General features: G+C 60.4%; 51 protein-coding genes and 1 pseudogene (2 of these 52 only partly in view). 29 read left to right on the forward strand and 23 right to left on the reverse strand.

The window, feature by feature from the left end:
* The 4 genes from mnmE to rpmH all read right to left on the reverse strand — a co-directional run.
* Positions 1–1104, reverse strand: the 5' portion of a protein-coding gene (gene mnmE, locus ACYAF3_RS11290) for a tRNA uridine-5-carboxymethylaminomethyl(34) synthesis GTPase MnmE (protein ID WP_003100248.1). The gene continues 264 nt to the left of window position 1, outside the view; only the first 1104 of its 1368 coding nucleotides appear in the window; it begins with the start codon at positions 1102–1104; the stop codon falls past the left edge of the window.
* A gap of 70 nt (positions 1105–1174) precedes the next feature.
* Positions 1175–2911: a membrane protein insertase YidC gene (yidC, locus tag ACYAF3_RS11295; RefSeq protein ID WP_003097255.1), complete on the reverse strand. Its 1737-nt coding sequence runs from the start codon at positions 2909–2911 to the stop codon at positions 1175–1177.
* 240 nt (positions 2912–3151) lie between these two features.
* Positions 3152–3559 carry a ribonuclease P protein component gene (gene rnpA / locus ACYAF3_RS11300; protein ID WP_003100251.1) on the reverse strand — a complete coding sequence of 136 codons (408 nt, stop codon included), beginning with the start codon at positions 3557–3559 and terminating at the stop codon, positions 3152–3154.
* A gap of 14 nt (positions 3560–3573) precedes the next feature.
* Positions 3574–3708, reverse strand: a complete 135-nt coding sequence (gene rpmH / locus ACYAF3_RS11305; RefSeq protein WP_003100258.1) for a 50S ribosomal protein L34 — start codon at positions 3706–3708, stop codon at positions 3574–3576.
* 525 nt (positions 3709–4233) lie between these two features.
* Here rpmH and dnaA point away from each other — a divergent pair.
* The 4 genes and pseudogenes from dnaA to gyrB all read left to right on the forward strand — a co-directional run bounded on the left by dnaA (position 4234) and on the right by gyrB (position 10446).
* Positions 4234–5778: a chromosomal replication initiator protein DnaA gene (dnaA, locus tag ACYAF3_RS11310; RefSeq protein ID WP_003109151.1), complete on the forward strand. Its 1545-nt coding sequence runs from the start codon at positions 4234–4236 to the stop codon at positions 5776–5778.
* A 28-nt stretch (positions 5779–5806) separates the two neighbouring features.
* The gene (gene dnaN, locus ACYAF3_RS11315) at positions 5807–6910 is read left to right on the forward strand and encodes a DNA polymerase III subunit beta (RefSeq protein ID WP_003097262.1); all 1104 of its coding nucleotides are present in this window, start codon (positions 5807–5809) and stop codon (positions 6908–6910) included.
* A 9-nt stretch (positions 6911–6919) separates the two neighbouring features.
* Positions 6920–8022: pseudogene (recF, locus tag ACYAF3_RS11320) on the forward strand (DNA replication/repair protein RecF).
* Positions 8023–8025: 3 nt separating this feature from the next.
* Entirely contained in the window at positions 8026–10446 is a 2421-nt protein-coding gene (gyrB, locus tag ACYAF3_RS11325) for a DNA topoisomerase (ATP-hydrolyzing) subunit B (RefSeq protein WP_003097268.1), read from the forward strand.
* Positions 10447–10626: 180 nt separating this feature from the next.
* Here the strand turns inward: gyrB and ACYAF3_RS11330 are convergent, their stop codons facing one another.
* From ACYAF3_RS11330 to ACYAF3_RS11360, 7 genes are all read right to left on the reverse strand, one after another.
* Positions 10627–13665, reverse strand: a complete 3039-nt coding sequence (locus ACYAF3_RS11330; protein WP_031756783.1) for a type I restriction endonuclease subunit R — start codon at positions 13663–13665, stop codon at positions 10627–10629.
* Positions 13666–13670: 5 nt separating this feature from the next.
* On the reverse strand, positions 13671–14396 hold the full coding sequence (locus ACYAF3_RS11335) for a restriction endonuclease subunit S (RefSeq protein WP_071557652.1): 726 nt from the start codon (positions 14394–14396) through the stop codon (positions 13671–13673).
* Positions 14396–16633 carry a type I restriction-modification system subunit M gene (locus ACYAF3_RS11340; protein ID WP_172042057.1) on the reverse strand — a complete coding sequence of 746 codons (2238 nt, stop codon included), beginning with the start codon at positions 16631–16633 and terminating at the stop codon, positions 14396–14398. The genes ACYAF3_RS11335 and ACYAF3_RS11340 overlap by 1 nt, the downstream gene beginning before the upstream one ends.
* A gap of 82 nt (positions 16634–16715) precedes the next feature.
* A complete protein-coding gene (locus ACYAF3_RS11345) occupies positions 16716–18482 on the reverse strand; it encodes a type I restriction-modification system subunit M/S (protein WP_031756786.1) in 1767 nt (588 codons plus the stop codon).
* 35 nt (positions 18483–18517) lie between these two features.
* On the reverse strand, positions 18518–18772 hold the full coding sequence (locus ACYAF3_RS11350) for a hypothetical protein (RefSeq protein WP_031756789.1): 255 nt from the start codon (positions 18770–18772) through the stop codon (positions 18518–18520).
* Positions 18773–19133: 361 nt separating this feature from the next.
* Complete coding sequence (locus ACYAF3_RS11355) at positions 19134–20435, reverse strand: hypothetical protein (RefSeq protein ID WP_031756791.1); 1302 nt, start codon at positions 20433–20435, stop codon at positions 19134–19136.
* Positions 20436–20752: 317 nt separating this feature from the next.
* Positions 20753–21652 carry a hypothetical protein gene (locus ACYAF3_RS11360; RefSeq protein WP_031756793.1) on the reverse strand — a complete coding sequence of 300 codons (900 nt, stop codon included), beginning with the start codon at positions 21650–21652 and terminating at the stop codon, positions 20753–20755.
* A gap of 124 nt (positions 21653–21776) precedes the next feature.
* Here ACYAF3_RS11360 and ACYAF3_RS11365 point away from each other — a divergent pair, with 124 nt between their 5' ends.
* From ACYAF3_RS11365 to ACYAF3_RS11400, 8 genes are all read left to right on the forward strand, one after another.
* Positions 21777–22481 carry a hypothetical protein gene (locus ACYAF3_RS11365; protein WP_223697247.1) on the forward strand — a complete coding sequence of 235 codons (705 nt, stop codon included), beginning with the start codon at positions 21777–21779 and terminating at the stop codon, positions 22479–22481.
* Positions 22474–23424, forward strand: a complete 951-nt coding sequence (locus ACYAF3_RS11370; protein WP_126624947.1) for a hypothetical protein — start codon at positions 22474–22476, stop codon at positions 23422–23424. The genes ACYAF3_RS11365 and ACYAF3_RS11370 overlap by 8 nt, the downstream gene beginning before the upstream one ends.
* Before the next feature lie 365 nt (positions 23425–23789).
* Entirely contained in the window at positions 23790–24275 is a 486-nt protein-coding gene (locus ACYAF3_RS11375) for a Mu transposase C-terminal domain-containing protein (RefSeq protein ID WP_185838817.1), read from the forward strand.
* 123 nt (positions 24276–24398) lie between these two features.
* Positions 24399–25106: a TniB family NTP-binding protein gene (locus ACYAF3_RS11380; RefSeq protein WP_234011216.1), complete on the forward strand. Its 708-nt coding sequence runs from the start codon at positions 24399–24401 to the stop codon at positions 25104–25106.
* Between the two features lie 209 nt (positions 25107–25315).
* A complete protein-coding gene (locus tag ACYAF3_RS11385; RefSeq protein ID WP_049950162.1) occupies positions 25316–27208 on the forward strand; it encodes a TniQ family protein in 1893 nt (630 codons plus the stop codon).
* Positions 27201–27557, forward strand: a complete 357-nt coding sequence (locus ACYAF3_RS11390; protein ID WP_031756800.1) for a hypothetical protein — start codon at positions 27201–27203, stop codon at positions 27555–27557. The genes ACYAF3_RS11385 and ACYAF3_RS11390 overlap by 8 nt, the downstream gene beginning before the upstream one ends.
* 12 nt (positions 27558–27569) lie before the next feature.
* The gene (locus tag ACYAF3_RS11395) at positions 27570–27926 is read left to right on the forward strand and encodes a DUF6957 family protein (protein ID WP_049950163.1); all 357 of its coding nucleotides are present in this window, start codon (positions 27570–27572) and stop codon (positions 27924–27926) included.
* A 115-nt stretch (positions 27927–28041) separates the two neighbouring features.
* Positions 28042–29181 carry a hypothetical protein gene (locus ACYAF3_RS11400; RefSeq protein ID WP_031756802.1) on the forward strand — a complete coding sequence of 380 codons (1140 nt, stop codon included), beginning with the start codon at positions 28042–28044 and terminating at the stop codon, positions 29179–29181.
* On the opposite strand, the gene ACYAF3_RS11405 is transcribed toward ACYAF3_RS11400, so the two are convergent.
* Positions 29175–30128, reverse strand: coding sequence for a hypothetical protein (locus tag ACYAF3_RS11405; protein WP_031756804.1), 954 nt, complete (start codon positions 30126–30128; stop codon positions 29175–29177). The genes ACYAF3_RS11400 and ACYAF3_RS11405 overlap by 7 nt on opposite strands.
* Positions 30129–30256: 128 nt before the next feature.
* Here ACYAF3_RS11405 and ACYAF3_RS11410 point away from each other — a divergent pair, with 128 nt between their 5' ends.
* From ACYAF3_RS11410 to ACYAF3_RS11430, 5 genes are all read left to right on the forward strand, one after another.
* The gene (locus ACYAF3_RS11410; protein WP_071557653.1) at positions 30257–31423 is read left to right on the forward strand and encodes a competence protein CoiA family protein; all 1167 of its coding nucleotides are present in this window, start codon (positions 30257–30259) and stop codon (positions 31421–31423) included.
* Positions 31424–31642: 219 nt separating this feature from the next.
* On the forward strand, positions 31643–32725 hold the full coding sequence (locus tag ACYAF3_RS11415; protein WP_105579229.1) for an ATP-binding protein: 1083 nt from the start codon (positions 31643–31645) through the stop codon (positions 32723–32725).
* Between the two features lie 23 nt (positions 32726–32748).
* Positions 32749–33309, forward strand: coding sequence for a transcriptional regulator (locus ACYAF3_RS11420; protein ID WP_031756809.1), 561 nt, complete (start codon positions 32749–32751; stop codon positions 33307–33309).
* Between the two features lie 287 nt (positions 33310–33596).
* Positions 33597–33929 carry a YegP family protein gene (locus ACYAF3_RS11425; RefSeq protein ID WP_031756811.1) on the forward strand — a complete coding sequence of 111 codons (333 nt, stop codon included), beginning with the start codon at positions 33597–33599 and terminating at the stop codon, positions 33927–33929.
* A 6-nt stretch (positions 33930–33935) separates the two neighbouring features.
* Positions 33936–34568: a hypothetical protein gene (locus ACYAF3_RS11430; protein ID WP_126624882.1), complete on the forward strand. Its 633-nt coding sequence runs from the start codon at positions 33936–33938 to the stop codon at positions 34566–34568.
* A 1070-nt stretch (positions 34569–35638) separates the two neighbouring features.
* Here ACYAF3_RS11430 and ACYAF3_RS11435 read toward each other — a convergent pair.
* Both ACYAF3_RS11435 and gmhB read right to left on the reverse strand, forming a co-directional pair.
* Positions 35639–36412, reverse strand: a complete 774-nt coding sequence (locus tag ACYAF3_RS11435) for a lysophospholipid acyltransferase family protein (RefSeq protein WP_003100265.1) — start codon at positions 36410–36412, stop codon at positions 35639–35641.
* An 11-nt stretch (positions 36413–36423) separates the two neighbouring features.
* Positions 36424–36960, reverse strand: a complete 537-nt coding sequence (gene gmhB / locus ACYAF3_RS11440) for a D-glycero-beta-D-manno-heptose 1,7-bisphosphate 7-phosphatase (protein WP_003120688.1) — start codon at positions 36958–36960, stop codon at positions 36424–36426.
* 330 nt (positions 36961–37290) lie between these two features.
* On the opposite strand from gmhB, the gene ACYAF3_RS11445 reads away from it, so the two are divergent.
* A complete protein-coding gene (locus ACYAF3_RS11445) occupies positions 37291–38997 on the forward strand; it encodes a di-heme-cytochrome C peroxidase (protein WP_003111371.1) in 1707 nt (568 codons plus the stop codon).
* 56 nt (positions 38998–39053) lie between these two features.
* On the opposite strand, the gene glyS is transcribed toward ACYAF3_RS11445, so the two are convergent.
* Complete coding sequence (glyS, locus tag ACYAF3_RS11450) at positions 39054–41108, reverse strand: glycine--tRNA ligase subunit beta (protein ID WP_031637465.1); 2055 nt, start codon at positions 41106–41108, stop codon at positions 39054–39056.
* The gene (glyQ, locus tag ACYAF3_RS11455; protein WP_003097276.1) at positions 41108–42055 is read right to left on the reverse strand and encodes a glycine--tRNA ligase subunit alpha; all 948 of its coding nucleotides are present in this window, start codon (positions 42053–42055) and stop codon (positions 41108–41110) included. Before glyQ ends, glyS begins: the two co-directional genes overlap by 1 nt.
* Before the next feature lie 104 nt (positions 42056–42159).
* On the opposite strand from glyQ, the gene ACYAF3_RS11460 reads away from it, so the two are divergent.
* The 4 genes from ACYAF3_RS11460 (at position 42160) to ACYAF3_RS11475 (ending at position 44894) form a co-directional block, all read left to right on the forward strand.
* The gene (locus ACYAF3_RS11460; protein ID WP_023115682.1) at positions 42160–42711 is read left to right on the forward strand and encodes a DNA-3-methyladenine glycosylase I; all 552 of its coding nucleotides are present in this window, start codon (positions 42160–42162) and stop codon (positions 42709–42711) included.
* A gap of 144 nt (positions 42712–42855) precedes the next feature.
* Positions 42856–43743 (forward strand): lysophospholipid acyltransferase, encoded by an 888-nt coding sequence (locus ACYAF3_RS11465; protein WP_003123762.1) that lies wholly within the window; start codon positions 42856–42858, stop codon positions 43741–43743.
* 84 nt (positions 43744–43827) lie between these two features.
* Complete coding sequence (locus tag ACYAF3_RS11470) at positions 43828–44094, forward strand: PilZ domain-containing protein (RefSeq protein WP_003114645.1); 267 nt, start codon at positions 43828–43830, stop codon at positions 44092–44094.
* A gap of 146 nt (positions 44095–44240) precedes the next feature.
* Positions 44241–44894: a 7-cyano-7-deazaguanine/7-aminomethyl-7-deazaguanine transporter gene (locus ACYAF3_RS11475; protein ID WP_003097286.1), complete on the forward strand. Its 654-nt coding sequence runs from the start codon at positions 44241–44243 to the stop codon at positions 44892–44894.
* Between the two features lie 65 nt (positions 44895–44959).
* Here ACYAF3_RS11475 and ACYAF3_RS11480 read toward each other — a convergent pair whose 3' ends face one another.
* The 6 genes from ACYAF3_RS11480 to def all read right to left on the reverse strand — a co-directional run bounded on the left by ACYAF3_RS11480 (position 44960) and on the right by def (position 50198).
* Positions 44960–45232, reverse strand: a complete 273-nt coding sequence (locus ACYAF3_RS11480) for a hypothetical protein (protein ID WP_003107049.1) — start codon at positions 45230–45232, stop codon at positions 44960–44962.
* Positions 45233–45524: 292 nt separating this feature from the next.
* Entirely contained in the window at positions 45525–45842 is a 318-nt protein-coding gene (locus ACYAF3_RS11485) for a tetratricopeptide repeat protein (protein ID WP_003120685.1), read from the reverse strand.
* A gap of 148 nt (positions 45843–45990) precedes the next feature.
* Entirely contained in the window at positions 45991–47364 is a 1374-nt protein-coding gene (gene trkA / locus ACYAF3_RS11490) for a Trk system potassium transporter TrkA (RefSeq protein WP_003107053.1), read from the reverse strand.
* Between the two features lie 27 nt (positions 47365–47391).
* Positions 47392–48696 (reverse strand): 16S rRNA (cytosine(967)-C(5))-methyltransferase RsmB, encoded by a 1305-nt coding sequence (gene rsmB / locus ACYAF3_RS11495; RefSeq protein ID WP_003122291.1) that lies wholly within the window; start codon positions 48694–48696, stop codon positions 47392–47394.
* Entirely contained in the window at positions 48693–49637 is a 945-nt protein-coding gene (fmt, locus tag ACYAF3_RS11500; protein ID WP_003107057.1) for a methionyl-tRNA formyltransferase, read from the reverse strand. The genes rsmB and fmt overlap by 4 nt, the downstream gene beginning before the upstream one ends.
* Positions 49638–49691: 54 nt before the next feature.
* A complete protein-coding gene (def, locus tag ACYAF3_RS11505; RefSeq protein ID WP_003107059.1) occupies positions 49692–50198 on the reverse strand; it encodes a peptide deformylase in 507 nt (168 codons plus the stop codon).
* 138 nt (positions 50199–50336) lie between these two features.
* Here def and ACYAF3_RS11510 point away from each other — a divergent pair, with 138 nt between their 5' ends.
* The 3 genes from ACYAF3_RS11510 (at position 50337) to tsaC (ending at position 53183) form a co-directional block, all read left to right on the forward strand.
* A complete protein-coding gene (locus ACYAF3_RS11510) occupies positions 50337–51362 on the forward strand; it encodes a LysM peptidoglycan-binding domain-containing protein (RefSeq protein ID WP_003097294.1) in 1026 nt (341 codons plus the stop codon).
* A 134-nt stretch (positions 51363–51496) separates the two neighbouring features.
* On the forward strand, positions 51497–52585 hold the full coding sequence (gene dprA / locus ACYAF3_RS11515; RefSeq protein ID WP_003118479.1) for a DNA-processing protein DprA: 1089 nt from the start codon (positions 51497–51499) through the stop codon (positions 52583–52585).
* A 40-nt stretch (positions 52586–52625) separates the two neighbouring features.
* Positions 52626–53183 (forward strand): L-threonylcarbamoyladenylate synthase type 1 TsaC, encoded by a 558-nt coding sequence (gene tsaC, locus ACYAF3_RS11520; protein ID WP_016561457.1) that lies wholly within the window; start codon positions 52626–52628, stop codon positions 53181–53183.
* Positions 53184–53192: 9 nt separating this feature from the next.
* On the opposite strand, the gene ACYAF3_RS11525 is transcribed toward tsaC, so the two are convergent.
* The gene (locus ACYAF3_RS11525) at positions 53193–54170 is read right to left on the reverse strand and encodes an NADPH:quinone reductase (RefSeq protein WP_023100694.1); all 978 of its coding nucleotides are present in this window, start codon (positions 54168–54170) and stop codon (positions 53193–53195) included.
* Positions 54171–54360: 190 nt separating this feature from the next.
* On the opposite strand from ACYAF3_RS11525, the gene hemF reads away from it, so the two are divergent.
* The 4 genes from hemF to ACYAF3_RS11545 form a co-directional block, all read left to right on the forward strand.
* The gene (gene hemF, locus ACYAF3_RS11530) at positions 54361–55278 is read left to right on the forward strand and encodes an oxygen-dependent coproporphyrinogen oxidase (RefSeq protein WP_003097311.1); all 918 of its coding nucleotides are present in this window, start codon (positions 54361–54363) and stop codon (positions 55276–55278) included.
* 57 nt (positions 55279–55335) lie between these two features.
* Positions 55336–56160: a shikimate dehydrogenase gene (aroE, locus tag ACYAF3_RS11535; protein WP_003111201.1), complete on the forward strand. Its 825-nt coding sequence runs from the start codon at positions 55336–55338 to the stop codon at positions 56158–56160.
* A gap of 110 nt (positions 56161–56270) precedes the next feature.
* Positions 56271–57257 carry a phospholipase C gene (locus ACYAF3_RS11540; RefSeq protein WP_003111200.1) on the forward strand — a complete coding sequence of 329 codons (987 nt, stop codon included), beginning with the start codon at positions 56271–56273 and terminating at the stop codon, positions 57255–57257.
* Positions 57238–57671, forward strand: partial view of a peptidylprolyl isomerase gene (locus ACYAF3_RS11545; RefSeq protein WP_003114640.1) — the 5' end (the start) only. 853 nt of this gene lie beyond the right edge of the window; the window shows 434 of its 1287 coding nt (coding positions 1–434); the start codon lies at positions 57238–57240; its stop codon lies beyond the right edge, outside the window. The genes ACYAF3_RS11540 and ACYAF3_RS11545 overlap by 20 nt, the downstream gene beginning before the upstream one ends.

Below are 57671 nucleotides of genomic sequence, written 5' to 3' on the forward strand. Positions count from 1 at the left end.
CAGCTCCAGGCCGGCGCCGGTGCGCGCCGAGAGGGTGATGGTGACGTGGCCGTCCGCGCTTTCCTCGAGGCCAATGGACTCTGTGGACAAATCCGCCTTGTTGCGGATCAGGGTGACCTTGCCCGGTTCCGGTCGCTGGTCGAGAAACTCCGGCCATAGGGAAAACGGGTCCGCTGCTTCCGGGGCGGTGGCGTCCACCACCAGCAGCACGCGATCGGCTTCGCCGATGGCTTTCAGCGCACGTTCCACGCCGATCTTTTCCACATGGTCCTCGGTATCCCGCAGGCCTGCGGTGTCCACCACATGCAGGGGCATGCCATCGATGTGGATATGTTCGCGCAGTACATCGCGGGTGGTGCCGGCTATGTCCGTGACGATGGCCGCCTCGCGACCGGCCAGGGCATTCAGCAGGCTGGACTTGCCGGCATTCGGTCGTCCGGCGATGACCACGGTCATGCCGTCGCGCAGCAGGGCGCCTTGGGAAGCTTCGCGCTGCACTGTGGATAATTCTGTGCGTACTTTTTCCAGAAGCCCCAGTACATGGCCATCGGCGAGGAAGTCGATTTCTTCCTCGGGGAAGTCGATGGCGGCTTCGACATAGATGCGCAGGGAAATCAGTTGCTCGGTCAATGCATGTACCCGGCGTGAGAATTCGCCTTGCAGGGAACGTAATGCATTGCGCGCGGCCTGCTCCGAGCTGGCCTCGATCAGATCGGCGATGGCTTCGGCCTGGGCCAGGTCGAGCTTGTCGTTGAGGAACGCGCGCTCGCTGAACTCGCCCGGTCGCGCCTGGCGGGCGCCCAGTTCCAGACAACGCTGCACCAGCAGGTCGAGTACCACGGGGCCGCCGTGCCCCTGCAGTTCGAGTACGTCTTCGCCGGTGAACGAGTTCGGGCCGGGGAAATACAGTGACAGGCCTTCGTCGATCACCTGCCCACCGGCATCGAGGAACGGTCCGTAATGCGCATGCCGGGCTTTCAGCTGGCGTCCGCTCACGGCCACGGCCATCTGTCCGGCGAGAGGTCCGGAGACGCGGACGATTCCCACGCCGCCGCGGCCCTGGGCGGTAGCGATCGCGACGATGGTTTCGGTGGCGGCTTGCATGTGGATATCTCCGGATAGCAAGACGCCCCTCGAGGGGGCGTCTTGTTGTGGACAGTTTTCGCGATAGACGTCAGGCGGTCTTCGCGGCTGCCTCGATCTTGCGGGTAATGTACCACTGCTGTGCGATCGACAGGCAGTTGTTGACTACCCAGTACAGCACCAGACCGGCTGGGAACCAGAGGAAGAAGAAGGTGAAGATGATCGGCATCAGTTTCATCACCTTGGCCTGCATCGGGTCCGGCGGGGTCGGGTTGAGCATCTGCTGGATCAGCATGGTGCCGCCCATGACGATCGGCAGGATGAAGAACGGATCCTTCACCGACAGGTCGGTGATCCAGCCGAGCCACGGCGCCTGGCGCATTTCCACGCTTTCCAGGAGTACCCAGTAGAGGGAGAGGAAGACCGGCATCTGGACCAGGATCGGCAGGCAGCCGCCCAGCGGATTGATCTTCTCCTTCTTGTACAGCTCCATCATCGCCTGGGACATCTTCTGCCGATCGTCGCCGTGCTGTTCCTTGATCGCCTGCATCTTCGGCGACACCGCGCGCATGCGCGCCATCGAACGGTAGCTGGCGGCGGACAACGGGAAGAAGGCCAGCTTGATCAGGACGGTCAGGGCGATGATCGACCAGCCCCAGTTGCCGATCAGGCTGTGGATATGTTGCAGCAGCCAGAAGATCGGCTGGGCGATGAACCAAAGGAAACCGTAGTCGACGGTCAGTTCCAGGCCCGGGGAGAGTTCCTTCAGGTGCTTCTGGAGTTTCGGGCCGGCATACAGGGTCAGGTCGGTTTCCACCTTGCTACCCGCCGGAACGCTCAGGGTCGGGCCGGTGAAACCGACGATGTAGTTGCCCTGGCCGTCCTTGCGGGTCATGACCTGGTGCTGCTCGCCCTTGGTCGGAACCCAGGCGGTCACGAAGTAGTGTTGCAGCCAGGCGACCCAGCCACCCTGCACGGACTCCTTGAACTGTTCCTTGTCCATGTCCTTGGTGGAGATCTTCTTGTACGGCGAATCCGGGGTCCAGACCGCGGCGCCGAGGTAGGTGGACACCCCGGTGGCGGTGGTCGAGGACGGGTCGGCGCTGCCGTCGCGCTTGAGCTGGGCGAACAGGTTGCCGCTCCAGGTCTTGCCGCTCTGGTTGTCGATCAGGTAGCTGACGCCGACCTGATAGGCGTTTTCATTGATGCACTCGATCTTCTTCTGGGCCTTTTCCTTGTCCGAGCAATCGGCTTTCAGGCCACGGTGGAAGGTGAAGCGCTTGATGTAGTTGACACCGTCGTGGCTGAAGCTCAGGTCCACGACCAGTTCGTTCTGGCCGTCGGCCAACTGGTAGCTGCTCTGCGCACTGTGGAACAGCGGGCGGCCGGCGCTGCTGGCGTCCGGGCCGTCGGCACCGGTGAGGCCGCTCTGCGCCAGGTAGGTACGTTCGCGACCGTTGTCGAACAGCGGGAACGGCACGTCCGGACGGTCCAGGCGGCGCGGATACTGCAACAGGCCGAGCTGGACGATATCGCCGCCACGGGGATCGATGGCCAGGTCGAGGACGTCGGTCTTCACCTGGATCAGCTTGTCGCTGACCGCAACCGGCTTGTCGGCGGCTTCGCTGCCGGCCGCGCTGCTCTGGGCAGTGGGAACGTCACTGCTGGTGCCCGAGGCGGACGGAGTGTCCGGCAGGCCTTGCGTGGTGTTCATCGAAGCGCTGGCGGCGGGCAGCTCAGGCTGACCGTAATCCTTGTTCCACTGGAGAACCAGCAGGTAGGACACGACTGCAAGGGCGACGATGAGAATCGAGCGTTGAATGTCCATGGTTACTCGGCCATCGAGAAAGGGCGGTGCTTGAAGGAAACTGACAGTAGCAGATCGCGGCTACGGGATTGCCAGTGATGGAGCCGAGTGGAGGAAACCGCACTCGGGCGACCATTGCGTCGCGGGCCATGCTGCGCGATAGCCTCGTACGCTAGGGAAGTACAACTTGGCTGGGAACGACGGTGCCGGGTCATCGAAGGGGGGATGACACTACAGGGATCGGGATGCGCGGGCATCGACCTATGCATGAGTACCGTCGGCCACGCCAGGGGCGTCAGCAGGGCTTTCCGTGCGAGGTCGATTGCGCAACAGGCGTTTCCAGAGCTTGCCGAACTGCTGGTGCAGCTCCGGATTTTCCAGTTCGCCCAGGCCTTTGCGCGCGATCACCACGATATCCCAGCCAGCCAGGGTTTCCTGGTTATGGCGGAACGATTCGCGGATCAGGCGTTTGAGGCGATTGCGCTGGACGGCGAGCTTGACGTTCTTCTTGCCGATCACCAGGCCCAGGCGGGGGTGATCGAGACCGTTCTCGCGCGCCAGCAGCAGGACGTGCTTGCCGGGGACCTTGCCGGTCGGAGAGTCGAAGACTGCGCTGAATTGCCGGGCTGTCAGTAGACGCTTGTCCCGGTCGAAGTCCCGACTCACCACCCGTACCGGATAAATCAGACGGTCAGACGCTTACGGCCTTTGGCGCGACGACGCGACAGAACCTGACGGCCGTTCTTGGTGGCCATACGGGCGCGGAAACCGTGGACGCGAGCGCGCTTGAGGGTGCTGGGTTGGAAAGTACGTTTCATGATTCGGTACCTGGGTTGACGACTTGAGGTCGCAGTGACCCCGTTTAAAGAGACCGGCGATTCTAGTGAAATCGAACGGGCAGGTCAATTTCCAACCAGCGATGACGTAATAGATAGATACAAGGAAGTCATTTTTCTTTTAAAGGATAGAAACGGTTAATGCTCTTGGGACGGCGCTTTTCTGTGCATAACTCGATGAAGCCCAGCAATTGCGTGTTTCTCCGGCAGGCAAAAGGTTGTCGAGAACCGGTGTCGACGCTGTTTCCTTCCTGAGCGAAGCCTGGGGATGAACGAGATGGTTATCCACAGCGGTTTTTTCCACACGGCTGTGCGCAGGGATGTACCCCCTTCAAAGCAAGGGTTATCCACAAAGTCCAGGACGACCGTCCGTCGGCCTGCCTGCTTTTATTAAGGTCTTGATTTGCTTGGGGCCTCAGCGCATCGGCATGTGGATAAGTCCGGCCCGTCCGGCTACAATAGGCGCTTATTTCGTTGTGCCGCCTTTCCAATCTTTGGGGGATATCCGTGTCCGTGGAACTTTGGCAGCAGTGCGTGGATCTTCTCCGCGATGAGCTGCCGTCCCAACAATTCAACACCTGGATCCGTCCCTTGCAGGTCGAAGCCGAAGGCGACGAATTGCGTGTGTATGCACCCAACCGTTTCGTCCTCGATTGGGTGAACGAGAAATACCTCGGTCGGCTTCTGGAACTGCTCGGTGAACGCGGCGAGGGTCAGTTGCCCGCGCTTTCCTTATTAATAGGCAGCAAGCGTAGCCGTACGCCGCGCGCCGCCATCGTCCCATCGCAGACCCACGTGGCTCCCCCGCCTCCGGTTGCTCCGCCGCCGGCGCCAGTGCAGCCGGTATCGGCCGCGCCCGTGGTAGTGCCACGTGAAGAGCTGCCGCCAGTGACGACGGCTCCCAGCGTGTCGAGCGATCCCTATGAGCCGGAAGAACCCAGCATCGATCCGCTGGCCGCCGCCATGCCGGCCGGAGCAGCGCCTGCGGTGCGCACCGAGCGCAACGTCCAGGTCGAAGGTGCGCTGAAGCACACCAGCTATCTCAACCGTACCTTCACCTTCGAGAACTTCGTCGAGGGCAAGTCCAACCAGTTGGCCCGCGCCGCCGCCTGGCAGGTGGCGGACAACCTCAAGCACGGCTACAACCCGCTGTTCCTCTACGGTGGCGTCGGTCTGGGCAAGACCCACCTGATGCATGCGGTGGGCAACCACCTGCTGAAGAAGAACCCGAACGCCAAGGTGGTCTACCTGCATTCGGAACGTTTCGTCGCGGACATGGTGAAGGCCTTGCAGCTCAACGCCATCAACGAATTCAAGCGCTTCTACCGCTCGGTGGACGCACTGTTGATCGACGACATCCAGTTCTTCGCCCGTAAGGAGCGCTCCCAGGAGGAGTTCTTCCACACCTTCAATGCCCTTCTCGAAGGCGGCCAGCAGGTGATCCTCACCAGCGACCGCTATCCGAAGGAAATCGAAGGCCTGGAAGAGCGGCTGAAATCCCGCTTCGGCTGGGGCCTGACGGTGGCCGTCGAGCCGCCGGAACTGGAAACCCGGGTGGCGATCCTGATGAAGAAGGCTGAGCAGGCGAAGATCGAGCTGCCGCACGATGCGGCCTTCTTCATCGCCCAGCGCATCCGTTCCAACGTGCGCGAACTGGAAGGTGCGCTGAAGCGGGTGATCGCCCACTCGCACTTTATGGGCCGGCCGATCACCATCGAGCTGATTCGCGAGTCGCTGAAGGACCTGTTGGCCCTTCAGGACAAGCTGGTCAGCATCGACAACATCCAGCGCACCGTCGCCGAGTACTACAAGATCAAGATATCCGATCTGTTGTCCAAGCGGCGTTCGCGCTCGGTGGCGCGCCCGCGCCAGGTGGCCATGGCGCTCTCCAAGGAGCTGACCAACCACAGCCTGCCGGAGATCGGCGTGGCCTTCGGCGGTCGGGATCACACCACGGTGTTGCACGCCTGTCGTAAGATCGCTCAACTTAGGGAATCCGACGCGGATATCCGCGAGGACTACAAGAACCTGCTGCGTACCCTGACAACCTGACGCAGCCCACGAGGCAAGGGACTAGACCATGCATTTCACCATTCAACGCGAAGCCCTGTTGAAACCGCTGCAACTGGTCGCCGGCGTCGTGGAACGCCGCCAGACATTGCCGGTTCTCTCCAACGTCCTGCTGGTGGTCGAAGGCCAGCAACTGTCGCTGACCGGCACCGACCTCGAAGTCGAGCTGGTTGGTCGCGTGGTACTGGAAGATGCCGCCGAACCCGGCGAGATCACCGTACCGGCGCGCAAGCTGATGGACATCTGCAAGAGCCTGCCGAACGACGTGCTGATCGACATCCGTGTCGAAGAGCAGAAACTCCTGGTGAAGGCCGGGCGTAGCCGCTTCACCCTGTCCACCCTGCCGGCCAACGATTTCCCCACCGTGGAGGAAGGTCCCGGCTCGCTGAACTTCAGCATTGCCCAGAGCAAGCTGCGTCGCCTGATCGACCGCACCAGCTTCGCCATGGCCCAGCAGGACGTGCGTTACTACCTCAACGGCATGCTGCTGGAAGTGAACGGCGGTACCCTGCGTTCCGTCGCCACCGACGGCCACCGACTGGCCATGTGCTCGCTGGATGCGCAGATCCCGTCGCAGGACCGCCACCAGGTGATCGTGCCGCGCAAAGGCATCCTCGAACTGGCTCGTCTGCTCACCGAGCAGGACGGCGAAGTCGGTATCGTCCTGGGCCAGCACCATATCCGTGCCACCACTGGCGAATTCACCTTCACTTCGAAGCTGGTGGACGGCAAGTTCCCGGACTACGAACGCGTACTGCCGCGCGGTGGCGACAAGCTGGTGGTCGGTGACCGCCAGCAACTGCGCGAAGCCTTCAGCCGCACCGCGATCCTCTCCAACGAGAAGTACCGCGGCATTCGCCTGCAGCTTTCCAACGGTTTGCTGAAAATCCAGGCGAACAACCCGGAGCAGGAAGAGGCCGAGGAAGAAGTGCAGGTCGAGTACAACGGCGGCAACCTGGAGATCGGCTTCAACGTCAGTTACCTGCTCGACGTGCTGGGTGTGATCGGTACCGAGCAGGTCCGCTTCATCCTTTCCGATTCCAACAGCAGCGCCCTGGTCCACGAGGCCGACAATGACGATTCTGCCTATGTCGTCATGCCGATGCGCCTCTAATCACACTGAATGTCCCTGACCCGCGTTTCGGTCACCGCGGTGCGCAACCTGCACCCGGTGACCCTCTCCCCCTCCCCCCGCATCAACATCCTCTACGGCGATAATGGCAGCGGCAAGACCAGCGTGCTCGAAGCCATCCACCTGCTGGGCCTGGCGCGTTCATTCCGCAGTGCGCGCTTGCAGCCGGTGATCCAGTACGAGGAAGCGGCCTGCACCGTATTCGGCCAGGTGATGTTGGCCAACGGCATCGCCAGCAACCTGGGGATTTCCCGTGAACGCCAGGGCGAGTTCACCATTCGCATCGATGGGCAGAACGCCCGAAGTGCGGCTCAATTAGCGGAAACACTTCCACTGCAACTGATCAACCCGGACAGCTTTCGGTTGCTCGAGGGAGCGCCGAAGATCCGCCGACAGTTCCTCGATTGGGGAGTGTTCCACGTGGAACCTCGGTTTCTGCCCGTCTGGCAGCGCCTGCAGAAGGCGCTGCGCCAGCGGAACTCCTGGCTCCGGCATGGTAAACTGGACCCCGCGTCGCAAGCGGCCTGGGACCGGGAATTGAGCCTGGCCAGCGATGAGATCGATGCCTACCGCAGAAGCTATATCCAGGCGTTGAAACCGGTATTCGAGGAAACCCTCGCCGAATTGGTTTCACTGGATGACCTGACCCTTAGCTACTACCGAGGCTGGGACAAGGACCGGGACCTCCTGGAGGTCCTGGCTTCCAGCCTGTTACGCGACCAGCAGATGGGCCACACCCAGGCGGGACCGCAGCGTGCGGATCTTCGCATACGGTTGGCAGGTCATAACGCCGCGGAGATTCTCTCGCGCGGTCAGCAGAAGCTGGTGGTATGCGCCCTGCGCATCGCCCAAGGCCATCTGATCAATCGCGCCAAGCGCGGACAGTGCGTCTACCTGGTGGACGACCTGCCCTCGGAACTGGATGAGCAGCATCGAATGGCTCTTTGCCGCTTGCTTGAAGATTTGGGTTGCCAGGTATTCATCACCTGCGTGGACCCGCAACTATTGAAAGACGGCTGGCGCACGGATACGCCGGTATCCATGTTCCACGTGGAACATGGAAAAGTCTCTCAGACCACGACCATCGGGAGTGAAGCATGAGCGAGAACAACACGTACGACTCTTCCAGCATCAAGGTGCTGAAGGGGCTGGATGCCGTACGCAAGCGCCCCGGCATGTACATCGGCGACACCGACGATGGCACCGGTCTGCACCACATGGTGTTCGAGGTGGTGGATAACTCCATCGACGAAGCGCTGGCCGGTTACTGCAGCGAAATCAGCATCACCATCCATACGGATGAGTCGATCACTGTCCGCGACAATGGACGCGGTATTCCGGTGGATATCCACAAGGAAGAAGGGGTTTCTGCGGCGGAAGTGATCATGACCGTCCTCCACGCCGGCGGCAAGTTCGACGACAACACCTACAAGGTGTCCGGCGGCTTGCACGGTGTGGGCGTCTCGGTGGTGAACGCGCTGTCCCATGAACTACGCCTGACCATCCGTCGCCACAACAAGGTCTGGGAACAGGTCTACCACCACGGCGTTCCGCAGTTCCCACTGCGCGAAGTGGGCGAGACCGATGGCTCCGGCACCGAAGTTCACTTCAAGCCGTCCCCGGAGACCTTCAGCAACATCCACTTCAGTTGGGACATCCTGGCCAAGCGCATCCGCGAGCTGTCCTTCCTCAACTCCGGCGTCGGCATCCTGCTGCGCGACGAGCGTACCGGCAAGGAGGAGCTGTTCAAGTACGAAGGCGGTCTGAAGGCCTTCGTCGAGTACCTGAACACCAACAAGACCGCGGTGAACGAGGTATTCCACTTCAACGTCCAGCGTGAAGAGGACGGCGTGGGTGTGGAAGTCGCCTTGCAGTGGAACGACAGCTTCAACGAGAACCTGCTCTGCTTCACCAACAACATCCCGCAGCGTGACGGCGGTACCCACCTGGCCGGTTTCCGTTCGGCGCTGACGCGTAACCTGAACAACTACATCGAGGCCGAAGGCCTGGCGAAGAAGTTCAAGATCGCCACCACCGGCGACGATGCCCGCGAAGGCCTCACCGCGATCATCTCGGTGAAGGTACCGGACCCGAAGTTCAGCTCGCAGACCAAGGACAAGCTGGTCTCCTCCGAGGTGAAGACTGCGGTGGAACAGGAGATGGGCAAGTACTTCGCCGACTTCCTGCTGGAGAATCCCAACGAAGCCAAGGCCGTGGTCGGCAAGATGATCGACGCCGCCCGTGCCCGCGAGGCCGCGCGCAAGGCGCGCGAGATGACCCGCCGCAAGGGCGCGCTGGACATCGCCGGCCTGCCCGGCAAACTGGCCGATTGCCAGGAAAAGGACCCGGCGCTCTCCGAACTGTACATCGTGGAGGGTGACTCCGCGGGCGGTTCCGCCAAGCAGGGCCGCAATCGCCGGACCCAGGCGATCCTGCCGCTCAAGGGCAAGATCCTCAACGTCGAAAAGGCGCGCTTCGACAAGATGCTCTCCTCCCAGGAGGTCGGTACGCTGATCACTGCCCTGGGCTGTGGCATCGGTCGCGAGGAATACAACATCGACAAGCTGCGCTACCACAACATCATCATCATGACCGATGCTGACGTCGACGGTTCGCACATCCGCACCCTGCTGTTGACCTTCTTCTTCCGCCAGATGCCCGAGCTGATCGAGCGTGGCTACATCTACATCGCCCAGCCCCCGTTGTACAAGGTCAAGCGCGGCAAGCAGGAGCAGTACATCAAGGACGACCAGGCCATGGAAGAGTACATGACCCAGTCGGCCCTGGAAGACGCCAGCCTGCACGTCAACGAGCACGCTCCGGGCCTGTCCGGAGCAGCGCTGGAGAAACTGGTCAACGAGTATCGCGGGGTGATCGCCACCCTCAAGCGCCTGTCGCGCCTGTACCCCCAGGAGCTGACCGAGCACTTCATCTACCTGCCTACCGTGTCGGTGGACGACCTGGCTAACGAGTCGGCCATGCAGGGCTGGTTGGAGAAGTTCCAGGCGCGTCTGACCGCCGCCGAGAAGTCCGGCCTGACCTACAAGGCCAGCCTGCGCGAAGACCGCGAGCGCCACCTGTGGCTGCCCGAGGTGGAACTGGTGGCCCACGGCCTGTCCAGCTACGTCACCTTCAACCGTGACTTCTTCGCCAGCAATGACTACCGCTCGGTGTCGCTGCTCGGCGACCAGCTGAACAGCCTGCTGGAAGACGGCGCCTACGTGCAGAAGGGTGAGCGCAAGCGCCCGATCAGCGCCTTCAAGGACGGCCTGGACTGGCTGATGGCCGAAGGTACCAAGCGCCACAGCATCCAGCGATACAAGGGGCTGGGCGAGATGAACCCTGAGCAGCTGTGGGAAACCACCATGGATCCGAACGTCCGGCGCATGCTCAAGGTGACCATCGAGGACGCCATCGCCGCCGACCAGATCTTCAACACCCTGATGGGCGATGCCGTGGAGCCGCGCCGCGACTTCATCGAAAGCAACGCGCTGGCGGTGTCGAACCTGGACGTGTGACAGGTGTAGGTGGGCAAAGTTATTTGCCACTTCGGCCAAAGTTAAGTGGTTCGGCCAAAGTACCTAGCTCCTGCTAAAAGCCCCTGTTGGTCGTTAGACCAGCAGGGGCTTTTAGCATTGAAGGAATGATGCCAGTGGCGTCAGTTGGTTGCCTTCACTATGGTGCTGCATGCACGAACCTTAAACATTTTGGTCAGGCCTTCGTATCTGTTGATACACCGCCCTCATCAGATGGCTCGCAGCAACATTCCTAAATGCCTCATCGTTCATTAGACGTACAAAGATTTCCTCGTTGCCATCCATGCGTTCAATGAACAGGTTCTCAAGCTGCTTGTTGAACACTGGCTCAAAGTTCTCGATGCTATTTGCCATAACGGCCTGTCGTAACTGCTCATTGGCTACGGCGGTTTCACGGACTTGATCGAAGAAGAGTTGGTCTGCTGGGGTGAACTCTGTGCCGAAGCGCTCATTGAGCTTGCCTACCAAAGTTGAGAGCTGCACATCCTCGTCCGCTTGGCCTGAACCCACATCACTCGGGCCTTCAAGAGCGTCCGCCTCGCCTGCTTTCAGATCAATTGCACCCTCGCTGATTTTTTGCAGGCGGTAGTATTTGAGCTCGACTTCATCGTCGACCTGCACCGTCCGATTGTCCGTCGTGCGCGGCAGCTTGGTCAGTAGGAAACGGGCATAGGTGTACAGCTTCTCGTGATCGGAGTCTTGGTAAGGGACGATCTGAGAAACAAAGCTGTACAGATTGCGGAAGCTGACCAGCTGCCCCTTGAACAGGTTCTGGTCTTCTTCCCCGAGTTTCTTGAATCGCTCAATCGCCAGATCGAGCAGGCCATTCAATTTCTTGTGCTCGCCACCGGTAGGGTTCAGGCGGTTGCGGAACCAAATCTCGCACCAAGCGCTGACCTCTGCCCCTGTGTAAATTTTCCAGCTAGCCAGACTATGTGCCAGCGTGTTGAGTTGTTGCGGATCGGTGTCGTCGCCCTTGTCCGTTTTCTCGTAATAGGGCTTGAAGGCGGTGTAGATGTCCGCAGGCTCGTTGACAAAATCGAGCACGAAAGTGTCGGTCTTACCCCGTGTCGTGCGATTCAGGCGCGACAGTGTTTGTACCGCCTGGATGCCGGATAAACGCTTGTCGACGTACATGCTGTGCAACAGTGGCTGGTCAAAGCCCGTCTGGTACTTCTCGGCCACCAGCAAGACTTGGTATTCCTCGGTGTTGAACTTCTCAGGCAGCTCAGATTCCTTGATGCCGCTGTTCATGCTCACTTCGGTGAATTTCTTGTCGGCGAACTCTTTGAGCGTGATTTCGCCGGAGAAAGCCACAAGCGATTTCACGTCGGTGTATCCCTTGTCCTTGATGTACTTGTCGAACCCCAGCTTGTAGCGCACGGCGTGTTCACGCGAGCCAGTCACCACCATCGCTTTGGCCCTGCCGCCAATCTTGTGGCGGGTATGGGTGCGGAAGTGCTCCACGATCACTTCTACCTTCTGCGCTATCTCGTAGTCGTGAAACTCGACGAAACGCGCCAGTGCGCGGGCGGCTTTGCGGCGCGGTACCTCCGGATCAGCCTCCACCTTCTGGATCAACTTGTAGTAGCGCTTGTAACAGGTGTAGTGGGCCAACACGTCGTGAATGAAGCCTTCCTCGATGGCTTGCCGCATGCTGTAGTGGTGGAACGGCGCTTTGCCGTTGGGGCCGGGCTCGTTGAAAACGGCAAGGGTCTTGAACTTGGGCGTCGCCGTGAAGGCAAAGAAACTCAGGTTGGGTTGTTTGGCGCGCTTGAGCTGTTCACGCAGCAGTTCTTTCTTCGCCTCTTCGCTCAAGGCATCGTTGTCCATATCCAGCAACTGCTCGGCAATGGCGGATTCAATGCCATCCTTGTTCAGGATCTTGCGCAGCTCCATCGCCGTTTCGCCGCTCTGCGAGCTGTGCGCCTCGTCCACGATCACCGCGAAACGCTTGCCCACCGTCGAGATGGCCACTCCTTTTCCGTTGGTCTCCATCGTGCGAATGGCTTGGGTGATGAAGGGAAACTTCTGGATGGTGGAAATGATGATCGGCACACCATCGGCCAGCGCTTTGGCCAACTGCTGAGTGTTTTCGTCGATCTTCTGTACAACACCCAGCTTGTGCTCAAACTGGAAGATCGTGTCTTGCAGCTGTTGATCCAGCACCCGACGGTCGGTGATCACTACAACTGAGTGAAAGATTTTCTCGTTGTTGGCGTCATGCAGGCTGGAGAGGCGATGTGCTAGCCAGGCGATGGAGTTAGATTTGCCTGACCCAGCGGAATGCTGGATCAAGTAGTTGTGCCCTGAACCATGCACTTGCGCGTGGTTGGTCAGTGCCCGAACCGCATCCAGCTGATGGTAGCGGGGGAAAATCATCGACTCCTTGCTATGGCGCTTGATGCCTTTTTCGGTGACAACGGTCTTTTCCTCGACGTCCAGGTGAATGAACCGAGCAAGGACGTCCATCAAGCTGTCGCGCGTAAGCACCTTGCGCCACAGGTAGGCGGTACGTACATCGCCTTCAACGGGCGGGTTGCCGGCACCGTGGTCATGCCCAAGATTGAAAGGCAGGAAGAATGTGTCCTTGCCCTCCAGCTTGGTCGTCATGAAGACCAATTCGGTGTCCACGGCAAAGTGCACCAGGCAACGCTGTTTGAAGGCGAACAACAGCTCTTTGGGGTCGCGCTCAAAGCGGTACTGGTGCTTTGCGTTTTCCACGTTCCAGCGAGTGGCCGACATCGGGTTCTTCAACTCCAGCGTGGCCACAGGCAAGCCATTCACCGCCAACACCACATCGGGGATCGCCCCGCTCTTGGTGTTGACCTGCCGCACGATGGTCAAGCGGTTATCGTCGTAACGCTCGGTACTTGCCGGGTCGAGCCCAGTGTTGGGCGCAAAGTAGGCAAGCCGCACCGTCTTGCCCACGCACTTGAAGCCCTCACGCAAGATCGCCAGCGCCCCTTTGGCGGCAAGCTCCTTCACTAAGCTATCCAACAACATTGATGAGGGCTTGGCTGCGTCGAGTTGGGTCAGACGAGCCCAGATCTTAGGCTGCGTCTTCTGCACAAAGGCAACGACATCCCCAGGAAACAGCGCGGTATCCGGGTCGTAGGTTTTGGGATCACCTTTTTCGTAGCCGCCGCTGCTGATCAGTGCGTGTTCGATGTCGTTTTCAAAGTCGATTTCTTTGTGCATCTTTTTCACCCTTTATGCGGGATCGGCACTGCCCGGACGTCAATTTGTCCAGTGACTGCATTGGTGATCATGGCGGAGCGATATTCCTGAAGTAGCGAAACCATGCTCTTTTTCTTGGCGTTCTTTTCGATTTCAGCAGAGCCGCCCATTGAACGAATTAAGGTATCTATTTGCGCTATTTTAAAATCAAGGAAACGAGCAATTATGGCTTGCTCCTCCATTGGAGGTTCAACTGCTTCAATCCGGACAAGATCGCTAGCGTTAATCGCTGGATAACTAACGCCAACAGAGTTGGCGACTACTTCTCCTACAAAACCATTTGATTGTAATAAATATCCAGCGAATCCAGAGTGAAGATTCTCTTTGGGTCGAATAACTGCAAATCCGGTTGAAACAATCATGTTTTCTGGTGGGTTCGAAATCGGTGCAATTGCTTTGAGATAAGTTCTCACTGTGGAAACGATGATGTCGCCGTGCTTTACTTTTCTTCGTGCTCGCGATGGGGACTTTTCAAATAGCATTGCTTCTGATTTTTCAATCCCGCCCGCTAGGGTGACACTCGAAATGTCTACGTAATCAATTTCGAAATCAGGATCCGCCTTCTCATCCAATGTATCGTCGTTATACGTTGCTACATTCTTAATCCGCTTGATTGACCAATGCTCAGGTATTTCTTTTAGCCATGCGCAATCGGTTGACTTGTACTTTTTGTACGGTGTGTAGGTCATCATCACAGCACCTCGCTCAGCATGGTCACAATTTCTTTTTCGAGCCGACTAATTTCACTTCCGATTTCGCTCAATGGCCGTGGTGGCTGATAAACGTAGAAGTGTCGAGTGAGGGGGATCTCGTAGCCCACTTTGGTCTTGCTGTGGTCGATCCAGGCATCGGGCACATGCGGCAGGACTTCAGCCTTGAGGTAGTTCTCGCAGTGGTCTTTCACCAGTGCCAACAGTTTGTCGTGGCCGGTTTCATTGTCGTAGCCCAGCGGCAGCGGCAATTCAATATCGTCCGGTAGGGCCACGACCTCGGTATCGCGCAGGTCGGCATCCGGTTCCGGGTTGCCTTTGGTGTCCAGACATATGTCGGCCTCGGGGTCACGCTCAGACAGTGCTGCCAGGATGGCTTTCTTGACCGGCGCACCGACCTTTATGGCTGCCTTTTTCAGGGCGGCTTCGATCACTGCGTAGAAGGCGGTACGATTGCGGTACAGCGCTTCACTGTCCATGCCTTCGAGTGCGGCTTTGATGGTCGCCTGTGTTTCTTGGCCTGCTGCGATTTCCGCGCGGTAGGCAGCCTCATCCTTACGCTTCTTGCTGCTGGCCAGATTAATGAAGGCACTCTGCTCGTCCAGCTTGGCTATGCGTTCAGCACTGGCCTGGAAGTTCAAACGCAGCGGGCGCTCAACAGTGATCTTGAGGAAGCCAAACTCGCGGTTCTCGAATATCTTGCTGCAAACCCGGAACTCGGGCTTGCCGTCCACCCAAACTTCGCTTTCCGCATCGTGGTCGTGCTCGGCGTACAGGCGCACCAGCTCCCTGATGTGGTCGTCCGAGAGCTCGTTGCGCTTATTGCCCAGGCTCTTGTCCATCTTCTTGAAATGGTGGGTTCCGTCGATCAACTGCACCTTACCTTGACGATGAGCGGGCTTCTTGTTGGTGACGATCCAGACATAGGTGTAAATGCCTGTGTTGTAGAACATCTGGTCAGGTAGGGCGACGATGGCGTCCAGCATGTCGCGCTCGATGATCCAGCGGCGGATATTGGACTCGCCCGATCCGGCGTCACCAGTGAACAGGGGGGAGCCATTGAACACGATGGCGATCTTGGAGCCGTCGCCACCGACGTTGTTGCCATCGATCAGCTTAGGCGGCTGGTGCATCTTGGAGATCATGTGCTGCAAAAAGAGCAGCGAGCCGTCGTTGATGCGTGGCAGGCCTGCGCCGAACCGTCCATAGAAGCCGTGCGTGTTGTATTCCTCGCGGACATAATCTTCTTCAGGTTTCCACTCCACCCCAAAAGGTGGATTGGCCAGCATGTAGTGGAATTTTTTGCCCGGATGCCCATCGTGCGGCACAAAACCATTGGTCTTGTTCTTGGCATCCTTGATGCCTAGGGTGTCGCCGTAGATCAGGTTATTGATCGGCTCGTCCTTGATCAGCAAGTCTGAACAACAGATGGCGTAGGACTCGGGGTTGTATTCCTGGCCAAACAACTCGATGTTTGCATCCGGGTTCAGCCCGTTTGTGACGCCGTCACCGCAGATGAACTTCTCTGATTCGGACAGCATGCCGCCGGTGCCCGCTGTGGGGTCATACACGCTGCGATAGATGCCTTTTTCGTAGATGCCGTCTTCGCCGGTGAACAGCAACTGCACCATGAGGCGAATGACTTCCCGTGGAGTGAAGTGATCCCCCGCTTCTTCGTTGGCTTGTTCGTTGAACTTACGCACCAGCTCTTCAAACAGATAGCCCATCTGTAAATTACTGATGGCCTTGGGCGAGAGGTTGATGTCTGCAGAGCAGAACTCCTTGATGATGAGGTAGAGCCGGTTCGCCTCGTCCAGCTTGGCGATCTCGGCCTCAAACTCAAACTTGTCGAAGATGTCGCGGGCGCGCGGCGAGAAGCCCTGGATATAGGCGAGCAAGTTGCCGGCAATGTTGGGTGCATCGCCCAGCAGTTTCTCAAACGTGAAGCCACTGGTGTTAAACAGCTCTTGCTTGCGGTCGGTAGCGGCGATACGTGAGAGCGCCTTCTCCAGCGCAGGGCCGGTGATGCCTTTGTCTTCCAGGCGTTTCTTTTCGTCCAGCACCTTCTGCTTGTTCTCAGCCAGCACCAGATCAAAGCGACGCAGCACAATTAGCGGCAGCATCACGCGACGGTACTGTGGCGGACGATAGGGCCCACGTAGCTTGTTGGCGATATTCCAGATGAAGCCGACTAGGTTTTGATGTTGAACGTTTTGCATGATCAGTTCCTAAAAGTGTTCGATTTTTTACGGATGTCTTCAGACCTTTAGCAGGTGGCTCATCCGTTCATTGTTTGGCGGGCTATTGGAGTGACCAGAACTCGCTGGTTAGCTCGGTTTGCTGGCGGCACAGGATTTCAATTTCTGTCTGGATTCGTGCCTCTTCATCGAATGCTTGCACCATGGCGTGCATGGTCGGCAAAGGAGGCACTGGAATTTCAATGTTCTTAAGGGTCGAAAGCTGAATGGAGGGGATGGTTGCCCCCACTGCTGCTTGATTAAGCAAGCCCTGCCCAATTGCGGATCGCAGAAGTATCAGCAGCGCTTTGGGAGGGTATTGATCGGGGAATCGGCTGCGCAAGAGCACTAACGATTGCCCTGCTACCCAGCTGTTCTGGCCAGGCGGCGGGACGTCGCCAGCTATGCCTGCCTTGCCTACGACACCTTTGAAAGTCATCAGAATGTCGTCAGGCTTGATGAAGTAGCTGTCTGCCTTGGGCGATTGCAGGTCGAACAATGCTTCTTTGCTGGCACTGCGGATATAGCCGAACGATGGAATGTCTTGGGCCAGTACCTCGTTGACCTCTGCACCCTCTGAGGTAGTGCTGTGTTGCCTGGGACGAAGGATTTCAAAGAAGTCCCCCAACTTGCGCAGTGGATAGCGCTTGAGGGTGTTGCTCAGCTTCTGTGCAGACTCATCCTGGACATAGCGACTGGCCTCAAGGCTGAAGTCGCTATGGGCTATCTCTTCAGCCGTCACATTCCTGGCAAATGGGGAGGCATCGTCGCTCGCTACCAGTTGCAGCAGTGCATCTATGTCCTTCAGATCCACGCGCCTTCTGCCGGAGGCCTCTATGAATGCCTCATGGTTGCCATTCACAAAGCGGATCGATTCATTTCGACGCTTGCTCTCTAGAACAAGGATATTGATTGGAATTTGCGTGTGGCTGAACAGCCCGCCGGGCAAGGCGATAATCGTGCGGATTTGGCCCCGACTGACTAGATCTTCGCGCAGCTGCCGCTCGATCCCCTTGCCGAATAGCACGGAGCTTTGAACTGTCAGAACAGCTAGCCCTTGTGTCTGTGCGAGCAGGTGACGGATTTGCAGCACATTGCCGACCTGGGTTTTTTCGGTGAAACGCTCCCAAAGATCGCCATTGCAGATTTCATTTGGGTATTTCACTCCCATCGGTGGGAAGCAAATGCTCGCATCGAACTGAACCAGCTTTCCTTGGTTGATAGCACTTGGGGCTCTCAAAGGGTCGGTTGCATGCAATTCCCAGTTCACCCCGCCTACCAGGTTGAGCACCTGAGCGCAGGTGCTTTGCACTTGCGACTCAACCCAGAGGCTTGCTCCGGTTCGAGCAATACGGGCAGCCAATTGACCAGAGGTTTCCCACGGTATGTAGATACTTTGGGCTTGGTCGACATGGGCCAGAGACACCATCAACTCGCAAAGGCTGGGCGAGTAGCTGGCGGTCTCACCGCGCGGATCGTTACTCCAATGCGCTGCGTCATCCAGCAGCAGTGTATCGAGCAGGCCTTGAGTCCCTAGCAATCGGATTTTCTGGGTTAAAACAGAAAGGTCGCTCGCCCCGTGAAGCCCTTTCCATGCACCTTCATCTAAGAATGGGTGGCGAGTGTGTTGCTGTACGCTCCGTAGAGCCTCCAGCTGCGCGGAGCTGTTCTGCTCGCAGAACACCTCGAAACGAAGGTGTTCTGGTAGTACCGGCTCCTTGGAGAGCTTCCACCAGCACAGCAACTGTAGGACGAGGGACAGAGCATTGTAGGGGGCTGTGCCAGTGCCTCGAATAGTGTCGAGCAGTTGCCAGAGGACTTTGTCGTTCATGGTTTTTTCCGTGCTTTCTGGGGAGCGTAATGCGTTCAGTGGCGCTGCGAGCAGTTGTAAGTTGTGATCAGCGCTTCACCATCGGCGACCACCACCACGCCACCTTTGTCGTTGATTTTCATCAGCAGGCGGCGTTCGCGATCCAGAGCCGCTAAGCGCTGCTTCGCTTCCTTCTTACCGAACACGACTTTGTCTTTCTCCTGCGAACCATGGGCCAGGACGTAATCGACCATGTCGAGTGAGATCCCGCACTGGGATTGGCGTGCCTTGCAGTGGTGGGTGGTGTGCATGGTGTTCTGCTCCATGGAGTGGTGACCATGGGCTCAGATTAGGTGAAAGCTTTCGGTGCGTCAAGTAAGCAATTAATGCGTAAAATAAGCATTGGTGTAATTTTCTCTCTCTGTGTACTGAGAAAGCACCGTATTTTGCTGGGATAGGTAAGCTACGAAGGCCGTGTAAAAGAAGCAGCCATCATCGTACGCGGCAGGTTGCTTCTGAAGCGCTGGATGGTCTGTGAGAGAGCTTCTCCTACGGATGTTGGGCTACCAGAACACCCCAGCCGGCAGCCGCTTATGCCCCTTCTGGCATCCAGCACTCCAGCCAGCGAGGGGGCTGATTGACCATAACGTCCTATTACGCGCAGTGGCGCTGCTAATGCAGCGCACTAAAGGCCGGCACCGGATCCACAAAGCGGCCTCGCTCCGGGAACTTGACCGTGAAATTGTCGCGAATCAGCTTCAGCTCATGATCAGACGCCACGGACTCTTCCCAGCTCGGCAGATAACTGAGACCCATAGCTAGGGCGCGGTGCTTCAGGCGCTTGTACAGCGGGCGCTTGCCCAGGTAGGCGGCCAATAGCAGAGCTTCCCGCAGAATGTCTTTCTGGGTTTGGCCTGAGCGGTAGAGATCGAGGTCGGCAGCTGCTTCGAAATGCAGGAGCGCCGTGTCCAATTGTCCCGCCAGCACATGCCAGCGACCTTCCAGCCATTCCAGGTAGTAGGTGCTGATGCCTTCCGGGTCATGGTGGCCCAGAAGAACTCTGAATTGATCCAGGGCGTAGCGTGTGCGGGCCTGGTCGCCCAGAGATTTTTCCGTGGTGCGCTTCAACTGCTCAAACAGCAACAGGCCCCTTTCGACCAGTTCACGCTTATGTGCTGCGGCCTGGATATTCAGCATGGAAAGCATGACACCGATGTCGATGATGGGGATGTCGCTCAACACCTGTTGGAGCACACAGTGACGCAAGCGGACAAAACCCGAGGCGGCGCTATCTAACACGGTTAACGCTCGGGCGACGATTAGCCACTCGGTAAAGGCCCGCAGCAGCAAAGGGCAAGCTGGGAACTGCGCCTGCAATGTCTGATGAAGCAAGGCGGTGCTCTGAAGATCCGGCAGCTGCTCGCCCTGTCGCCAACGACGGATCGCTTCACGCCCGTTTTTATTCTCGCCAGAAGCATCATGATAAAGCTGCTGGCCCAGATGGTTGGGCGCTATTTCCAGCTCATGTTCTAGCCAGGCCAGGGTGACGCCTACAGGGTGATGCTGCTCATCCAAAAGCTGCGCCAGAGGCGGGCTGGGGATGGCCTTGTGCATTTGCAGGAGAAAGGAGCCGAGATACGGCGCTAAGAAATGCTCCGCCAAGACAGGCAGCGCCTGCTCTCGGGTTAAGGCGTCCAGTGCTATGGTCTTGATCAGTTGCACATAGCTTTCTTGCAGGGTCTCGACCGCCGAGGCAACAAATCGAGCGAATTGAGCATTACTTCTGCTGCTCAACGGCGCTTCGAGCAGTTCATCTCGCAGGCTGGCCAGCAACTGCCAGTCAAAATCGCCTTGCCTGGCGAGTTGATCGACCTGGCGGTTGCTGGCTTTCGTATCGAGTGCTTTGGCGAGGAGGCGATAGCACTCGCCCAAGCGGGGATACGGCGGGAGTGGAGCAATCTCTTGTTTCGCCATGACTGAGTAACTCTAATTCATTCCAATCCAATACCCGCTTCCCTGCGGGCAGTGTCCCGAGCATGAGGGCTTAGCGCTTCGGCCCTTGACCACGATTGCCACCGGATGGGCGGCCCGGCACTTTGCTCGGCCAGTTACCACCTGGGAAGGTATTGGAGCCCGCTGGGCGAGAGCTTTCTTTCACGCTGTTGCTGGAGGACTGGCCAGCGTTGGATTTGGTCATTTGACGAGTCATGTTATGTCTCCAAGGGAAGTAGCGAATCGGCTACGGTGCCCACGTTACGAGGGCGCCTTGGAAATCACTCGCGCGCGACTGGTCAAATTTTCTCTATCGGATTTAGGCTGCCGGACAGCTTGCGACCATCGCGCAGCGAAACCCCCTCCCAGGCACAGTCATCTTCTCCATCGACGTCTTTTTCGAGTATGCGGCGGCGGTTCAGATACGGGATCAGGCCCGACGAATCTGGATTTGGAATTGCTAAGTACAGCCAGCTGTTCAGTGCACCGATCTGTTCGGCACGTGCGACCAGTTCCTGAGCAAGCAGTGAGTCAGAAGAAAGCACCAGCCAAAGTCGATGGAAATAGCGTTTCACAGATGTAACCAGCTTGAGCAGCTCCTCTGCTGCGGGCCCTTCTTTCAACGAGCTGTCGCCCAAGCGTGGAATGACGGCTATGGGCTGTTGAGGGTCGTCGATCAAAATAAAATTACGCAGCGCTCGGAAGTTCTTCACCAGCACGAGCTCGCCTTCAGGGCTCCCGAAGAAGCCAGCCCCGGACTGTTGTGCAAGTTGAATGCAAAGCCGCTGATGTTCGACCACACGCTGGCGAGCGCGGGAGCGAGCCGTGATTTGCGCATGCCCGGATTCTGCGGCCAGGGAATCAATGGCCTGGCGGAGCTCTTTCAGGGTTACCTGGTTGTCCAGGATCGCGTTGAAGCGAGCGTGAGCTTCCTGTGCGTTTAGCTTGTAAAGACGCTCCAGGAACTCAGCATGAGCGTAACCGCATTTAACCTGCTCCACCGTAAGTGGGCTGTCAGTCATACGCTCAAGAAACGCCCCGGCATTGAGCATGCGCTTGATGACTTTCTCGTCGTAGTTCGAAGCTTCGGCTTCACGACGAATGAGTCGGTAGACGCTCTCGTCGCCCTGGTGCCCGTCGATCTTCGGGCGAAGAGCCTGATACAGGCCAAACCAGTGTGTTTGCGGCTTGCGTGGCATGCCTTGTTCTCCTCGTGCGGACTCCGGTCGCTACATCTTATTTGATACGTTTCTCCAAAAAAAGCTTGACCTTAATCCAGAGGATGGCTATACATAAAACACCCAGTATAGAAAAGTGTACTAAATGAAACGAGATGACCTGAGCCACGGCGTGACGCGCGATGTAGCGCGCCGCAACAACCGAGGGCGTAAGGCGTATGTCATGAAGTCGTTGAAAAGCGGCTTGGAAATCCGTCTGGAATCGCGCGACGAGCTGGCGCTGGCGAAAGCCCTGGATCTGGATCCGAGAGGCAGTCAATTGCGGGCGCAGGCAATGACCTTTGACCTGGTTCGGGGCGAGGTGCTGACCGCCCTACCTACCGCCAAGCACAGAGACAGTCGGTACTACACACCCGATCTTTCGGATGTGATTGATGGCATTGAGCATATTTTCGAGGTGAAGCCGAAGCGCTACTGCTCACAGCATAAAGGGCTATTTGAGCAAGTGAGCGATTTTTGTCTGCGCAACGGTATGAAATTCAGAGTTCTTTGCAAAGAGGACTTCACCGAAACGTTCTTGATCAATGTAGATTTATTGCATAAATTCGCCCGGCAATGCGCTCAGCAACTGCCAGCTTGGGCACAGCAAGTCAGCCAGATTAAAAATAAGACGGGGCACGTCAGAGACGTGCTCTGTGGATTGGCGCCGGAAAATTACTTTTTGCTGGCAGGTCTGTTGTCTGGTGTTTTGAGGATGGATCTAAATAAGGCGCTGATTCTATCAATGGATTTTGATGTCTATCCAGGGAATGGAAACTTGCAAATTCTGGAGGTTTATATCAGTGAATAATCCAATCCGGGAAAACGGGGTTGTGAATATTTCCGGGCAACCCTTCATTATCAAGTCGCTGCAAGTGGATTTGAAAGATATTGTCCTGCGCGGCAAGGGTGGCATTGAGCGGGTTATGGACTTTCAGCAGTTCTATAATGAACTGGCAACTGGAGTCATCAAGATCCCAGGGTATGCGACTGAGCGCCAAGGTAAGACTTGGGAGCCTTCAGAATATGCGGAAGCTATTTTCCGCAGAGACATCATCAAGTTAGTTGATAGCGAAGAATATCGGCGAGCAGCGCAAAGCGAAAAAAATGAGCTACTGGTTAAAGTTGGACTTGAGCACGAAAAAAAGGTGCCGTGTCCAAAAACCATCAGGCAGTACCAGAAAAAATATGCAAAAGGAGCTTTTGAAGCCCTGATTCCTAACTACCGCGCGCGTGGCGGTAAAGGTTGGAGGGTAAAAGCGGCAGCTAAAGAGCTCGTCCACGCAGTCATTCTGGAGACCTATGCCAAGGATGACAAGCTGAACCTAGCAGCGACAGCACGGATTGTGAATGATCGCTTGAAAGGCTCAGATTGTCTGGTTGAGGGTAACCAGACGATCAGCGTGAAGCTGGTCTCTCGAATGCTTCAAGAAATGCCTCGGGATATCGTCTTGGATGGGCGAATTGATCCTAGGACTTATCGCCTGTTGTCACGGCAAGCGGTAAATGAGTTTTACGTTGAGCATGCCTTTGAATTGGTGCAAATCGACGCCAAGACGATTGATATGTATGTTGTCGATGAGTTCGGTCGGCGATTTTCAAAAATCACCTTGTACTCAATGGTGTGTAGCCGTACAGGCTATCCCGTGGGCATTTATGTGACAGCCGGGACACCCAGTGAATACTCATTGCTCAAGCTGTTTGAATTTTTCTTTTCCCCGAAAGACGAAAAATTCAAAGACGCTTTGAATTAATTTCAGATTGGCCTGCGCCCTGCGGCTTGATTAAAGTTTTATTGGATAATGCGTCTGAGAATGCGGCGGGTGTGTCATTAGAGCTCGTCCGAGATCTTGGGATTGATATCCATTATGCCCGCGCCTATCGTGGGGACGATAAGCCACACGTAGAGTCGCTTTTTAATACCTTGGATAAGATGGTATTTCATAGAATGCCAGGATCTAAGAAAAGCGCTGAGAAAGAAATCAAGAATCGACATGAACGAGCAGAAAATGAGGCTTGCTACACCGTCGAGCAAGTGTACAAAGATGTTGTTAAGTTCATAGCTGACTACTACGTACATCAGCCTGTTGTGAAACTTGGGTTTCGCCATGGAAAGAACATGACCATTAAGCAGGCGATGGATGAAGAGCTCAAAAAATTTATGCCACCACCGCCGCCATCTCTTGAGCAGGTTCAGCGTTTGATTTTGCATAAGAATAAGACGACTCGTACTGTGCAGCACTACGGGATCGAATTCGAGGGCTTTCAGTACAACAGCTATGCCTTCAAGGAAGTGACGCGGGATTTTCTTCAGCAGCAAGTGACGATTCTGTTTAACCCTGCTGAATGCGCGGCGATTTATGCCGTTGATCCCCGTAGCGGTGAATTGATCAAGCTCGATTGCAAGATGCGCGACGTTCCAAATGTCTCGTTCGAGGTCATCAAAGAGATTCGTAAGCAGTATGAGCGTGACCCGCAGACCATGACGGGTCATGACTACCATCGTGTCTACGCAAGCTTGCTGATCAAATGGACGACAGACAGCACCCGGCGCCGCTCAAAGATTTCCGACCATAACCGTGCAGGTCAGAAAAAAAGCTCGTGAGGGTTATCACCGTGACGTGCAAACCCAGCTTGACCAGCATGCGATAGCTCCGGTCGCACGCACTGTCATGTCGGTCGACTCGGATGATGACTTTGTGCCGGCCCCTGTCGAGGTCATCCAGCCATGAGCGGTATTTACGATCAGCTCGTTCAGCATGAGCGGTTTTCATCAGCTCTTGCTGTGATTTTGGCGGCTGTAGAACGTGCGCGTGATGAGGATTATCAAATTCAGCCGGTCGTTGGGCCCACGCGTGTGGGGAAGACAAGGGTATTGGCGCGTGCGATCCAAGAGGTCTTGCGCACCTCCCCTGTCGGATCGCAGAGCGTGATCTCGGTGGTGAGTCCCAAACATCTGACGGCACGAGCCCTGCCGGATGCTTGCCTGAGCAGCATTGGCATGAGCACCGGGGGCTTTAAGAATCATGTGGCGGCGACTGAGGCTTTTATCAAAGCAGCCAATAAGCGGAACACAAAGCTCATCATCTTTGATGAGTGCCAACACATGCTGGAGCGCGGCAGTAGCACCACGGTGCGGGCGGCGGCTGATTTTTTTAAGCTTTTCGATGGAAAACTGAAGGCCAGTATCGTCCTGGCCGGTTTGCCATCGCTTAATCAGCTGTTCCTGGAAAATGAGCAACTGGCTGATCGTGTCAGACGGCCATTCCAATTTTATCCGTATGACTGTCAGGGCCCTGATTACACGCATTTTCGGGCGGCGTTGGCGACAGCGCTGCAATACCTGACGAACAACGGTTGGCGCACGTTCGATCTCAAGGATGCCGAGTTTGCCAAGCGCATGTACATCGCGCGTGTGCGGGGCGTTTTGGCCTGATCGTAAAGCTCTTTCGTGAGGTCGAAGTCTGCTCAACAAGTGGAGAGGCGCTGTATCCCGAGTTTGCCAAAGCCTATGAGGCGGCAGTCATCGGGCGTTTGATCGACTTCAATCCGTTTGACCCCCGGATCACGGTACAGACCGAGCACATGGCCTTGGTGTACACCAAGGTCATGTCCGAAGCCGGCGTGAAGGTGTGAGGGCTCAGCATGTTGGCATTCCCCCTGACTCCCTTCGCTGATGAAAGCGTAAACGGCTACCTCCTGCGGTTGGCCGAGGAGAACTTCATGGACTCCTCTGCCGCCCTGCTCCGCGAGGCAGGGGTTCGACTCAAAGCCCGTTACAGTGAGACTGAGCTCAATGCCATCAGTGAGACGCATGGCTTGGATTGTGCGGGGATCCAACAGCTTGCCGGTTTCTCACAAGTCGTGGGATCGCTCGGGCAAGGACGATTTCTCCGTACCGCAGCGGTTCCGGTCTGTGTCGAGTGCTTGCGCGCGTCCGCCTACATCCGTCAGTCGTGGCATCACCAGTTGTTCATCGCATGCCCCGAGCATCAACGCGCACTGTTGGCAGTTTGCCCGGAGTGTTCGGAACCGCTCGACCTCAAGCGCCACTCGATTACAACCTGCCCCTGCGGGTACGACCTGACCACTGCGGATGTCACGCCAGCAGATCCTGCGAGCCTCTGGGTGGCCAGCCTCCTGTGGCCTGCCAGTGGCATTTCGCTGCCGGGACTGGAGGCTCTGCTCCAAGACGTTGATGCATTTCTGCTGTTTCTGGCAAATCTGACACTGACGGAGCCGCATCGGAAAAATGCTCCCATCGATACGGATAAAGCCTTGGCGGTGTGCCAAGCCAGTCATCAAATCGGCAGCAATTTGCTGCCTCGCTTCAGGGGCTTCGTCGAAGCCAAGATCGAAGCGGCCAATCAAATGGCGTCCAGCCGTTTCATGCTCAATCTTGGCAGCTGGTATCGCGAGCTGAATACGGAATTTTCAGGAGAGGTGTATGCACCAGTCCGCGAGATTGCACACCGGCTGATTCTTGAGCGGGCCAATGCGCCCATCAACCGCAAGCTGAAGCAGATCAGCGCTGACTGGCTGGGGCTGAAGGCAACCCTTACGGCAGCGGAAGCGGCACGGATACTGAAAAGCTCTCCGGATCGCGTAGTGGCATTCGTAAAGGCCGGCCTGTTGGATGGAACCATCTTGCAGGGCTCGACCAGCGAGTTCTGCATGGTCAAGCGCGCGGAGGTTGAGGTACACCAGCAAGCAGCGGCGGATTTCCTCTACGGTAAGGATTTGCTCAAACTTCTCGGCATCAGTCGGCGTACCCGAGATCGTCTGACGGAGACTGGCCTGTTGAGTCCGGTACCGGAGATGCAGCGCCCGCTGTTTGCACGGGGCGATTACCGAAGAAGTGAAGCGGTGGCACTGCTTGAGCGGCTGACCGAGAGCAGCTGCGAGATCGATGAGCCCAAGCGCAGCCTGTCATTTGCGGATATCAGTGGTAAGAGCTTTTCCAACGCACAAGCCAATGACCTGCTTAAGCGAGTATTTGCGGGTGATCTTCAACCGCTAGGCCGTGTGCGTGGCATCCAGGGGTTCGCGGCGTTTCGCTTTGATGAAGACACGCTTGCAGAAGTGTCGGCTCAGCATTCCACCGGTATTGAGTTCACCATCACTGACCTGACCAAAATTACGAAGTGGAAACACCAGACCATCAAAGGTTGGATTGATGCCGGCTACCTGCGGGCACGTGCTGAATCAGGCAAGAAATACCGGACATTCATCGGTTTGGCCGACCTGATCGCATTCCTTTCCACCTATGTGGTGGCAGCAGATACGGCAGATCGACTGGGCAGCCAGTCGGTCTGGCTTAAGGGGGCGATGAAGAAGGTTGGCGCACTGGTGACTGGCCCCAGTGGAGAGGTGGAGAGCGGGCTTTTGCTCTCGGTCGATGCGTTGGTGAACATCGTTTCTAATCGAGCCCCTACTTGGTCACGGCCATCTAAACCCAGCGCCCGCATGAGCCACAGCCCTGAACTGAAGGCGGTAGTGGATCAGTTTTGCCAGGCGACGGAGGTGCACTGTGCCTGACCGGATCAGCACCCGTCTGCCTGCGCGGACTCAACGCCTTTTACTCGAAGCGCTGCTGGAGCATTACCCCGACGAAGTCATTACTGGCTTCCTGGTGAACGCCACTATCAGCTGCAACTGCGTGCGGGGCCATGCCTACAAAGTCCGCCGTTATCCGGAGCATGCCGTGCTCACCTCGGGGGAGATCAGCCATGTCGTGCGCGATGGGGCGCGCTGGTTGATCCATACCGAAGAGTTCGACTGTTTCGTGATCGTGAATTTTGCACCCGGTGGGCTTCAGTCACTGCGCCATCTGATTGATCTCTATGAGACGGCCCGCATGGCGCACTCGCGCTGGTGCCTTCAATAACAGGAGGTAGATATGGACGAGCTGAGTGCGGTAACCGATCTGTTGTATGGCCGCGGTACACCCATGTCGGGGTTATCCCTGACTGACGAAGAAGCCATGGCCATGGTGCGTCAGCGCTTTCCCTTTAACGAGTTCTGTCTTGTACGCGATTGGCTGTGGCTGGATTTAGCGGTCACGCCAGCCGAGCGCGAGCAGCTGAGCAACACGGGGCGTCAGCCGGTGCTGGTGTATGCGCATACCGTCGTTTACGACAGTGCCAGGCGCTGGGACGCGGGGGACTTTGTGCGGACATCGCCGTTACACGTTTTGCATGGTGAGGGTCTGTTCCAGACCTGGAGCACGCTCTACGTGTTGCTCGGTGAGGGGTAGCGCAAACGTGTGGCGCTGGAGACGGTCGGGCGGATTTTCTGAGGGATTCGAACCGCACTTCGCATAAGACCGCATGGGGTAAATGGTCGCCAGCTCAACTTCACGGAGGGGCGCGATGTGGGAGCAAGTTGATCGAGACAAACTCTTTGCCGAGGTGTGGGCCGAGCCGATGCAATCGGTGGCCAAGCGCTACGGGCTGTCGGATGTGGGCTTGAAGAAGCTGTGCAGCCGCTTGCAGATTCCCACGCCACCCCGAGGCGACTGGGCCAAGTTGAAAGCGGGCAAAGCGGTAACCGCCCCACCAACGCTGCCGGTGTTCAAAGGCAATCCCCGCCACCTTCACCGCTTTGTGGCGCAACCGGTCAAACCGTCTGGTGAGGCCCCACCACCGGATGCGCGGTTGCTGCCGGTTCTGGCGTTTGAGCGTGACCCCGCCAATCACATCCGAGTACCGAGCCGGGGTACGCATTGGCATCCCCAGGTGGCCGCTACCCGCGATGCGCTCAACAGCGGCTACAAAGACAACCGAGGGATACCGATTCCAGGTGGTCGGGGGTTCGATATTTCTGTGTCGGTTGGCCAGCGCAAACGGGCATTCCGGGTGTTGAATACCCTGGTCAAAGCCTTGGAAAAGCGTGGCTACAGCCTGCGCCCTGGTGATCGGCACATGCAGGTCGAAATGTATGGTAGCCGCTTCACGCTAGGCATCTATGAGCCCACCAAACGCTCCAACTATGTTCCAACGGCGAAAGAGCTGGCGGCCAAAAGTCGTGGCGAACATAGCTATTGGCCGCGCTATCAGTACACCCCGTCGGGAACGCTCGAAATCCGTTGCGGCGATGGCCATGACGCGGTGGTCAAAGACACGGTGCGGCAATCCATCGAGGAGCAGCTCAATCTGGCGGTGGAGGTGATGGCTAGGCGGGCGATCAGCAGGCTTCGCTACCAGGAAGAGCAAGAGCGCTTGGCGGCGATCCGCGAAAAGCGCCGCCAGGAGGCATTGGCACAGCAAGCGATTCAGGACGCCGAGAAGAAAAGGCTGGAGCATCTGATTGCAGATGCGCAGCGCTGGCAGCAGGCGGAAACCATCCGGGCGTTTTTACGTGCCCAAGAAGCTCATGGTCAGCAGGTTGGCGGTTTGTCCGAACAGCAGCAGATGTTTCTGGCCTGGGCTCGGGCTAAAGCGAACTGGCTGGATCCCTTGGTAATGCAGCCAGACGCCATTCTGGATCAGAAGATAAAGATTCCTTACTGATCCTTCTCTTCGGGCATGGGGGGGCCAATGTACGCACCTCGTAGGGTCATCCGGTCAAAGCTATAGACATGGGCGTGTGGGCTTTCGACGCAGCGACCTACCAGGGGGAGTTGATGGTCTGGCTTGCCTGGTTGGAGCTCGATGGTGCTGCCGCAAACGGGGCAGTCAGCCGAAAAGCGCACCAGGCGCGTCCAGCGGTAGTTGTCATGCCGGAACATTTCCAGCTCGCAGCTGGTTTCTTTGAACGCGGACACCCAGTTAGGTGCTTTCACGACGCAGTCATCAATCACTTTGAACCAAGGTGAGTAGCCCTCGCGCCAGATGAATACAAATCCTGCCAGGCTGAGGCATAGGGTGATGAGGCTTCCCATCGTAATGGGCCCCTCACGTAGGCCCAGGCTCAGCAGCATGATTCCGAGTAGGGCAACCCAGAATGCACTGCCCAGAAGGATTGAGCTCAGAAAGCTGATACCTCTGACACTCAGGTTGCGCATTTCACCGCCACTCAGGAACAGGCGAGCCGCGAGCGATGGCTTGATTGCGCCCTTGGCGGAACGTCGGTAGATGATTGATGAGGCGGGTTCTACTTCAGGCGTTTTCTCTTCGTCATTTTGGGGTTCCAGTTCCAGCCAATACAGGCTGACCACCCCCCTGCCGCCACCTGGCGTATAGCCAAGTTGCAGGCGCGGCTCATCTGATTCTGACTGGGCCAGCTTCAGGGTGCGCCGCAGGATCGAGATTTTCGGCACCCAATTCTTAGGGTCTGAGTCTTTCTCCGCAGCATTACCGCAGCCGGCGAGCAGAGTCTTAGCCTCAAAGGTTAGTTTCTCTTGGTTGTCAGGGCGGGCAAGACAGCTACTGGTCATGAACAGCAGGATCTCGTAGGCCCGTCCGCGCGAGGGGTTCTCTGTGAGGTGATGCTTTAGACGCTGAAGAGCTTCGAACATGCAATTCCCTATGCTTCTGATTTTTAAGGATTTAAAACCTGGATTTCCGGAATAAGGCCATATCGGGAGGTTTTTTCTGCCGCGTATTTTCAGTCTTGAGACCTTCTTAACTCCAGCGGAAAAGTCTCATGACCATGACGATTGCAGTAGATGCCAGTGGCCGAGTTGTTTCGATTAACGAAGTAGTACGCGGTCTGGCTTGTGGCTGTCGGTGCATTGAATGCAATGAGGTCGTTGTTGCTCGCCAAGGGCTACAGCGGATGCACCATTTCTCCCATGCCTCACATAAAGCGCCCTGTGAGGTCACGCCAGAAAGCTTTCTGCACCGATACGCCAAGCAGTTGGTTAAAGAAAGCTTAGGGTTGCAGTTGCCTCCGCAGCCGGGGCATCGCCCAGATTCTCAAGACCAGAGCTCCTGGTGGGATTTTGAATCCGTCAAAGAAGAACCCTGGATGGGAGACTTTAGGCCCGACCTTGTCGCTGAGCTGACGGATGGCCCGTTGTTGATTGAGTTCGCCTGCACCTCGTTTGTTGATGAGGAGAAACTGGCGAGGATCGAGCAGTTGGGTATTCGCACCGTCGAGATCGATTTGAGTGGTTTGGTCGTAACGCCCTCAGCAGAAGGTTTGCTGGAGATAAAAAGATCCATCCTGCATGACGCGACCTTAAAACAGTGGCTCTACCCGCTCCCGGAAATCGTTGTTGGCGGCGATACGTTGCTGCCTGTTGATAGCGGTGTTCAGCAGGAGCCCAGGGTGCACTTGCCTGAGCGGCAGCGGTTCACGATTCAGGGCTTTTGGGTCGATCTGCGGGTGCTTGAGTTTGGTTCTGTGGTGGTGCGTTCAGTGGCATACAGTCCAGCTATCGCTGAGCTGCTCAAGCGACTGTCGCGACGATACGCAGGTCGCTATGTGGCCAAGTACAAGAACTGGATGTTTCCTGCGTGGACAAGGTCTGCGCTTCAGGATGAGCTTAAGGCACTGGCTGATGGTGATAGCCCTGGTTTGAGTAGAGCGGTTGATCCGTCTTCACGGGTACTAGAGGCGTCGTTCACGACTGAGAGTCAGCCGGACGTGAATGGTTACCTCGATGCGCGACTCATCCTCCGGCACTACCGTACAGGGCTTGCTCCTGGATGCCTGCCTTGCGGCGAATTCAAGGCTCGTCACTATGGCATTGGGTTGGACTGTGATGCGTTGGAAGATTTCTTCCGGGCCAGTGGCGTTGAGCTTCTTGGTGTTGAGGTGATTCGGATAGCTGGGAAGGCTGATTTCATCTACGTATTACGTCGATGAGCTGATCGCCCTGGCGTGAGGGATCACTACATCCTGGGTCAGACCGCTGCTTCAGCAGGGATCTGAGGCCTTGGCCAATGGTGTCTAACTGGTATCAGGTGCTCACTAAGTTATAGTGGCGTCCGCCCATTCTCTCTTGGCCTGCGCTGCTGAAGAGAGGGGTCATCGTCGAGGTTTGATAGAAATTCTGGATGCCAAACAGCCAAGGAGACTAGGTGGTTGATTGCTGATGTTGAGCGTTTTCTGCGGGAAAACCCTGGCACTAAGGCTAAGGACATCGCCAAGCATCTTGGGGTGGCTAAAGGGGAGGTCAATTCTCTTCTTTATAAGAGTCCTGATACGTTCGCCCAAGATGCTGACCATCGGTGGGCGGTGGTGAAGACTGTGCTGACCATTGTCCTTAAAAAGGAGGCGTGGGTGGACAGTGCCTCCTTTGAGGGGGCGCTGGCTGCCGCTGGTTCGCCCTTGGATTCTGCCTGCACAGACGCTGTGTTCGTTGTGCCCAAGGGCTGCAAGATCATGATTGATGCTGCGGCGCGAATGCTAGCGCTATGCAATCAGCTCGTTTTGGTTGGCAAAACGGTGTCGATTGATTTCAGTACCTGCAAGGCAACGCTGACCTACTTCAATCGGCTAGGTTTTTTTGACCACCTAGCCGGGGCCGTAGATGTGGTTCCGGAGCGTCCTTCTCAGTCTGGAGCGGCAACCTACCGTGGTAACAACGAAGGTGTGGTTGAGCTTGCCTCTATTGATCCTCGCATTCCCGATGAGTCGATCCCCAAACGTCTGAAAAACAGCCTCGTGAGGTGTGCAGGTGAGCGCTACTCGCAGTCTGCGTTTACGTTCATTTCTGAGCTATTTGGTAACGTGCGGGATCATGCAAAGTCAGAGATTCCGGGTTTTGCAGCTCTTCAGCACTACCCGAAAGGCCGCAAGATCCAGACAGTGATCTCTGACAGCGGGGTTGGCATTGTTGGAAGCCTTCAGCCCGTTTTGGAGCAGAGATACCCGGAGCTTTTTAAGAAACTCGACTTCTCGAAATCAGAGGCAGGGCCTGAGCTGGTCTTGCATGTATTCAAGCAGGGGCGAGTCTCAAGCTCTGATGAGGATGGGCGAGGGCTGGGCTTGAAACGAAGTGGTGATGTGGCTGCTAATTTCAATGCCACGGTTACGGTGAGGCAAAAAAATTTCGAGCTGACGATGGTCTACCGCGACTCTCAATTCAACCGCAGCCACCGGCGAACGGATATGCCTACCATCCTGGGAACCCACATCTGCTTTGACTTCTTAATTGACAGCTAAAGCTCTCTCGTTAAACTGAGCAAATGAATCAGAAATCACTCACTGTCAAGCTGAGAGACTTCACCGAAGACGACCATCCTTTTGGCAATGTCCAAGGAAAGGCAACCTTTGGGAAGCTGCTCGACTTCGTCGACGCCCATCCACAGTATTCCGTTTTTGGGATCTCCCTCTCTGGTATTGAAGCGACGGATGCATCATTTCCGAGAGAAAGCGTGGTAGCTGTCGCGAAGCTCTATAGGGGGGAGCGCGGCTTCTTCCTCAAGGACGTCAAGAGTCGAGACTTGCTGGACAACTGGAGCTACGCCGCTCAGGCCAAAGAGATTCCTCTGACTGTCTGGGCCGAAGACGGTTACCAAGTCATCGGGCCTGAGATCAGCTCTTCCACGAAGGAACTGCTGGATTGCGTGCTACCTCGGCGCGCAGTTACTGCCGCCAAGGTAGCCGAAGCACTAAACATTTCGGTCGCTAATGCCAGCACTAAGCTCAAGAAGCTCAAGGATCAGGGGTTCATCCTCAGAGCCGAAGAGACCGCCGAGTCTGGCGGAATTGAGTACGTATACCGAGCCATCGGTGAATCCGCTTAAACAGCTTTACAAATCCAGAATCAGGGTGTAGTTTTGTCTCGAACCCAGGCCCTTTTGCGGTACCTGGTTAAACTGGATCAGTTAAGCAGAGTGGTGATCGACATGGCAACTAACCCCCCGGCAGGTGATGGACATCGCAATGGCGCGGTACGTCAGCGTTCCCAGACCCAGACTCCGTCTGGTCATTGGGTCAAGCGTGACACGGAAACCGGTCAGTTCATGGACGTGAAAACGTCGGACAAGACGCCGTTCAAAGGCGTGCGGAAAGAGAAATAGGAGAACAGCTCATGAGCGCGAAATACGAGATTTTCCTGGGGACGGATCGTCAGTACTACTTCCGTTTGAAGGCGCCTAACGGCGAGAAGATCCTGGCCAGCGAAGGCTATACCACAAAGGCGAACTGCCAGAATGGTATCCAGTCGGTGAAGGTCAACTCCCCATATGATGCCAATTACAAGAAGCTGACAGCCGTTAACGGTCAGTACTATTTCACCCTGCATGCAGGTAATGGTCAGGTGATTGGCAAGAGTGAAATGTATACCTCCACCCAAGGGCGTGATGGTGGTATCGCGGCGGTTAAGGCTTACGGCCCAACTGCCCAAACCGTAGATCTCACCTGACCCACCATGCTTCTACAAACCCGCTTCGGCGGGTTTTTTTGCTTCGTACGGTTCAGCCCCGAAACGAAATTATTTTCTGAGGTGGGCTGGCTTCCAGAAATCGGGGCGATTCATAAGCGATCACATTTTGATACCAACGGCCAAGCACTTGGTCTCGGCGACTTTGAGAGTATTAACTCTGAATCCATTGCTGGAGGCCGTACCATGATTGCTGTTTTGCGTAGCCGAAAACCTGAGGACAGAAAGGATCCCCCGAAGCGTCTGGTCTACCTTTGCATGGTTGCTTTGGCTCCTTGTATGGCGCTCGTAGCCTTATGGAATCAAGGAGATTTGACGCTTGTCACAGCTTCGCTGACGTTGTCTGTTGGCGCGTTTCTCTATGTAAATTTAGAGGCTATCCAGATCTATTTGAAGCCTGCGTGGGCCCGTGAGTACCATGCCAAATTGGCTCCACTGACGGCGCGCCTAACCTGTTCAGGGCTTTCTGCTGATGAGCGTCGGCAGGTGCTACGCCGAATTCAGGATCTCAATGACCGCTACCATTTGGTCACCAGTCCAGCTATCACCTACATGTGGGTTAAGCGCATGGCATTTTCGATGGCGTGCATTGCGCGATTTTTGCGTGCGAGCACTCACTGACAGGTGAGTGTATCCAGCTCTGCTACCTAGCTTCGACTTATGGGCTAAATCTGCCTCCTCTCTGGGTTCCCTCAGTCGATTCGTGGAAAGCCATGCAGGTGATGTAGGAAAGCCGAGCTTCTAATCCCGCAACGGATGGGGATTCCCTAGGGCTGTCATCCTCTCTAATCTGGGCTCCATTGACAGGGTGGCAATCCGGATCAAGCCTGTAGGTATCTGACCTGAAGGTGGCGATTCAACCGGCTTGTAGTGGCCGATCTGCGGGGCGTACGGAAAATGCCATTTATTCCGGTCGTTTAGACGAAAAATGCCACTTTATCTGGCTCAATCGTGCCAATAATGGTGCCCATTTTTTGTAAGTCATTGATTTATATAGAGTTACGACTGCCACGTTTACCGCCCGTCGACACCAGTTGCGGTGGATCAGTGCTGTCCCGCTCAGTAGGCTTCGGCAGGTGAGATCTGTAATTTCTTAGCTTCAAGCCGGGTTGCGTGTGGTGTAAGGTAAGAGTATTGACAACCTGTCAATTGAGCGGAGATGCCGACAAGATACCCTGATATCGTGCCGCCTCCCGACAGGTTGTGGCTAGCTAGAAGCCCCGTCGTTACTGGCTTTGGAAAGTAACATTGTCCGACGGTAGGTTTTGGCCCATTTACTTTGGCCGACAGGGTTCATTAAGTCTGTCCGAAGTCGCCTCCAGCCCTGTGTTTTCGCCCCTTTGAGGACGGCTATCTTTGTCTCCCTCCACAGGTCGGCAGACCGACCCTCATGGAAACCCCGGCCTGGCGCCGGGGTTTTCTTTTTGCGCCAGGTAGCCTGGATACGGGCGCCAGGGGTGCCTTGCCAAGGTGTGGTCGAGCCCCGGTTGCTCGCCGGCATTGGCACCCTGGGCCCGGGCCTCCTGGCGGCGTTGCACCGCTCCTGTGGGCAGCGGACGCCGGTCGATTCGGTCGATCGTTGCCAACCGGCCTTGCTTTGCGCCTCGCGTGAAAACAAGAAGCCCCGCTATGGCGGGGCTTCTTTTATCGAATCGGCGCACAGTGCGCCTTGCAGGGGGCTTTGCGGCCCTTCACGAGACCACCGACGGCTCCGGATGGCTGACCCGCTGCTGGATGGGGCTGATCTCGGCCATGGTCTCGCTGACCCAGGCTTCAGCGCGCTGGTTTAGCTCGGCGATGGCGCGCGGGCCTTCGCCTTCGGCGTGCATGGCCGGGCCGATCACCACCTGGATGGTGCCCGGGTACTTGGCCCAGCCGGCCTTGGGCCAATACTGCCCGGCGTTGTGGGCGATCGGCAGTACCGGTAGCCCGGCGTTGACCGCCAGGGCGGTGCCGCCGCGGGAGAACTTGCCCATCTGCCCCACCGGAATACGCGTGCCTTCCGGGAAGATCAGCACCCAGGCGCCTTTCTTCAGGCACTCGTCGCCCTGCTTGGCCAGTTGCTTGAGGGCCAGCTTGGGCTGGCTGCGGTCGATGGCGATGGGCTTGAGCAGGGCCAGGGCCCAGCCGAAGAACGGCACGTAGAGCAGCTCGCGCTTGAGTACCTGGCTGAGTGGCTCGAAGAAGCCGGAGAGGAAGAAGGTTTCCCAGGTGCTCTGGTGCTTGGAGAGGATCACGCAGGGCTTTTCCGGGATGTTCTCCAGCCCGCGCACCTCGTAGCGGATGCCGGCGACCACGCGGGTCAGCCAGATTGCGAAGCGGCACCAGTTCTGTACCACGAAGCGGTAGCGGGCGCGGAACGGCAGGATCGGCGCGATGAAGAAGCTGAGGGTGCCCCAGACGAACGCGCTGGCGGACAGCAGCAGGTAAAAGAGGACGGTTCTGATGGCCTGCACTGTCGACATGTATTCTGACCTTACTGAAGTAATGCGCTGGCGACTGCCGCCAGATCGTCGAATATCAGGGTGCCCTCTGGCAAGGGCTTGCCCAGCGTACGTACACCTTTTCCGGTCTTTACCAATACCGGCTGACAATCGACGGCCCGCGCCGCCTCCAGGTCACCGATGCTGTCGCCGACAAACCAGATACCCGACAGATCGACCCCGTAGTGCTCGCCGATCTGCCGCAGCATACCCGGCTTCGGCTTGCGGCAGTCGCAACCGTCGTCCGGTCCATGCGGACAATAGACGATGAGGCCGACCTCGCCGCCCTGCTCCGCGACCAGTTCGCGCAAGCGCGCATGCATGGCCTCGAGCACTGCCAGGTCGTAATAGCCACGGGCGATGCCGGACTGGTTGGTAGCCACCGCGACGGTCCAGCCGGCCTGGCTCAGGCGGGCGATGGCCTCGATCGAGCTGGGGATGGGGATCCACTCGTCGAGGGTCTTGATGTAATCGTCGGAGTCGAGGTTGATGACTCCATCGCGGTCGAGAATCAGCAGGGAACGGGACATCGATGCGCAGTTGGCCATGAACGGAAAGGATCGATTCTACCTCAGCCAGCCGGAGCATCGCGGATGGATCGACGAGCCCCTATGCTGGACAATCTGTACTAGATTCAATAATGGCAATGGAATGGCAATCCCAGGCCAGGGAGTCATTTGGCACGCAGCAGTGGGTGTCTCGGAGTACGTGCGAACCCCTTGGCGGGTGGATCACCGGAGTAATGCAGTAAGCGCCTATCGCATGCCAGCACGGCCGACCGGCCGTGTTTCCACCACAGGTGGAGCGGGCATGACGACGGGGAGTTCCGGGGCGTCTGCCCGTTCCCAAGGACGGTAACCGTGAAACGCCTGAAAAAGACACTGCACCTTTCAAGCTTGTCCCTCGCTTCCCTGGCTCTTTCTTCCGCCGCCCTGGCGGCCGCTCCGGTCATGCTCGACCAGGGCAAGGAATGGACCGAAAGCCACCGCCAGGACTTCTACAGCCGCGACCAGGGCTCGCAGGTGATGCCCCTGCCCTGGCTCAAGGCGTTGCGACAGCCGGATGGAACGCCTTTCCTCGCCGACAGCCTGGCCCGCTACGGCTATTTGCCCAACCCCAAGGCGCCCGCGGAAGGCCTGCCGGTGGGCTTCACCGTAGCCGGCACGGGCGCCCGGCAGATGGTCGGCATGACCTGTTCGGCCTGCCATACCCGGCAGATCGAGGTGAAGGGCACTGCCTATCGGATCGACGGCGGTCCGGCGATCGTCGACTTCCAGGCATTCCTCGCCGACCTCGATCGGGCCGTGGGACCGCTGACCAGCGATGACGCCGCCTTCGACGCCTTCGCCAAGCAGATCCTCGGGGCCAATCCGCCTCCCGGTGCGCGCGACGCTCTGCTCGCGGCGGTGAAGGAATGGTACGAGCCCTATCACACGCTGATCGAGCGCGCGCTGCCCAAGGACACCTGGGGACCGGCACGGCTGGACGCGGTATCGATGATCTTCAACCGCCTTACCGGGCTGGATATCGGCACCGCGCCGCCCTACCTGATTCCCGACAACATCAAGGCGGCGGATGCGCCGGTGCGCTATCCGTTCCTGTGGAACGCGGCGCGGCAGAACAAGACCCAGTGGCCCGGGTTCGCCGCCAACGGCAACGACCTGCTCGGCCTGGCGCGCAATGTCGGCGAGGTCTACGGGGTATTCGCCACCTTCCACCCGCAGAAGAGCAAGTTCCACCTGCTGGGCATGGACTACCTGAAGATCAACTCGGCCAACTTCCACGGTCTGGGCAAGCTGGAAGACCTGATCAAGAAGATCGGCCCGCCGAAGTGGCCCTGGGCGGTGGACAAGCACCTGGCCAGGAAAGGCGCGCTGATCTTCGCCCGCAAGACCGACGAAGGTGGCTGCGTGGAGTGCCACGGCATCCGGATCAAGGACCTGGTGCTTTGGGACACTCCGCTGAGGGACGTCGGCAGCGACAGCCGCCAGCACGCCATCCTCGATGGCCAGGTGCAGACCGGCGTGATGGAGGGCGCGCGGATGCCGTTCGGCCAGCCGCTGAAGGCGACCGACGGAGCCTTCGATGTACTCGCCGTAGCGGTGGCCGGTTCGATCCTGCAGCACTTCGTGCCGATCCTCGGTGAGAAGCACGATGCCAAGGCGGCGGCGGTCAAGCCGGAAAGCGTGATGACCGACGAAACCCGGCAACTGCTGACCGCCTTCCAGAAGCCGGTGCGTACCCAGGCCGACCCCTACCCCTACGAGTCGCGGGTCCTGCAGGGGATCTGGGCGGCGGCGCCGTACCTGCACAACGGCTCGGTGCCGACCCTGGAAGAGTTGCTGAAGCCGGCCGCGGAGCGGGTGGAATCCTTCCCGGTGGGCTCGGCCTACGACGTGGACAAGGTCGGCCTCGCCGCCCAGCAGACCCAATTCGGTAGCTATGTGCTGAAGACCACCGGCTGCGAGCAGCGTGATTCCGGCAACAGCCGCTGCGGCCATGAGTACGGCACCAGCCTGTCGGCCGAGGAGAAGCGTGCGCTGCTGGAGTATCTGAAGGTCCTGTAGTGAAAAAGGCCCGGTGTCGCGAGGACGCCGGGCCTTTTCTTCGAGGCGGGACTGGCTCAGCCGAGCAGCGAGATGTCCGCCACCCCGAGGAACGACCCGCGCAGCTTGGCCAGCAGCGCATAGCGGTTGGCGCGCACCGCCGCGTCGTCGACATTGACCATCACATCGGCGAAGAACGTATCCACCGGCTCGCGCAAGGCCGCCAGGCGGGCCAGCGCGGCGCGATAGTCGCGTGCCGCTGCCAGCGGCGCGACTTCGCTTTCGGCGTTCGCCACGGCGCTGCCCAGGGCCTTCTCGGCGGCTTCCACCAGCAGGCTGGCATCCACGTTCGGCGGAACCTCGTCCTCGGACTTGGCGAGAATATTCGACACCCGTTTGTTCGCCGCGGCCAGGGCCTCGGCTTCAGGCAACTGGCGGAAGGCCTGGACGGCCTGTACGCGCTGGTCGAAGTCCAGCGGCGAGCTTGGCTTGAGCGCGCGCACCGACTGGTACACGGCCACGTCCACGCCTTCGTCCTCGTAGCGCGCGCGCAGGCGGTCGAACACGAAGTCCAGCACCTGCTCGGCCAGGCCGGCGGCCTTGACCTTGTCGCCGTATTGCTCGACGGCGGCGTTGACCGCGGCTACCAGGTCCAGGTCGAGCTGCTTCTCGATGAGGATGCGCAGCACGCCCAGCGCAGCGCGGCGCAGCGCGTAGGGGTCCTTGCTGCCGGTGGGAAGCATGCCGATGCCGAAGATACCGACCAGGGTATCGAGCTTGTCGGCCACCGCCACGGCGGCGCCGGTCAGGGTCGAGGGTAGCTCGGCGCCGGCGCCGCGCGGCATGTACTGCTCGTTGAGGGCCAGGGCGACGTCTTCCGCTTCGCCGCCGTGGGTGGCGTAGTAGTAGCCGGCGATGCCCTGCATTTCGGGGAACTCGCCGACCATCTCGGTCGCCAGGTCACACTTGGACAGGATGCCGGCGCGCGAGGCGTTCTGCGCATTGCCGCCTATACGTTCGGCGATGTAGGCGGCCAGGCCGGAGACGCGCTGGGCCTTCTCGAACACGGTGCCGAGCTGGGCCTGGAACACTACGTTGCGCAGGCGCTCATTGAAGCTTTCGAGCGGCTGCTTCTTGTCCTGCTTGAAGAAGAACTCGGCGTCGGTGAGGCGCGGGCGAACCACCTTCTCGTTACCGCTGACGATGTTCTCCGGCGCCTTGCTCTCGACGTTGGCGACGGTGATGAAGCGAGGCAGCAGCTTGCCGTTGGCGTCCAGCAGGCAGAAGTATTTCTGGTTGTCCTGCATGGTGGTGATCAGGGCTTCCTGCGGGACCTCGAGGAAGCGCTCCTCAAAGGAGCAGACCAGCGGCACCGGCCACTCGACCAGTGCAGTCACTTCGTCGAGCAGGCTCGGCGGCACGATGGCGCTGCCCTGTTGCTCGGCGGCCAGTTCGGCCACGCGCTTGGCGATCAGCTCGCGGCGCTCGGCGAAATCGGCCAGCACATGAGCGCCGCGCAGGTCTTCCAGATACGCTGCCGGGCTGGAAATACGCACATTGTCCGGATTGTGGAAGCGGTGGCCACGGGATTCGCGCCCGGCTTTCTGGGCGAGGATCTCGCACTCGACCACATCGTCGCCGAACAGCATCACCAGCCATTGGGTCGGACGCACGAACTCCTCGCGGCGAGCTGCCCAGCGCATCCGCTTGGGAATCGGCAGTTCGTTCAACGAGGCCTCGACGATGCCCGGCAGCAGGCCGGCGGCCGGTTGGCCGGCGATGGTCTGGCTGAAGCGCAGCTTCGGACCGCTCTTGTCGATCTGCTGCAGATCCACGCCGCACTTCTTGGCGAAGCCCAGGGCGGCCTGGGTCGGGTTACCGCTGGCGTCGAAGGCGGCCTGTAGCGGCGGACCGTCTAGGTTGACGGTACGGTCGGGCTGCTGCACGGCGAGTTGCTCGACCAGCACGGCGAGACGGCGCGGCGCCGCATAGAAACGCGCAGCGGCGTAGCCGAGACCGGCAGCCTTGAGGCCCTTCTCGATACCGCTGAGGAAGGCTTCGCCGAGGCTGTTGAGGGCTTTTGGCGGCAGCTCTTCGGTGCCCAGTTCGACCAGGAAATCCTTGGCGCTCATCATTCGGCCTCCTTCAGCTTGGCCAGTACTTCGTCACGCAATTCGGGGGTGGCCATGGGAAAGCCGAGGCGCGCGCGGGCCTGCAGGTAGCTCTGCGCCACGGCGCGGGCCAGGGTACGCACGCGAAGGATGTAGCGCTGGCGCTCGGTGACCGAGATGGCGCGCCGCGCATCCAGCAGGTTGAAGGTATGCGAAGCCTTGAGGACCATCTCGTAGGTCGGCAACGGCAGCTCCAGCGCGATCAGGCGGTTGGCTTCGCTTTCGTAGAAGTCGAACAGTTCGAACAGCTTCGGCACGTTGGCGTGCTCGAAGTTGAAGGTGGATTGCTCCACCTCGTTCTGGTGGAACACGTCGCCATAGGTGACCTTGCCGAACGGGCCGTCGGTCCAGACCAGGTCGTAGACCGAGTCCACGCCCTGCAGGTACATGGCCAGGCGCTCCAGGCCGTAGGTGATCTCGCCGGTGACCGGATAGCACTCGATGCCGCCGACCTGCTGGAAGTAGGTGAACTGGGTGACTTCCATGCCGTTCAGCCAGATTTCCCAACCCAGGCCCCAGGCGCCGAGGGTCGGCGACTCCCAGTTGTCCTCGACGAAGCGGATGTCGTGGACCAGCGGGTCGATGCCGATGGCTTTCAGCGAGCCGAGGTACAGCTCCTGGAAGTTCTCCGGGTTCGGCTTCAGGACCACCTGAAACTGGTAGTAGTGCTGCAGGCGGTTGGGGTTCTCGCCGTAGCGGCCGTCGGTGGGGCGGCGGCTCGGCTGGACGTAGGCGGCGTTCCAGGTCTCCGGGCCAATGGCGCGGAGGAAGGTGGCGGTGTGGAAGGTGCCGGCGCCCACTTCCATGTCGTAGGGCTGCAGCACCACGCAGCCCTGCTCGGCCCAGTAGTTCTGCAGGGCGAGAATCAGGTCTTGGAAGGTGCGCACGGCGGGCGTAGTCTGGCTCACGAAATTCACCTGTGCTGAGGCTTCGATACAAAACGCGGAAGTATACCCGATTCCCGCGCCGCCTCGCCCGTCCCCCCGATCCCTGGAAAACCACGGAAAGCCTTATGCCACGCTGCTTCTGGTGCAACGATGATCCTCTCTACATGGCCTACCACGACGAGGAGTGGGGTGTGCCGCAGCGCGATCCCGACGCGCTGTTCGAACTTCTGCTGCTGGAGGGCTTCCAGGCCGGGTTGTCCTGGATCACCGTGCTGAAGAAGCGCGAGCGCTACCGCGAGGTGCTGTTCGGCTTCGACGTGCAGCGGGTGGCACAAATGAGCGACGCGGAGATCGACGAACTGATGCTCGACCCCGGCATCATTCGCAATCGGGCCAAGCTCAACGCTGCGCGGCAGAACGCCCAGGCCTGGCTGGAGCTGGATGACCCGGCTGGGTTCCTCTGGTCCTTCATCGGCGGCCAGCCGAAGATCAACCATTTCGCTGGTCGTGCCGAGGTGCCGGCGATTACCCCGGAAGCCGAGGCCATGAGCAAGGCGCTGCGCAAGGCCGGCTTCAACTTCGTCGGGCCGACCATCTGCTACGCCTTCATGCAGGCCAGCGGCATGGTCATGGACCATACCCAGGACTGCGACCGTTACGCCCAACTCGTCGGCTAGCCGGGCGCTCCCTGATGGATGCGTTCGGATGTTCCACGTGGAACATCGGCGCGCAGCATAGCTGGTCGCCCCGCTTCCTTGGCTGCCGCCCTCGCCCTTCTTCCTGGCGTACAATGCGCGTTCGAGTCGAGCGAGGAGTGTTTCGTGGAGAAATTCAAAGGTGCCCTGGTGGTGGGGGCCCTACGCCTGTTCGCGCTATTGCCCTGGCGTGCCGTACAAGGCGTCGGGGCCGGCATAGGCTGGCTGATGTGGAAATTGCCGAATCGATCCCGCGAGGTAGTGCGGATCAACCTGTCCAAGTGCTTCCCCGAGTTGTCCGAAACCGAACTGGAAAAGCTGGTCGGACAAAGCCTGATGGATATTGGCCGTACCCTCACCGAAAGTGCCTGTGCCTGGATCTGGGCGCCTGAAAAGTCGCTGAGGTACATCCGCGAGGTCGAAGGCATGGAAGTGCTGGAGGAAGCGCTGGCTTCCGGCGATGGCCTGGTCGGCATTACCAGTCACCTGGGAAACTGGGAAGTACTCAACCACTTCTATTGCTCCTACGCCAAGCCGATCATCTTCTATCGTCCGCCCAAGCTGAAGGCAGTCGACGAATTGCTGAAGAAGCAACGCGTGCAATTGGGCAACCGCGTCGCACCTTCCACTCCGGAGGGTATCCTCAGCGTCATCAAGGAAGTGAAGAAAGGCGGTTGCGTAGGGATTCCCGCCGACCCCGAGCCCGCGCGTACCGCTGGGCTCTTCGTGCCCTACCTGGGCACCACTGCATTGATCAGCAAGTTCGTCCCGCAGTTGCTTTCACGCGGCAAGGCGCGTGGAGTGTTCTTCCATGCGGTGCGCCTGCCCGATGGTAGCGGTTACAAGGTGATCCTCGAAGCGGCTCCGGCGGACATGTACGACAAGGACCTGGAAGTGTCTGTAGCAGCCATGAGCCGCGAGTTGGCGAAGTATGTACGAGCCTATCCCAGCCAGTACATGTGGAGCATGAAGCGCTTCAAGAACCGCCCGGATGGCGAGAAAAAATGGTACTGAGGAAAGGGCGTCGGAAGACGCCTTTTTCATATCCGGGTACTATGCTCAGCTCTGCCGCCTCCTCCGCAGGTCCCGAGGGACTCGATGGATAATCAACGACAATACCCACGAACCCCGCTCAAGTGCCGAATCCGTATCAGTCACCCGTTATTTGGCGAGCTGATGGCGCAGACCCGCGACCTCTCCGACACCGGGGTCTATGTCAAACACCCGGACCTGACCCAGCTCCCAACAGGCAGTGTCGTTACTGGCCAGGTACAGGATCTGCCGATCGACGCGCCGATCCTGCAGATGGAAGTCGTGCGAGTCGATGCGGAAGGCGTCGGCCTGCGCTTTCTCAGCGAAGCCTGAACGGTGATGTTCCACGTGGAACCCCAGGCATGAGCCACTGATCACAGAGTGGGCGAAACTGCTGCCGGTTATCGGCTAGAATGCGCGCCGCTCGGCATGGTGCCGGGCATGGGTTCCCTCACCCCATCGCGCAAAAAGGACAGTACATGTCAGCCTCTTCTCCGGCGGCCTGGCGCGGCACCCTGGCCGGCCTGATCGCCTTCCACATCTTCATCATCATCGCCAGCAACTACCTGGTGCAGTTGCCGATCACCCTGTTTGGCTGGCACACCACCTGGGGCGCCTTCAGCTTTCCGTTCATCTTCCTGGCTACCGACCTCACCGTACGCCTGCTGGGCAAGGGCCCTGCCCGGCTGGTCATCGCCCGGGTCATGATCCCGGCGTTGATCGCCTCCTACGTGGTCTCGGTGTTGTTCCAGGAAGCGGCGTTCCGTGGTTTCTCCGCGCTGCTCGAGTTCAACACCTTCGTCGCCCGGATCTCCCTGGCAAGCTTCCTGGCCTATGTGCTCGGACAGATCCTCGATATCCAGGTATTCGACCGCCTCCGTCGTTCCCGGCACTGGTGGACCGCGCCAGTCGCCTCGACCATCCTCGGCAACCTGCTGGACACCTTCACCTTCTTCTTCGTGGCGTTCTGGCGTAGCGACAATCCGTTCATGGCGCAGCACTGGGTGGAAATCGCCACGGTGGACTACGGAGTGAAGCTGAGTATCAGTCTTCTACTGTTCGTGCCGCTCTACGGCATGCTACTCAACGGCATCCTGAAGATGCTGCCGGGGCGGCCGCAGAGCAACGCTTGAGGCTCATCGAGGCAATCTGGAGGAAGGGCGCAACAGGCCGTGATGACCGTTGCGCCCTTCTTCGTTCAGGAGGTGGTAGCCCGGTGCGCGGCCGTGAGCAGCGTCAGGGCATCGCCGCCGAGCGTGACCAGGATGTGCGCCACGCGCTGAATGGGAACGCCCTGCCCCGTCCGCACTTCGATCCTTTCCAAGGCATGGAGGAGGCCGAGGAGAGCCCTGAGGCGCTCCTGTACGGATTCGAGCATCTCATTGGCGGAGGCGTTCCGGTGAACGTAGAGAATCGCTTGCTCGTATGGGTATTCGACATAGGACGGGACTGAACGCTCTTGCTTCGACATGTTGGCTCCGGAAAAGTAGTTGAAGTCAGGTGTCGCGTTCGGGCTTGGACCGAAGCGATGAGTCGAAGCTAGAGGGCCGGCAGCGGTCGCTCAATGGGGTTTTGGGCGTTCGGGATGCAGGCTACATCGTTGACAGAAGTTGCCTACGAATGTGTGGAACAGGTCTTTGTAAAAGTGTCGTCGGGGCGTGCTCGAACCGTTCTGCCAGCGCTCGATGAGCACGCCCGACCCGTCTGCCGGAACTCCGGCCGGCGGGTGGCGAGAACGCGCTGCGCAAGCCTTGGCCGGACGCTCAGGTTCTCGCCCTGTCGAGCTTGCGCAGGAACACCGTCATTTCCTTTTCGGCCTGCTTGTCGCCATGCGTCGCGGCAGTTGCCAGGCCCTGCTCCCAGGCCTGCCGGGCGCCCGCGAGATCGCCGGCAGCCTGGCGCGCCTTGCCCAGCAGCTTCCAGCCGGCGGAATACTTCGGGTCCTGCTCTACGCAGCGCTGGAGGTGTTCCGCCGCGCGTTCGGCGTCGCCCGCGTCCAGGTAGCCCTTGCCCAGGCCGAAGCGCAGCAGCGCATTGTCCACGCCTTTGGCCAGCATCTTTTCCAGACCTTCGATCATCATCCTGCCCTCTTCCAACGATGTCGGCCATTGTGCCCGGCTCCGGCCAGGCTTTGCACGGAACAGAGGGATTCGGCCGTTGCGAAGGAGGCACGCGGCCCCTTGGTGTTCGTAGGCCGAAGCCCTATCGCCGTTCGCGATAGGGCGTGCCTCAGAAGAACGTCAGGCCGGCCTGGAACAGTCGCTCGACGTCTCGGATGTATTTCTTGTCGACCAGGAACAGCAGCACGTGGTCGCCGCTCTCGATGCGGGTGTCGCCATGGGCGATCAGCACTTCCTCGTCGCGCACCAGCGCGCCGATGGTGGTGCCCGGCGGCAGCTTGATCTCGTTGATCGAGCGACCGATCACCTTGCTCGACTTGGCGTCGCCATGGGCTACCACTTCGATCGCTTCGGCTGCGCCGCGGCGCAGCGAGTGTACGCTCTCGATGTCGCCGCGGCGAACGTGGGCCAGCAGGGTGCCGATGGTCGCCAGTTGCGGGCTGATGGCGATGTCGATCTCGCCGCCTTGCACCAGGTCGACATAGGCAGGGTTGTTGATCAGGGTCATCACTTTGCTCGCGCCGAGCCGCTTGGCCAGCAGCGAGGACATGATGTTGGCCTCGTCGTCGTTGGTCAGGGCGAGGAACACGTCGGTCTCGCCGATGTTTTCCTCCAGCAGCAGGTCGCGGTCGGAAGCGCTGCCGTTGAGCACGATGGTGCTGTCCAGGGTATCCGAGAGGTGCCGGCAGCGCAGCGGGCTGCGCTCGATGATCTTTACCTGGTAGCGGCTCTCGATGGCCTCGGCCAGGCGCTCGCCGACATTGCCGCCGCCGGCGATGATGATCCGCTTGTAGCTGTCGTCGAGCCTGCGCATCTCGCCCATTACCGCGCGGATATGGGCCTTGGCGGCGATGAAGAAGACTTCGTCGTCGGCCTCGATCACCGTGTCGCCCTGGGGAATGATCGGCCGGTTGCGGCGGTAGATCGCGGCGACGCGGGTATCCACGTTCGGCATGTGCTCGCGCAGCTGGCGCAGCTCCTGCCCTACCAGAGGGCCGCCGTAGTAGGCCTTGATCCCGACCAACTGCGCCTTGCCCTCGGCGAAGTCGATGACTTGCAGCGCGCCGGGGTGTTCGATCAGGCGCTTGATGTAGTTGGTGACCACCTGCTCCGGGCTGATCAGCACGTCCACCGGGATCGCCTCGTTGTCGAACAGCCCGGTACGGGTCAGGTAGGCCGGCTCGCGGACGCGGGCGATCTTGGTCGGGGTGTTGAACAGGGTGTAGGCGACCTGGCAGGCGACCATGTTGGTCTCGTCGCTATTGGTCACCGCCACCAGCATGTCGGCGTCGTCGGCGCCGGCCTGGCGCAGCACCGTGGGGAACGAGGCCTTGCCTTGCACGGTGCGGATGTCGAGGCGGTCGCCGAGGTCGCGCAGGCGGTCGCCGTCGGTGTCGACCACGGTGATGTCGTTGGCTTCGCTGGCCAGGTGCTCGGCCAGTGTGCCGCCGACCTGGCCGGCACCGAGGATGATGATTTTCATGGCAGGAAACGGCTCGTCAGGTTTCGATCAACGGGCGGATATCTTGATCAGCTTGGCATAGTAGAAGCCATCGTGGCCCTCCACCTGCGGCAGCAACTGGCGGCCGTGGGGCTGTTTCATGCCCCAGGGGCCGGGAAGGTCCAGTTCGCGGGCGCCGGGCGTGCGGGCAAGGAAGGCGGCGATGCTGTCGCTGTTTTCCGCCGGCATCACCGAACAGGTGGCGTAGAGCAGTACGCCACCGACTTCCAGGGTAGGCCACAGCGCGTCGAGCAATTCACCCTGCAGGTGCGCCAGGGCGGCGATGTCTTCCGGCTTGCGCGCCAGCTTGATGTCCGGGTGGCGGCGGATCACCCCGGTGGCCGAGCACGGCGCGTCGAGGAGGATGCGCTGGAACGGCTTGCCGTCCCACCACTCCCCGGTGGCCCTGGCGTCGGCGGCGACCAGGCTGGCTTGCAGGCCGAGCCGCTGGAGGTTTTCCCGGACCCTTACCAGGCGGCTCTCCTCGAGGTCGACGGCGACCACTTCGGCCAGTTCCGGCTGGGTTTCCAGCAGGTGGCAGGTCTTGCCGCCAGGCGCACAGCAGGCGTCGAGGACACGCTGGCCGGGCGCGCTTTCGAGCAGCTCGGCGGCCAGTTGCGCGGCTTCGTCCTGGACGCTGACGCGGCCCTCCGCGAAGCCCGGTAGTTCGCGCACGTCGCGCGGCGCGGCGAGCTGGATGCCGTCGCGGCTGTAGTCGCAGGCGCGGGCCTCGATTCCGGCTTCGGCGAGTTCGGCCAGGTAGGCATCGCGCTCGCCGTGGCGCCGATTGACCCGCAAGGTCATCGGCGGGTGTGCGTTGTTCGCTGCGCAGAGCGCGTCGAGCTGCTCCGGCCAGGCCTGCTTGAGCGCTTTCAGCAGCCAGCGCGGATGTCCCAGGCGCGCTGAGGGATCGCGGTCGACCTCGGCCAGCAGCGTCTCGCCTTCGCGCTGCGCGCGGCGCAGCACGGCGTTGAGCACGCCCTTGGCCCAGCCCTTCTTCAGCTTGTCGGCGCAGCCGACGGTCTCGCCGATCGCGGCGTGCGGCGGAATCCGCGTGTAGAGCAACTGGTAGAGGCCGATCAGCAGCAGGGCGTGGATATCGGTGTCGGCGGCCTTGAACGGCTTCTGCAACAGGCGCGCGGCCAGGGCCTGCAGGCGCGGTTGCCAGCGCGCCGCGCCGAAGGCCAGCTCCTGGGTCAGGCCGCGATCGCGCGGGGCGACCTTGTCCAGTTGCGGCGGCAACGCGCCAGACAGCGAGGCGCGTCCGGCGAGCACCGCGGCCAGCGCCTGGCAGGCGGCGAGACGCGGGTTCATTGGCCGAGCACCTGGCCGGCGGCGAATTGCTCGCGGCGGCTGTTGTAGAGGTCGGCGAAGGCCAGTGGCTTGCCGCCAGGCAATTGCAGGCGGGTCAGGCGCAGGGCGCCTTCGCCGCAGGCGACCAGCAGGCCGTCGCGGCTGGCCTCGAGGATGGTTCCGGGCGCCCCGCTGCCCTGCCCCAGGCTGGCGCCGAGGACTTTCAGCGGCGCATCGGCGAGGCTGGTGTGGCAGACCGGCCAGGGGGTGAAGGCGCGGACCTGGCGCTCCAGTTCGACGGCCGGACGGCTCCAGTCGAGGCGTGCCTCGTCCTTGTTCAGCTTGTGCGCGTAGGTGGCCAGGGCGTCGTCCTGGATCTCGCCATGCAGGGTGCCGGCGGCCAGGCCGGCGATGGCTTCGATCACCGCTTTCGGGCCGAGCGCGGCGAGCCGGTCGTGCAGGCTGCCGCCGGTGTCCGCGGCGGAAATCGGCGTGCTCACCTTGAGCAGCATCGGGCCGGTGTCGAGCCCTGCTTCCATCTGCATCACGGTGACGCCGCTCTCCGCGTCGCCGGCTTCCACCGCGCGCTGGATCGGCGCGGCGCCGCGCCAGCGCGGCAGCAGCGAGGCGTGGCTGTTGATGCAGCCCAGGCGCGGGATATCGAGTACCGCCTGGGGCAGGATCAGGCCATAGGCGACCACCACCATCAGGTCCGCGCGCAGGGCCGCCAGCTCCGCCTGGGCCTCGGCATTACGCAGGCTCTGCGGCTGCATGACCGGCAGGCCATGCTCCAGGGCCAGGTTCTTCACCGCGCTGGGCATCAGTTTCTGCCCGCGGCCGGCCGGCCGGTCAGGCTGGGTGTAGACGGCGACGATCCGATGTGGGGTGTCGAGCAGGGCCTTGAGATGCTCGGCGGCGAATTCCGGGGTTCCGGCGAAGACGATGCGCAATGCTTGGCTCATGCGGGGCTCGCTAAAAGAAAAAGGCTTGCCGGGGCAAGCCTTTGGGGGATGGGGTCACGCCTGCTGTCGATGCTGCTTTTCCAGCTTCTTGCGGATGCGGTCGCGCTTGAGGGTGGACAGGTAGTCGACGAACAGCTTGCCGTTGAGGTGGTCGCATTCGTGCTGGATGCATACCGCCAGCAGGCCTTCGGCGACTTCCTCGAAGGGGTTGCCATCGCGGTCGAGGGCCTTGATCCGGACCTTCTGCGGTCGGTCCACGTTCTCGTAGAAGCCGGGTACCGACAGGCAGCCTTCCTGGTACTGGTCCATATCCTCGGTCAGCGGTTCGAACTCGGGGTTGATGAATACCCTCGGCTCGGACTTGTCTTCGCTGAGGTCCATGACCACGATGCGCTTGTGCACGTTCACCTGGGTCGCGGCGAGGCCGATGCCCGGGGCTTCGTACATGGTTTCGAACATGTCGTCGATCAGCTGGCGCACCGCGTCGTCGACCACCTCCACCGGTTTGGCGATGGTCCGCAGGCGCGGATCGGGGAATTCGAGAATGTTCAGGATGGCCATATGCGTTTGTGATGCACTTGTGGAATCGATTGAAAATCCGCTGCTAAGATGGCGCGCAGCTTGAAAACGGCTTCAGACCGCGATTCTCGCGGGCTTCGGGCGTTTCGCGTATGTCGACATGATAAAGGGATTCACTGCATGAGGAAATCACTAGTCGCCCTTCTGCTCCTTGCCGCGAGCGGTCTGGCGCAGGCCCAGGTCGACCTCAGGGAAGGGCATCCGGACCGCTACACGGTGGTCAGGGGCGATACCCTGTGGGACATCTCGGGGAAATTCCTCCGCCAGCCATGGAAGTGGCCGGAACTCTGGCACGCCAACCCGCAGATCCAGAATCCCCACCTGATCTACCCCGGCGACACCCTCAGCCTGGTCTACGTCGATGGCCAGCCGCGCCTGGTGCTGAACCGTGGCGAATCGCGCGGGACCATCAAGCTGTCGCCGAAGATCCGCAGCACGCCGATCGCCGAGGCCATCCCGACCATCCCGCTGGACAAGATCAACAGCTTCCTGCTGGCCAACCGCATCGTCGATGACGAGAAGACCTTCACCAGTGCGCCGTACATCGTCGCCGGCAACGCCGAGCGGATCGTCAGCGGCACCGGCGACCGCATCTACGCCCGCGGCAAGTTCGCCGACGGCCAGCCGGCCTATGGCATCTTCCGCCAGGGCAAGGTCTACATCGATCCGAAGACCAAGGAAGTCCTCGGCATCAACGCCGACGACATCGGCGGCGGCGAGGTGGTGGCCACCGAAGGCGACGTCGCGACCCTGGCGCTGACCCGCACCACCCAGGAAGTGCGCCTGGGCGACCGCCTGTTCCCCACCGAGGAGCGTGCGGTGAATTCCACCTTCATGCCCGGCGAGCCGAGCCGCGAGGTGAAGGGCGAAATCATCGACGTACCGCGCGGCGTGACCCAGATCGGCCAGTTCGACGTGGTCACCCTGAACCGTGGCCAGCGCGACGGGCTGGCCGAGGGCAACGTGCTGGCGATCTACAAGGTCGGCGAGACGGTGCGCGACCGCGTTACCGGTGAGTCGGTGAAGATTCCCGACGAACGCGCCGGCCTGCTGATGGTGTTCCGTACCTACAAGAAGCTGAGCTACGCCCTGGTTCTGATGGCCAGCAGGCCGCTCTCGGTAACCGACAGGGTGCAGAATCCCTGACTCGAAACCCCCGCCTCGGCGGGGGTTTCGCGTTTCTGGGGGAAGGAAATTTCATACGACGGTTTCCAGGATGGAAGCCGGACCCTTCCCCTCTTCCTGTCAGCGATGGACCTGCCTGCTATGGATGAGTCGCAATGAAGAACCATTCTCCAGCCGAACTGGAAGCACGGCTGCGCCTGCATGGCCTGCCCGAACTGGGACCCATGCGCTTCCTGCGCTTGATCGAGGCCTTCGGTTCGGCCTCTTCCGCGCTTGCCGCGCCAGCCAGCGCCTGGCGCACCCTGGGAGTGCCTGCCGAGGCCGCCGCCGCGCGGCGCAGCCCGGCGGTGCGGGAAGCGGCGGGTGAAGCCCTGCGCTGGCTGGAAGGTCCGCGCAGGCACCTGCTGATGTGGGACGACCCGGGATACCCGGCACTGCTCGCCGAAGTCGCCGATGCCCCGCCGCTGCTGTACGTCGAAGGCGCTCCGGAGACTCTGGAACGGCCGCAACTGGCGATGGTCGGCAGCCGCCGCGCCAGCCCCGCCGGGCTGGGCACCGCCCGGAGCTTTGCGCGCAGCCTGGCGCAGGGCGGCTTCGCCATCACCAGCGGGCTGGCCCTGGGCATCGATGGCGCCGCCCACGAGGGCGCGCTGGAGGCTGGCGGCGCGACCGTGGCAGTCCTCGGCACCGGCCTGCGCAGGCTCTATCCGCGGCGCCACGAGGCGCTGGCGCGGCGCATCGTCGAGGGTGGCGGCGCGCTGGTTTCGGAGCTGCCGCTGGACAGCCCGCCGCTGCCGGCAAACTTTCCCCGGCGCAACCGCATCATCAGCGGACTCTCGCTGGGTGTGCTGGTGGTCGAGGCAAGTCCCGCCAGCGGCTCGCTGATCACCGCGCGGCTGGCGGCGGAACAGGGGCGCGAGGTGTACGCCATTCCGGGTTCCATCCACCATCCCGGCGCACGTGGCTGCCACCAACTGATTCGCGATGGCGCGCTGCTGGTGGAAAGCGTCGGGCACGTGCTCGAAGCACTGCGCGGCTGGGCGCAGGCGGAGCCAGCGGAAGCGCCGGCGCAGCCCCTGCCCCACCCTTTGCTGGCGCTGCTGCGCGCCGCGCCCTACACCAGCGAAGGCCTGGCCGCCGCCAGCGGCATGACGCTGCCCGATGTGCTGGCGACGCTCAGCGAACTGGAACTCGACGGCCGGGTCGCCTGCGAGGCCGGCACCTGGGTGCATCGCTCCGGCTGAAACCGTACACTTCGCGCACCCTGTCCGCTGGAGTGAGTCGATGATCAGCAGCTTTCGTGCGCAATGCGCCGCCCGGGTCGTCCGCGAGGGCGGCGTGATCGCCTATCCCACCGAGGCGGTATGGGGGCTCGGCTGCGACCCGTGGAACGAGGATGCGGTGTATCGCCTGCTGGCGCTGAAGGCGCGGCCGGTGGAAAAGGGCCTGATCGTGGTGGCGGCGAACATCCACCAGCTCGACTTCCTTCTCGAAGACCTGCCGGACGTCTGGCTGGACCGCCTGGCCGGTACCTGGCCGGGGCCGAACACCTGGCTGGTGCCGCACCAGGAGCGCCTGCCGGAGTGGGTCACCGGCGTCCACGAGAGCGTCGCCGTGCGGGTCACCGACCATCCCCTGGTACAGGAACTGTGCCATCTCACCGGTCCGCTGATCTCCACCTCGGCCAATCCGGCCGGGCGCCCGGCGGCGCGCACGCGGCTGCGGGTGGAGCAATACTTCCACGACGAGCTGGACGCTATCCTCGGCGGCGCCCTTGGCGGGCGCCGCAACCCCAGCCTGATCCGCGACCTGGTGACCGGACAGGTCATCCGCCCGGCCTGAGTACGCGCTTCAGGGCAACAGTACGGTCGAGCCGGTGGTTCGCCGTGCGGCCAGTTCGGTATGCGCCCTGGCTGCTTCGGCCAGGGCGAAGCGCTGGTTGATCTCGATGCGGATGTCGCCGCGCTCGATCAGGCCGAACAGCTCGTCGGCCATCGCCTGGAGTTTTTCCGGGGTATCGGCGTAGCTGCCCAGGGTCGGCCGGGTCACGTACAGCGAACCCTTCTGCGAGAGGATGCCGAGGTTGACCCCGGTCACCGGCCCCGAGGCGTTGCCGAAGCTGACCAGCAAGCCGCGCGGCGCCACGCAGTCCAGCGAGGTTTCCCAGGTATCCTTGCCCACCGAGTCGTAGACCACCGGGCACTTCTTCCCGTCGGTCAGTTCGAGCACCCGCCACGCCACATTCTCGTGGCTGTAGTCGATGGTCTCCCAGGCACCGTGCTGCCTGGCCAGGCGCGCCTTTTCCGGCGAGCTGACGGTGCCGATCAGTTGCACTCCAAGGGCCTTGGCCCATTGGCAGGCGAACAGGCCCACGCCGCCCGCGGCGGCATGGAAGAGAATGGTTTCGCCGCCCCGCAGTTCGTAGGTCTGGCGCAGCAGGTATTGGGTGGTGAGCCCCTTGAGCATCACCGCGGCGGCCTGTTCGAAGTCGATGCCGTCGGGCAGGTGGACCAGCTTCTCCTCCGCCAGCACATGCAGTTCGCTGTAGGCGCCCAGCGGGCCGGTGGCGTAGGCGACGCGGTCGCCGACCTTGAAACGGGTCACTTCGCTGCCCACCGCCTCGACCTCGCCGGCCCCTTCGCTACCCAGCCCCGAAGGGAAGCCGGGGGCTGGATAGAGGCCGCTACGGTAGTAGGTGTCGATGAAGTTCAGGCCGATGGCGCGATTGCGCACGCGGACTTCCCGGGGGCCCGGCTCGGCGGGTTGGTAGTCGCGGTATTCGAGGACTTCGGGGCCGCCGTAGGCAGCGAACTGGATGCGCTTGGCCATGCTGGAACTCCTGCTTCGTCAGGGTTTCGGACGGTCGCGCCGGGTGGGCGACCCTGGGTAAAGGCCTTCATCCAAGCCTTCCCCTTGACGGCCGTCAAGCGCCGGCTACCCATCCAGGGTGGTATGCTTGCGCCCTCGTTTCGTCGCCAGCCCGCGCCCCGCGCGGCCTCCCCGCTCCAAGGTGAACTCCGTGACCGACCGTATCGCCGCTGTCAAAACCTACCTGCTCGACCTGCAAGACCGCATCTGCGCCGCCCTCGAGGCGGAGGACGGCAAGGCCCGCTTCGCCGAGGACGCCTGGGAGCGTCCGGCCGGTGGCGGCGGACGGACGCGGGTAATCGGCGACGGCGCATTGATCGAGAAGGGCGGGGTGAATTTTTCCCACGTCTTCGGCGATAGCCTGCCGCCCTCGGCCAGCGCCCATCGGCCGGAACTGGCCGGGCGCGGTTTCCAGGCGCTCGGCGTGTCGCTGGTGATCCATCCGGAAAACCCCCACGTGCCGACTTCCCATGCCAACGTGCGTTTCTTCTGCGCCGAGAAGGAAGGCGAGGAGCCGGTCTGGTGGTTCGGCGGCGGCTTCGATCTGACCCCCTACTACGCCCACGAGGAAGACTGCGTGCATTGGCACCGGGTCGCTCGCGACGCCTGCGCGCCGTTCGGCGCGGACGTCTACCCGCGCTACAAGGAATGGTGCGACCGCTACTTCCACCTCAAGCACCGCAACGAGCCGCGCGGCATCGGCGGCCTGTTCTTCGACGACCTCAACCAGTGGGACTTCGACACCTGCTTCGCCTTCATCCGCGCCATCGGCGATGCCTATATCGACGCCTACCTGCCGATCGTCCAGCGCCGCAAGCACACGCCGTTCGATGAACGGCAGCGAGAGTTCCAGGCCTATCGTCGCGGTCGCTATGTGGAGTTCAACCTGGTCTTCGATCGTGGCACCCTGTTCGGCCTGCAGTCCGGCGGCCGTACCGAATCGATCCTGATGTCGTTGCCGCCGCAGGTGCGCTGGGGCTATGACTGGAAACCCGAGCCGGGCAGCGAGGAAGCGCGCCTGACCGAGTATTTCCTCGCCGACCGCGATTGGCTCGCCGGCCAGCCCTGACCCGCCCGCAGGGGACGAGTCCGCTCGTCCCGTCCCACTCCGGCAAAGGAACGACCCATGGACCGCTATTGCGTATTCGGCAACCCCATCGGCCACAGCAAGTCGCCGCTGATCCACCGCCTGTTCGCCGAGCAGACCGGCGAGGCGCTGGTCTATGACGCGCAACTGGCGCCGCTGGACGATTTCCCCGGGTTCGCCCGGCGCTTCTTCGAGCAGGGCAAGGGCGCCAATGTCACCGTGCCGTTCAAGGAAGAGGCCTATCGTCTGGTGGACGAGTTGAGCGAGCGGGCCACCCGGGCCGGGGCGGTGAACACCCTGATCCGCCTCGCCGACGGTCGCCTGCGCGGCGACAACACCGACGGCGCCGGCCTGCTGCGGGACCTGACGGCGAACGCCGGGGTCGAGCTGCGCGGCAAGCGGGTTCTCCTGCTCGGCGCCGGCGGTGCGGTGCGTGGGGTGCTCGAACCCTTCCTCGGCGAATGCCCGGCGGAGTTGCTGATCGCCAACCGCACGGCGCGGAAGGCCGTGGACCTGGCCGAGCGGTTCGCCGACCTCGGCGCGGTGCACGGCTGCGGTTTCGCCGAGGTCGAAGGGCCTTTCGACCTGATCGTCAACGGCACCTCGGCCAGTCTTGCCGGCGACGTGCCGCCGCTGGCGCAGAGCGTGATCGAGCCCGGCCGTACCGTCTGCTACGACATGATGTATGCCAAGGAACCGACTGCCTTCAACCGCTGGGCCGCCGAACGCGGTGCGGCGCGTACCCTGGATGGCCTGGGCATGCTGGTGGAGCAGGCCGCCGAGGCATTCTTCCTCTGGCGCGGCGTGCGTCCTGCCTCGGCGCCAGTGTTGGAGACGCTGCGCCGACAGTTGGCAACTGTCTGAGTTGTCAGGCGGCATTTGAGACGTACGTCTCAAATTGGCTTCCATCTGACATGTAGGAATCACAAAACCGGGTTAAGACTTCAGGCTTCACTCACTCTCGAGCGCTGCCGATGAAAACCTTCGCCCGCCTGGCCGCCGGTCTCTGCATCTGCGCCATCGCCAGCCAGGCCAACGCCTGGTCGCAACCGACCCACAAGAACATCGTCAAGGATGCCCTGGCCTTCATGAACTCCTCCTACGCCACCGAGGAGATGCGCCAGGCCTACCGGTTCTACGTGAGCGCCGCCGGCAGCGAGGCGCAGGCCGGGGAGATCCTCGGCCAGGCGGCCTTCGACGTGGACGACTTCAAGGACACCCGTCTCGGTGGCTGGTGGGTCGGCTACGAACACGCGCCGCTGTGGGGCGCGGCTTCGGGCATCGTCAACTACACCTCGTACTGGCACTTCCTCAACCTGGCCCGGGACGGCGACTCCCATGGCAACCCCCACGGCGGCTACGACTACCGCTACCACAAGGTCGACGGCGGCATCGCCGACGTCGACTGGTACGCCATGGTCTACCTCTACAACCGCGAGCTGAAGCGCGAGGACTTCGACACCACCGAGGCGCACTACCGCCAGGGCACCCGCTCGGACTGGCAGGAGCACTACGGCGACTTCCAGACCGCCGCCTTCCAGCCGATCGATAACCTCGCCACCTACTGGTTCGAGCAGTTCCGCGCCGCGCCTTCGCTGCAGACCATCGGCTATGCCCTGCATGCCACCGGCGACGTGGCCCAGCCGCACCATGTGTGGATCACCTCGGCCAACGGCCATTCCAGCTGGGAAGGCTGGGTCGACGACCACTACGCCAGCGAGAAGCTCAACGATCCGGCGGCGGTGGCCAACCTGGTGGGGCGCTACGACCCGAGCAAGAGCATCCGCGACCTGCTCACCCAGACCGGCCAGGTCGCCTACGCGCGCCCCGAGCCGCTCTACGACACCAGCTACGAGACGCGCCTGCGGGTGGCGAAGGAGCTGATTCCCGAGTCCATCGCCCTGACCGTCACCGTACTGACCAAGGGCGCCAACAGCTTCGATGCACCGACTGCTCTCTGATCGCGCCCGGGGCTGGCGTCGCGCACTGTGCGGGATCGTCCTCGGGCTGCTGGCGTGGAGCGCCCATGGCGTCCCCGCCAAGGCGCCGCAGGATCTGCGGATCGACGGCGAGGTGCTGCCGGGGAGAAGCATCGACTTGCTCGAGCAGGCCCTGTCGCGGGTCAAGTTCAACACCGACCCGCAGCAGTTGCGCCGTGGCCTGGTGGAAAACCGCCTGCTGGCGCGCGCGGTGGAAGACCAGCTCACCGCGCAGAGCCGCGCCGATCTCGACGCCAGCGTGGAGATCGAGGCCGGCAACCTGCTCGAACAGGTATACGGCAGGCGCTACCGCGAGGACCTCGGGCCATACCTGCGCCAGCCCCGGGCCCTGAGCGCGGAGCGTTTGCGCGAGGTGCTGGCGCCGAGGAGCCGCGG

This window comes from Pseudomonas sp. TZ252 (assembly GCF_056110345.1).

Excerpts from the sequence above, each read along its gene's own strand:
- ACYAF3_RS11365 (WP_223697247.1), top strand. The coding sequence starts at position 21,777 with ATGAAACGAGATGACCTGAGCCACGGCGTGACGCGCGATGTAGCGCGC.
- ACYAF3_RS11385 (WP_049950162.1), top strand. The coding sequence starts at position 25,316 with ATGTTGGCATTCCCCCTGACTCCCTTCGCTGATGAAAGCGTAAACGGC.
- ACYAF3_RS11395 (WP_049950163.1), top strand. The coding sequence starts at position 27,570 with ATGGACGAGCTGAGTGCGGTAACCGATCTGTTGTATGGCCGCGGTACA.
- gmhB (WP_003120688.1), bottom strand. The coding sequence starts at position 36,960 with ATGTCCCGTTCCCTGCTGATTCTCGACCGCGATGGAGTCATCAACCTC.
- ACYAF3_RS11470 (WP_003114645.1), top strand. The coding sequence starts at position 43,828 with ATGGATAATCAACGACAATACCCACGAACCCCGCTCAAGTGCCGAATC.
- ACYAF3_RS11330 (WP_031756783.1), bottom strand. The coding sequence starts at position 13,665 with ATGCACAAAGAAATCGACTTTGAAAACGACATCGAACACGCACTGATC.
- ACYAF3_RS11405 (WP_031756804.1), bottom strand. The coding sequence starts at position 30,128 with ATGTTCGAAGCTCTTCAGCGTCTAAAGCATCACCTCACAGAGAACCCC.
- aroE (WP_003111201.1), top strand. The coding sequence starts at position 55,336 with ATGGACCGCTATTGCGTATTCGGCAACCCCATCGGCCACAGCAAGTCG.
- ACYAF3_RS11480 (WP_003107049.1), bottom strand. The coding sequence starts at position 45,232 with ATGTCGAAGCAAGAGCGTTCAGTCCCGTCCTATGTCGAATACCCATAC.
- ACYAF3_RS11335 (WP_071557652.1), bottom strand. The coding sequence starts at position 14,396 with ATGATGACCTACACACCGTACAAAAAGTACAAGTCAACCGATTGCGCA.
- ACYAF3_RS11425 (WP_031756811.1), top strand. The coding sequence starts at position 33,597 with ATGAGCGCGAAATACGAGATTTTCCTGGGGACGGATCGTCAGTACTAC.
- tsaC (WP_016561457.1), top strand. The coding sequence starts at position 52,626 with ATGATCAGCAGCTTTCGTGCGCAATGCGCCGCCCGGGTCGTCCGCGAG.
- gyrB (WP_003097268.1), top strand. The coding sequence starts at position 8,026 with ATGAGCGAGAACAACACGTACGACTCTTCCAGCATCAAGGTGCTGAAG.
- ACYAF3_RS11430 (WP_126624882.1), top strand. The coding sequence starts at position 33,936 with ATGCTTCTACAAACCCGCTTCGGCGGGTTTTTTTGCTTCGTACGGTTC.
- ACYAF3_RS11435 (WP_003100265.1), bottom strand. The coding sequence starts at position 36,412 with ATGTCGACAGTGCAGGCCATCAGAACCGTCCTCTTTTACCTGCTGCTG.
- ACYAF3_RS11510 (WP_003097294.1), top strand. The coding sequence starts at position 50,337 with ATGAGGAAATCACTAGTCGCCCTTCTGCTCCTTGCCGCGAGCGGTCTG.
- trkA (WP_003107053.1), bottom strand. The coding sequence starts at position 47,364 with ATGAAAATCATCATCCTCGGTGCCGGCCAGGTCGGCGGCACACTGGCC.
- ACYAF3_RS11380 (WP_234011216.1), top strand. The coding sequence starts at position 24,399 with ATGAGCGGTATTTACGATCAGCTCGTTCAGCATGAGCGGTTTTCATCA.
- ACYAF3_RS11375 (WP_185838817.1), top strand. The coding sequence starts at position 23,790 with ATGACCATTAAGCAGGCGATGGATGAAGAGCTCAAAAAATTTATGCCA.
- dprA (WP_003118479.1), top strand. The coding sequence starts at position 51,497 with ATGAAGAACCATTCTCCAGCCGAACTGGAAGCACGGCTGCGCCTGCAT.
- ACYAF3_RS11525 (WP_023100694.1), bottom strand. The coding sequence starts at position 54,170 with ATGGCCAAGCGCATCCAGTTCGCTGCCTACGGCGGCCCCGAAGTCCTC.
- ACYAF3_RS11345 (WP_031756786.1), bottom strand. The coding sequence starts at position 18,482 with ATGAACGACAAAGTCCTCTGGCAACTGCTCGACACTATTCGAGGCACT.
- ACYAF3_RS11360 (WP_031756793.1), bottom strand. The coding sequence starts at position 21,652 with ATGCCACGCAAGCCGCAAACACACTGGTTTGGCCTGTATCAGGCTCTT.
- fmt (WP_003107057.1), bottom strand. The coding sequence starts at position 49,637 with ATGAGCCAAGCATTGCGCATCGTCTTCGCCGGAACCCCGGAATTCGCC.
- dnaN (WP_003097262.1), top strand. The coding sequence starts at position 5,807 with ATGCATTTCACCATTCAACGCGAAGCCCTGTTGAAACCGCTGCAACTG.
- yidC (WP_003097255.1), bottom strand. The coding sequence starts at position 2,911 with ATGGACATTCAACGCTCGATTCTCATCGTCGCCCTTGCAGTCGTGTCC.
- ACYAF3_RS11350 (WP_031756789.1), bottom strand. The coding sequence starts at position 18,772 with ATGCACACCACCCACCACTGCAAGGCACGCCAATCCCAGTGCGGGATC.
- ACYAF3_RS11485 (WP_003120685.1), bottom strand. The coding sequence starts at position 45,842 with ATGATGATCGAAGGTCTGGAAAAGATGCTGGCCAAAGGCGTGGACAAT.
- glyS (WP_031637465.1), bottom strand. The coding sequence starts at position 41,108 with ATGAGCGCCAAGGATTTCCTGGTCGAACTGGGCACCGAAGAGCTGCCG.
- rpmH (WP_003100258.1), bottom strand. The coding sequence starts at position 3,708 with ATGAAACGTACTTTCCAACCCAGCACCCTCAAGCGCGCTCGCGTCCAC.
- ACYAF3_RS11410 (WP_071557653.1), top strand. The coding sequence starts at position 30,257 with ATGACCATGACGATTGCAGTAGATGCCAGTGGCCGAGTTGTTTCGATT.
- ACYAF3_RS11400 (WP_031756802.1), top strand. The coding sequence starts at position 28,042 with ATGTGGGAGCAAGTTGATCGAGACAAACTCTTTGCCGAGGTGTGGGCC.
- ACYAF3_RS11460 (WP_023115682.1), top strand. The coding sequence starts at position 42,160 with ATGCCACGCTGCTTCTGGTGCAACGATGATCCTCTCTACATGGCCTAC.
- def (WP_003107059.1), bottom strand. The coding sequence starts at position 50,198 with ATGGCCATCCTGAACATTCTCGAATTCCCCGATCCGCGCCTGCGGACC.
- ACYAF3_RS11475 (WP_003097286.1), top strand. The coding sequence starts at position 44,241 with ATGTCAGCCTCTTCTCCGGCGGCCTGGCGCGGCACCCTGGCCGGCCTG.
- rsmB (WP_003122291.1), bottom strand. The coding sequence starts at position 48,696 with ATGAACCCGCGTCTCGCCGCCTGCCAGGCGCTGGCCGCGGTGCTCGCC.
- ACYAF3_RS11355 (WP_031756791.1), bottom strand. The coding sequence starts at position 20,435 with ATGGCGAAACAAGAGATTGCTCCACTCCCGCCGTATCCCCGCTTGGGC.
- ACYAF3_RS11340 (WP_172042057.1), bottom strand. The coding sequence starts at position 16,633 with ATGCAAAACGTTCAACATCAAAACCTAGTCGGCTTCATCTGGAATATC.
- ACYAF3_RS11420 (WP_031756809.1), top strand. The coding sequence starts at position 32,749 with ATGAATCAGAAATCACTCACTGTCAAGCTGAGAGACTTCACCGAAGAC.
- ACYAF3_RS11540 (WP_003111200.1), top strand. The coding sequence starts at position 56,271 with ATGAAAACCTTCGCCCGCCTGGCCGCCGGTCTCTGCATCTGCGCCATC.